The sequence below is a fragment of the Actinoplanes couchii genome, from assembly GCF_016862075.1.
Lineage (GTDB): Bacteria > Actinomycetota > Actinomycetes > Mycobacteriales > Micromonosporaceae > Actinoplanes > Actinoplanes couchii.
In genome coordinates this window covers 1-44811 of sequence record NZ_BOMG01000075.1, presented here as the reverse complement: position 1 = coordinate 44811, position 44811 = coordinate 1, and the positions used below count along the sequence as shown (strand labels likewise).

Below are 44811 nucleotides of genomic sequence, written 5' to 3'. Positions count from 1 at the left end.
ACCGCGAGTTTCCGGGCGTGGCAGGGCGCGGAGTCGGGGAGGTCGCGCCCGGGAGGCAGGGTCTCCCGAGGGCAGGGATCCGGAGAAACCCGGTGCCCCAGAGAATCCCAGGGCCGAAGAGGTCGGGGCCGAAGAGGTCGGGGCCGAAGAGGTCGGGGCCGAAGAGGTCGGGGCACAAAAAGTCGGGGCACAAGAGAAGCCAAGGGGCCGAAGATGCCAGGGAGCCAGCGCGGGCAGAACCGGCGGTGAGTGACGTCGCTGCAGCTTGGGACGGTTTCTGTGGGCTGTTAGGGTCGCCGGTCATGGATGTGCCGCCGATACCCGTGTATGCCGATCAGACTCGTGCTCTGCTCTGGATTCAGTTGGTCGTCAATATGATCGGGATCCTGCTCTTCCTGGTCGTCGCGATCAACTTTCAGCCGGTGATGCCGGCGAACGGTGATCTTTACGCCTGGGCGGTTCTCGTCGGGCTGCTGTTCGGCGGGATCCAGGCGGGCTGGGCCGGCAGATACTTTCCGCGCGGCTGGGCGGTCGCCTGGATCCTCGCCGTCAACGCTCAGGTCCTCACGGCCGTCGCCGTCTGGGCCGGCTGGCAGTTGGGGTGGCCCATGGGTCTCGGCATCGTTTACACGCTCGGCATGGTCGGCTGGATCTCGGTCAATCTGTCCAGGTCCGAGGTCCGCAGGTTCTGTTTCTCCAGGAACGGCTGAATCCGCAGCGCCTCGACCAGACTCCGGTACAGGTCGTCGGACTCGTACAGCTCGGGGTGTGTGCCCTGGGCCCGGATCTGCCCGTCCTCGACGACCACGATCCGGTCGGCGTCGAGCACCGTGGACAGCCGGTGCGCGATCGTCACCACCGCGCCGCGCCGGGCGTGCTCCTGGATGCAGGCCTGCACGGCGGCCTCGGTCAGCCCGTCGACCTGTGCGGTCGCCTCGTCGAGCAGCAGCACCTCGGGGGTGCGCAGCAGGGCCCGGGCCAGGGCGATCCGCTGGCGCTGACCGCCGGAGACGTCGGTGGCGTGCAGGGCCGGCTCCAGCTCGTCGAGGCGAACGGAACGCAGCACCTCCCGTACCTCAGCGTCGGTCGCGTCGGGATGGGTGAACCGCACGTTGTCGCCGACCGTGCCCGGGACCACCGGGGTCTCCTGCTCGACGTAGGCGAGCCGGCCCCGCACCTCCCGGTGGCTCCACTCGGTGTAGGGGCGGCCGTCCAGCAGGATCCGGCCCTCCTCCGGCTCCAGGAAGCGCAGGAGCAGCGAGAACAGTGTCGTCTTGCCGGCGCCGGACGGGCCGACGATCGCGGTGTGGCCACGGCGCGGGATCTCCAGGTCGAGACCGTGCAGAACCGGCGAGGTGTCCGGACCGTACCGCGCGGTCACGCCCTGCAGGGCCAGCACCGGGCCATCGTCCTCACTGGCCGGACCGGTCGTCTGGGCCGAACCGGCCGGAACGATCGCCTCGGTCGAGCCGGCCGGAACGGCAGCCTCGGCCGAGCCCGGTGACGACGGCTCCAGGGCGATCGACTCCAGCTCGTTGATCCGGCCGGAGGCGGCGATGCCGGCCTGGAGGGCGGTCAGATTCTGGGTCAGCTCGCCGATCGGGCCCATCAGCTGGAAGACGTAGAGCAGGAACGCCACCAGGCTGGACACCTCGAGCAGCCCCTCGCTGGCCCGCCAGGCGCCGACGGCGAGGATCAGGATGACCGCCAGGTTGATGCCGGACCAGGCGATGGTCCACACCGCGGCGGCGACCCGGGCGGCACGGATGCTGTGCCGGGCGGCGTCCTGCGCGTTGCCGACGATCTGGTCGCCCTGGCGGCCCTCGGCCCGGGACGCCTTGACGGTCCGGATCGCACGCAGCGCGCCCTCCAGGTTGGCGCCCAGGTTGCCGACCGACGCCTGGGCGGCGGTCTGCGCCTGGCCGATCCTGGGCAGCAGCAGGAACATCAGCACCCCGACCACGGCCACCGCGCCCAGCGTGCAGGCGAGCAGGGTCAGGTCGAGGACTGCCATCAGCACCAGCGTGCCGATCAGGCCGATGCCCGCGTTGATCAGGCCGATGATGCTGCTCGACGCCTGGTGCAGCAGGCCGGTGTCGGCGGTGACCCGGGTGACCAGCTCGCCGGTCGCGCGGGCCTGCAGGTCGAGGACCCGGGCCCGGAAATAGCGTCTGATGATCGAGGTGCGGGCGTCCAGGACGATGCGCTCGGCCAGTGTGCCGAGCAGGATCGACTGCCAGAGGGTGATCACCGAACCGGCCACCACCAGGGCGGCGAGCACGGCGATCGGGGTGACCAGGTCGACGCCGCCGCTGAAGCTGTCGAGCACCCACTTGGTGACCATCGGCGTGGCCAGCCCGGCCGCGCTGGCGATCAGGCCGAGGAACAGCCCGAGCGCCATCGTGCGCCGGTGCGGGCGGAGCACGGCTAGAAGGGTTCCCAGTCTCGTGGTAGCTGGCATGCCCGCAATGGAACACCGATGTTCCAGAAAGGGCAACTGTTATTCTGCGACGGTGAGAAGCGTCCGTGCCCGGACCCGTCAGGCGATCCTCGACGCGGCGATCGAGGTGCTGTCCCGCAACCCGGCTGCCCCGCTGGGTGAGGTGGCCACCGCCGCCGACGTCGGGCGCACGACGCTGCACAGGTATTTTCCGGAGCGCACCGATCTGATCGAGGCGCTGAAGGAGGAGGCCGGGCGCCGTCTGGACGAGGCGCGGCTGCGGGCCCGGGTCGGCGACGAGACCGGGGCGTCCGCGATCCGCCGCCTCTGTCAGGAGTATTTCGATCTCGGCGACGTGCTCTCGCTGCTGTTCCGCGAGCAGATCGCCTTCGAGGACGAGGGCGACTGCGACGACGGCTTCACCGCGATGATCGAACGCGGTCACAGTGACGGCAGCATCGACCCCGAGCTGCCCGCCACGTGGATCTCCAACCTGATGTGGTCACACCTCTACGGCGGCTGGAGCTACATCTCCGAGGCCCAGGTCTCCCGGCACGAGGCGCTGCGCCTGGTGCTGCGCAGCATCGAGGGGGCGGTCACTCCCCGGTGAAGACCGGGGCCCGCCGGCCCAGGCTGGCGGCGATCCCCTCGGCGCTGTCCTTCGTCGCCCAGTGGATCTTCTGTTCGGCCAGTTCGTGCTCCAGGGCGGCGCGCACCCGCTCGGCCAGCCCGTGCCGCAGCGTGGCCCGGATCGACCGGACCGCCAGCGGCGCCGACCCGGCGATCTCGGCGGCCAGCGCGCGGGCGGTGACCCGCAGCAGCCCCGGTTCGGCGAGCCGGTCGGCCAGCCGCAGGCGCAGCGCCTCCTCGCCGCCGACCCGGCGCCCGGTCAGCAGCATGTCGGTGGCGGCCTGCCGCCCGACGATCTCCGGCAGTGTCACGCTGACGCCGAAGCCCTGGTGGAAACCGAGGCGGCCGAAGTTCGCCACGAACCGGGTGGACGCCTCGGCGACCCGGAGGTCCGCGGCGCACGCCAGGCCGAGCCCGCCGCCCACGGCGGCCCCCTGGACCGCGGCGATGATCGGCGTACGCACGTCGAACAGCTCCGCCGCCCGCCGGTAGAGCCGCTCGGCCGCCACCACGTGATCCTCGGCGAACGAGCCGGCCCCGAAGTCGGCGCCCGCACAGAAGTGCCTGCCCTCCGACGCCAGGACGATCACCCGGCAGGCGGGGTCGTCGTCGAGCGTCTTGGCGGCGTCCACGATCCGCCCGATCAGCACCTCGTCGAAATGGTTCGCCGGCGGCCGCCGCATCTCCAGCAGCGCCACCCCGTCCGCGACGTCGACGGACAGCTCGTCACTCAGCACCGTCGTACCGTACCGGGCGTCCGTTCCGTGCGAACAGCGGAGACGCCTCTCCCCGCGGTTTCGCCTTCTGCGGGTAGAGAGTCTCGTGCCGGGCCAGCATCGCGACGAATTCGACGATCTTCCGTTCCCGGGTCTCGGCGCGCTTGACCGCGTTCAACCGGTGCACCAGTGCGAACAGATTCGTCTTGGTGAGCACGTCGAACATCGCCTGGGCGGCCGGTTCCGCGGCGATCGCGGCGGCCAGGTCGTCGGGCACCACGGTCTCCGACGGCGGGGCGTACGCCGCGGCCCATCGCCCGTCCGCCTTTGCCGCCTCGACCGCGGCCTGCCCGGCCGGGAACATCAGCCCGGCCGCCTCCAGCCGGGCCACGTGCTCGACGTTGCGCTGGGACCAGGAGCTGCGGGCCCGGCGCGGGGTGAACCGGATCCACGACGACTGCTCGTCGCGTTTGCGGGCCTGGCCGTCGATCCAGCCGAAACACAGCCCCTCGTCGACGGCCTGCTGCCAGGTCAGGGTGGTGACGGTGCCGCCCTTGCGGGTCAGGGCGAGCCACACCCCGGCCGACGAGGCGTGGTTCCCGATCATCCACGCCCGCAGCGCCGCCGCATCCGCGACGACCAATTCTTGCAGCTCAACGCTCACCATAGAGCGCAGCGTACGGGTAGCAGCCCGGGGTGCGGCCGAAGGTACGGCGGAAGACGTCGATGAACGCGCTCGCCGACTACCAGCCGCACCGGTGCGCCACCGCGGGAACGTCATGCCCAGATCGGCTACGTGGGCCGCGTGATCCGCTCGGCGATCAGCACGCCGACCCCGTCCAGGATGCGCGCCAGCCCGAAGTCGAGGGCCCGGTCACCCCCGGTCGACTCCAGCGCCGCGGCGACGGCCGGGAACCGCTCCTCCCGGCCGGCCAGCAGCGCCTGCAGGCCCATCGCCTGCTCCGGGTCCGCGCCCGGCGGCATCGCGGTGACCTGCTGGGCCAGGTTGCGGACGTGCCCGGTGAGCAGCACCGCCACGTCGAGCTTCTCACTGCCGTGCAGACCGGAATCGGTCAGAGCGGCGACCGCGGTCTCCAGCCAGCTCAGCTCGTTCGGCCCGATCACCCGGGCTCCGACAGCGGCCTCGAGGGCCCACGGGTGGGCGTGGAATCCGGTGAACAGCGCCCGGGCCCAACCGTCCAGGGTCGCCCGCCAGGTCGCGCCGGGAACCGGATCGGGCGGGGCGCCGATGGCCGTGTCCAGCATCAGGGCGACCAGCTCGGCCTTGCCGGGGACGTAGCGGTAGAGGGCCATCTTGGTCACCCCGACGGCCTCGGCCACCCGCTGCATGGTGACCGCGGCCAGGCCCTCGGCGTCGGCCGCCGCGATGCCGGCAGCGGTGATCGTCTCCAGGGTCAGAGTCGGTCGCGGGCCGCGGCGGGGCGGGGCCGCCGGCGTCCACAGCAGTGTCATCAGGTCGCGCATGGTTGCCCTCCCGTAAAAACTGTGTCTAGCATAATCTGTATCCGACGGACACAGTTTGGAGACGGACCATGCGCGTACTGATCAGTGGAGCCGGAATCGCCGGGCCGGCCCTGGCCCTGCGACTCGCCGGGGACGGGGCGGCGGTCACCGTCGTCGAGATCGCCCCCGGGCTCCGCACCAGCGGTTTCGCCGTCGACTTCCGCGGGCCCACCCATCACGCGGTGCTACGACGGCTCGGCGTGCTCGACGACCTGCGCGCCATCCAGACCCACGGCAGCGCGATGATCTGCGTGGACGAGCACGACCGGGAGATCTTCACGCTGCCGGCCACCTTCACCGGCGGTGAGCTGGAGGTTCGTCGCCGCGACCTGTCCCGCCTGCTGCACGACCGCGGCGCCGGCCGGGTCGACTACCGGTTCGGTGACACCATCACCAAGATCGAAGAGACAGCCGATTTTGTACGGGTGGAGTTCCGCGATGCCGGGGCCGAGGAGTTCGACCTGGTGATCGGCGCCGACGGCATGCACTCCACGGTCCGCCGTCTGGTGTTCGGTGCCGAGAGCCGGTTCCTCACACCGCTCGGCTACCACATCGCCGGGTGGGAGCTGGCGTTCGACGGCCTCGACTCCAGCCGGTGGTTCAACGTGCCCGGCCGGATGGCGAGCGTCAGCCCCGGAGCCGTCGCCATGCTGATCTTCCGGTCCACCGGGGAAACCGTCGGCTGGCACGATCAGGCGGCGCAGAAACGGCTGATCAGCAGCACTTTCGACGGGCTGCCCTGGCACGTGCCGAGGCTGCTGGACAGCCTCGACGGCGTCACCGACCTGTACTTCGACGCCATCGCCAGGATCGACATGCCGTCGTGGACCCGGGGCCGGATCGCCCTGGTCGGTGACGCGGCGTGGGGCGTGACCCTGGGCGGCATGGGTGTCGGCACCGGGCTGGTCGGCGCCCACGTCCTCGCCGGTGAGCTGGCCTCCACCGGCGATCATCGAGCGGCCTTCGCCGCCTACGAGACCCGGATGCGGGCGTACGCCGGACGATGGCAGAAGGGCGCGAACCCCGGCCGTTTCCTGGCGCCGGCCACCCGGTACGGCCTGACGCTGCGCAACCGGCTGCTGAGCACCCGCCCGGCCCAGCGGATGCTCCTCAGCGGCACGAAGAGCCTGGCCACCGACACCGAACTGCCTGCCTACTCCTGATCGCCGCCCCAGGTCCCGTCGTCCCGGACCCGGTATGTCCGGCGTCCGACGATCAGGGTCTCCAGGGCTTCCAGATAGGTGTCGGCCACGAACCACTCCCCGGCCTGGTCCAGGTCGAAGACCCGGCCGTGCTCGTCGATGGCCAGCACCGATTCGCCGTTCACCCGGCCCAGCGGGAGCAGCCGGGCACCGATCACCTGACCGAACTCGTGCAGCAGGTCAGCGGTGTGGGCGGCGTCCACGGGGTTGATCGCGAACAGGCGGGAGCGCTGGGACACCCCGGGTGCACGACGCCCCAGCAAAGCCAGCGCCGTGTGGCCCATCGCCGCGGAAAGCGCCGGAAACTCCTGGTGGCGGAACTCCTGGCCGTTGACTGGGAGAACATCGTCCTCCAGCATGCTCTCGGCGATCTCGACAGTCAGGTCATAGGGCGCGTCCGGCCACCAACCGCCGTGGAGCAACTCCGCGGCGACCGTGTCGGAGAACCTGGCCGGATCGGGACTTGGCTGCGGTGAAGCGACGAACTCGTGCAAGGCGCCGGTGCTGGCCCACGGCAGCAACGCCAGCTGGGTGAGCACGTAGACGCAGGTCTCGCACGGGTCGTTCGGCTGACCGGACTGCGGATCACCGGAAGCGTGGATCTGGAACGTCTCGAACAGCGAGTCCCCCAGCAGCACCCGGGCCTCGTCGAGAGCGATCGGCCCGAGACCGTCCAGGGCCCGGCGCCGGTCCACGTCGTGCAGGGCGTCGGAGCAGGCGATCAGCTCGGCGTGCCGCTCGTGCCCGCGGACCTGCTCGTGCGGCGCCTGCTCGGCTAGACGCTCCAGGACCAGCGGGTGGTGGTTGAGCTTCTGGTCGCCCTTGGCGCCCCGGCCGATGTAGACCCGGCCGCCGACCGTCGCGTGCGCCGCGATCGTCGGCGCGATCCGGCGACGGATCTCGCGGCGCAGCTGCACCTCGGGATCGGCGGTCCGGGGCGGGCCGACGATGTCCGCGTGTCTGTCCCGGTACATCTGCGCCACGGTGTCGAAGGGCAGGTTCGGCCAGGTCGACACCCGGCCGGTCGCCCGGTCGATGATCTGGGCGGCGGCGCCGAGCTCGACCGACGTCGCCGAGATCAGGGCGACGACGAACCCGAGGTCGAACTCGTCGACCCGGGCGGTCCGTTGCTGTCCGGCGAGCGTGTAGCCACGAGCCCAGGTCGCCGCGATGGCGTCGGCCTCCGCACGAGTGATCACTGTTCGTTCCTCCAGGTGCCGTCGTCACGGACGCGGGCGTTCGGCAAGCCCATGACCAGCGCGATGATCGCCTCGTCGAGGGTCTCCCCGACGAACCACTCCCCGCCCTGGTCCAGCGAGAAGACCCGGCCGCGTTCGTCGATCGCCAGGACCGCCTCGTCGAAGCCCTCGGTGCCGAGCGGGTACATCCGGGCGCCGACGACCTGGCCCAGTTCGTGCAGCGCGTCGGCCAGGTACACCACGCCGTGGAACGGGCCGATGTGGAACAGCCGGACACGCTGCCCCAGGCCGGGGCCGTTGCGGTGCGGGGCGGTGTCGTGGAACTGGAGGTACGCCGCACGAGCCGCGGGGAACTCCTCGATCAGGTGCTCGGTGCCCCGGTGCCGGCCGTCCCGGACGTACGCCAGATCCTTCTCCGCACGCCGCGACTCGCCCCAGCCGCCCGCGGCGAGTTCCCAGGCCACCTCGGCCGGGAACCGGCCGGGTTCCGGGTCGTCACCCGAGGTACGCCGCCGGATCACCTGGTTGGCCCGGTGGAAGTCGCCGGAGGCCGGGATCACACCCAGCTCGACCAGGATCGCCGAGCAGGTGGCACACGGGTGGGTGGGCTTGCCGCCGTGGGAGTCCTCCGCCTCGCGGATGTGGAACGTCTCGAACCCGCCGTGGCCGAGCAGGACCTTCGCCTCGTCGAGGCTGAGCGGCGCCTGGCCGGCGTCGGTCCGGGTCCGGTCGGCGTCGGTGAACACGTCCGACAGCACCAGCAGCTCGGCGTGCCGCTCGGCGCCCCGGATCCGGGCCGGCCGCGGGATCGCCTCCAGCAGCCCGGCGATCAGCGGGTGATGACGCAGCTCCTGGTCACCCTTGGCGCCGCGGGCCCGGAACAGCCGGCCACCCAGCGTGATGTGCGCGGCCGTCGACGGGCTGACCCGGCGGTGCGCCTCCCGGCGTAGTTCGGCGATCGGGTCGGCGGTCCGGTGCGGGCCGACCACGGCGGCCCGGCGCTCGCCGTACGTCCGGTCCAGCTCCTCGGCCGGGGCCGGTGGCCAGTGCGAGAGCCGCCCGGTCTCCCGGTCGATGACGGTGGTCAGGTCGCCACCCGGCTGCGTGTGTGTCCGTGGCGGTAGCCGCATCCACACCGCGAACCCGTCGGTCAGCTCGTCGACGTGCGGCACACACTCGTAGCCACGCTGGAACGACTGCCGGTGAGCCCATCCCCGGGCGATGTCCTGTGCCTCGGCCAGCGTGATCATCCAGCCCGCCCCCTTCGGTCCGTCCGTGCGAGCTTAGAGCCCCTGGCCAACGCCGGTCGGTGGAGGCCCGGGGTTGATTCCTGCTGGTAGGTTCTGTCAGTCAAATCGCGAGTCCTGGGGGAGACAGCCGTGAGCAGACAGGCCGACCGCGACGCGAACCACGCACTTCGCGCTCGTTTCGACGATGTGGTGTCGCAGTACCAGCGCCTCCGACTGGGCCTCGACGACCTGCAGGAACGCCTGTCGAGCATGTCGGTGACCGCCGAGTCGCCGGACCGGATGGTCAAGGCCACCGTCGGACCGCGCGGGCAACTCGTCGACCTCAGGTTCGACCCGGACGCCTATCGCCGGCTCACCCCGGAACAGCTGTCCCGGACCGTTCTGCGCACCGTCGAGCAGGCGGTCGCGAAGACCACCGACCAGGTGCAGGAAATGGTCGGCGAATATCTTCCGGCCGACTCCGGCGCGGCCCGGTTCATGCGCGACGGTAAGTTCAGCAGTTTCCTCGACCGCCAGGACCGGGTCATGCGCGAGGCCGGTGAGAACGATGGCCGGTGAGCAGCTCTATCTCGACCCGCAGCGGGCCTCCTCGGGCGGGCGCAAACTGACCGCGGCCGGCAACGAGATGGTCTCCCTCAACAACGGGACCGTCGCCGAGATCAAGAACGCCAGCTCGACCAATCCGTGGGGCAACGACGACATCGGTGCGGCGTTCCAGAAGAACTACACGCCACTGATGGAGAAGTTCACCGAGGCGTTCGGCAACATCGGTCAGTTCCTGGAAGGCCTCGGTGAGTCCGCGGTCGCGAGCGTCGACGACAACATGAACGCGGACGCGCGGGCGGGAGAGACCGTCTACCAGGCGTACCGGGCGCCGCTGACATGACGATTCTGCCCAGCCCCATTCCGCACCCGCTCGACTTCTCCCCCTGGGACCTTCCCGGCTGGGCGTACGAGGCTCTCGAATGGGTCGTCGGTTTCGACTGGCCCGAGGGCAACGAGGCCGCGACCTGGGACGTCGCCGACCAGTGGTACGCCCTGGCCGATGCGATGGTCGGCCCGCGCGAGGACGCCGTCCTGGCCGCGCAGCAGGTCATCGACGGGTACGGCGGTAGCGGCACCACCATCGAGGCGTTCATCGCCGCGTGGAATCAGGTCGCCGCCGGCGGGGACGAGGCGCCGCTCAATTCGCTCATCGCGTTCGCCGACGCGATGGCGCAGATGGTGTGGGAGTGCGGCGGTGACATCGAGGCCGCCAAACTCGAGGCCTGGATCGAACTCGGTCTTTTTGTCATCGAGCTGATCGCGCTGGCGGTCACCGTGGCGCTCACCCTCGGCGCGGCCTCTCCGGCGGCCGGCGGCCTGATCGCGGCCACCCGGTTCGCGATCCAGCAGATCTTCAAGAAACTTGTCGCCCAGCTCGCCAAGAAATCGATCAAACAGGCTCTCAAGGACCTCGGCAAGCGTGCGGCCAAAGACGTACTGACGAAAAAGGGTCTGAAGAACCTCGGCAGGAACGCGCTGCACTCGGCCAAGGACGAGGCCCGTGAAGAGGCCATCACCAACAGCCTGGTGCAGGGTTATCAGCAGGCGGCCGGGCACGGCAACTTCTCGTTCAGCGAGCTGGGGATGTCCGCTCTCGGCGGTGCGGCCGGTGGCGCCGCGGCCACCGGTGGCGGAATCGGCGGGAACGGCAAGGGCGGCGTTTTCCGCGGCGCCGCCTCCGACATGCTCGGCGAACTCGGTGGATCCGCGGTCAGCGGCCAGCTCCCGAGTTTCGAGGACCTGGCGAAATCGGGAACGTCCGGCGCGGTCGGCACTTCGGTGTCCAACTCCAAGGACTCGTTCAGCGACATCAAGAACAGCCTCAACACCGGCGACCTGAAGCTCGGCGGCTCGCTTCCGGCCTCGTCCGGCCCATCAACCTCATTCGCCGGTACGAATGGCGGAGGGCCGAGTCTCGATTTCTCGGGCGGTGCGGACTCGGGGTCGTCCGGCTCGTCGTCCGGTTCGTCCTCGTCGTCGTCCTCCGGGGGCGGGTCGTCCTATTCGGGTGGCGGTTCCTCCTCGTCCTCGACATCTTCTTCCTCGACGTCCTCGTCCTCGTATTCCCCTTCGTATTCCGCCTCGTATTCCTCCTCCGCCTCCGACGGCGGGGTGTCGACCACGACCGCTTCCCATTCGTCGTCCTCCTCGCCCGCGTCCTTCTCCTCCTCGCCCTCGTCGTCTTCGCCCTCTTCCTTCTCCTCCCCCTCGGACTCCGGGGCGTCCTCGCCGGCCACCTCGCCGGTGTCCTCGTCCCATGCGGACAACGGATCCTCGGCGGCCGCCTCCGACCCGGGTTCGACCTCCCCGGCCTCCCACTCGCCGCAGTCCTCCCCGGTCAGCCACAGCCCGTCGTCGTCGACGGACAACGACGTCAGGCTATCGTCGTTCGCGCCGCCCGCCGAGGCCCCGGCCCACACCGGGCCCGGCAACACCGGCATGACCTCACCGGGACCGAACCCGTCGACTGTCAACACCCCGCCGCAGGGCGGTAACCCCTCGACCAACGCGCCGATGGCCTTCGCGCCCAACACCGGCAACAACGGCCCCCTCGGCGGAGCGCCCAACCCGAACGTGTCACTCGCGGGCGGCGGCCCCACGCCGACGATCAACCCATCGACCACTTCACCCGGTTCGCCCGCGGGGCCGCCCATCAACCCGGCGCCGGCAAACACGACACCGACCAGCACACCGCAGGGGCCAACACCGGCCACGACAACACCTGGCCCGAACACACCGGCCGCCAATAGCCCCAACCCGGTGACCACCAACCCGACGACGCCGGCCTCGACGAACCCGGCCGCCGCGTCGCCGAGCAATCCGGGCGGTCCTACGACGACGAACCCGAACACATCGTCGCCCAACAGCCCCAGGCCGCCGGCCGCTGGACCGAACCCTCACAACCCCACTGCCGCCGGTGTTACCCCGGCACCGGATGCCGGCCGCAACGATCCGGCCGGGCCGGGGGTCGTGCACGGAATGCCGAGTCCGGCCTCACGGCCGACCCCTGCCGCGAAGTTCGAGCAGGATTACTTCGATCAGGGTGCACGGAACAAGCAGGCGGTCAAGACCGAGGTCGAAAGGCGCGAACTCGCCTACTACAACCAGCGGATCGCGCAATCCCAGCAGTGGCAGGACGCCGCCCGGCGCGCGGCCCGCAAGGCAGCCCTCCGCCTTGACTTCGCCCAGCGTGACCATCATCGGAACGTCGAGGCTTACCACCGGCAGAAGGAACAGGCCTATCAGCAGGCCGCCGCGGACCTGAGCAATCCACGGAGATTCGACCTCACCCACAAGCCGGACTTCGACAAGGCGAATGACGAATCGGCTTTCGGGGTCTCCGACAAGCCGATCTGGCACAACGACCAGTCGGCGCTGACCGGGAACGCTAATCCGCCCAACGTCCGGCACACCCGGACGTACAACAAACCGGGTTTCCTTCGCCGTCCGCTGCCCATGCACCAGGCCGATCTGGAGTGGGGCTTTCCCAAGGACCACAACAATCGTCCGGTGCGGACCGCGGATCCCCGGCTGCCGTACTTCGGGCTGATGAACGACGGCGGGCCCAGCGCCGACCCGACCCGTGGTGTCAACTGCGTGGACTGCTCGATCTCGTTCATGGAGACCTATGTCCACGGGCGACCGACCGTGGCCGCGCCGCGAACCGTCGACTCGTACGGTTTCGGCAAGCCCGACGAACACTTCGGGGAGAAAGACGGCTCGATCCGGGCCGAGGAGGCGACCGGCAGCGGTTTCACCGATCTCACGCCCCAGTATCACGCGGGCGCCCGGTCGGACGCCGATGTCAAGGCCGACGTCGACGCCGGTTTCCAGGCGCTCATCGACACCCTCCGGATGGGTGGGCACGGTTCCGCGGCGATCGTCCTCAACTCGTGGCAGGGCGGCGGCGGGCACGCCTGGAACGCCGTCAACCACAAGGGGGACATTCTCTTCGTCGACCCGCAGACCGGTGAGTACACCGATCTCACCAACATGACGACCAATTCCTCCAGTCCGCGGTTCGCCACCCATTACGGGCACAACGGTCTGCCGAGCAACACCAATGTCGTCGATCTGAGCGCCCTGGTCATCGACGGCCAGGGGAATCCGGTCTCGGTTCCGAATACGCCGAAGTCGCGCTGGAGCGGCCCGAACACCCAGGTTCCGCCGCCGCCCGTGGCCTATCAGCAGCAACAGCAGGCGTTGCAACAGCAGCAGCAGAATCCGCTGCCGCCACCTCCTCCGTTGCCGCCTCTGCCGCCGCCGCCTCCGCTGCCCGGGCCGACGCCACCGGTCACCACCCAACCGGCACCGCCTGCTCCGCCGGTCACGACACAGCCGACGCCGCCGACGCCGCCGGCACCTCCGGCTCCGCCGGTCACCCCGCCGCCGGCCCCACCGGTCGACACCATGCCCGCCCCGGCCCCTCCGGTCGAAACCGCACCCGCCCCGGACCCGGCGGTCGACACTCAGAACATCACTGTGCCGCCGGTCGACACTCAGGACGTCACCGTGCCGCCGGTCGACTCTCAGCCGTCGCCGACTCCGTCGCCGGAGACCAAGCCCTCGCCGCCGGTTTTCGATCCGCTGTCCGTGTTGGATCCGGAGTCGATGAACCGGCCGCCCGAGGTCGACCCGCTCTCGGTTCTCGACCCCGGGCCGAAACCTGCTCCCACCCCGGTCGTGGAGATCGACACCGCCACCGGGCCCGACAACGACGTCACGCTCGCGGACGACCGGCCGGACCCCGTACCGCAGCCGTCTCCGGTTTCTCCGGTTGTGGATCGCAACGCCGAGCAGCAGGTCAAGGACAGCTACCACTTCGAACTCGACAGCAAGCGCCGTGGCTTCGACACCGAGCACCGCGACAACCTGGTCCGTGACATGCGGCGCGAGGCCCGGTCGAAGCGTGAGGCGGCGGACCACGACGCCCAGACGAACCGGGTCGCCGACGCGCTGGGTGACCCGGAGGTGGTGGCCCGGCGTCAGCAGGCGCGCGAGCAGTTGTACACCGACGCGGACATCATGGACCGGCAGGCGCTGGACATCGAACGCGGCGGCCCGATCGACGACGACGTCGAGGTGACCGGCGCGGACTGGGAGCGGGTCAACGAGACCTGGGCCGACACCACGCCGGGCCCGGTGGAGACCGACGACCGGTCGGCGCTGACCGGTGACGGCAACCCGCCGCCGATCGACACCACCCGCCGCTACCACGAGCGCGGTGGCCTGCGCCCGCCGCTGCAGATCCACCAGACCGACCTGGAACGGGCGATGCCCCGGGACGAGGACGGCCGGATCATCCGCCTGGCCGACCCGCGCGAGGGCGACTGGTTCAGCCTGCAGAACGACGGCGGTCCCGAGGCGGACCCGACCCGCTCGAACAACTGCGGCGACAATGCCCTGTCGTTCTACGAGTCGTACATGCACGCCCGCCCCCGGGTGTCCGCGCCGCGCACGTTCGACGGTTACCAGAACGGCGACCCGAACCGCCCGATCAACCCGGAACGCGGCGTCATCAACCGCATCGAACAGGCCACCAACTCGAATTTCGAGGGCTTGACGGACGTCGGCGACCTGTCCCCCGACGACGCCCGAACCCAGATCCGGATGGCCGAGAGCCGCCTGCACCACCACCTGCTGAGCACGGGTCACGGCTCGTTCGCCTTCATCACGACCCAGGACCAGGCCGGCCGAACCCACATCCACCAGGCGATCAACCAGAACGGAACGATCCTCTACGTAGACCCCCAGACGAGGGCGGTACGCGAGGGTTCCCCCCTGTACACGAACACGGGCCGAGACGTCGGCCCCGACGTGGTACGCATGGACGCCCTGACCTTGGACGGCCAGAACCGCCCCCGCCCCCTACACACCGGCGACGCCCCCACCATCGCCACCGACCCCTCCGGTCCACATCGACCAAGTAGAGAGCCGGACTGGGTTGATTCCGCCTGGTCGGAGGAGGAGAAGGTTCTGAAGATGATGGAGCGGTACGAACTTCTGGGCGACGTTCCCCCAACGTTCGACATCGTCACCAACGACGCCATGCACCATGCCCAAAGAGCGCATACGCTCTTGAAACACGGCCCCCAAGTCGAGTTGCACCGATCGGCGGATCCACACCAGAGTCAACTTGCGAGTAGCGATCCGGCTGCACCCGACCCGGTCAGGACGATCGAAGGACGCATCTACGGCGATCTGCCCTGGGGGCTGGGAGACCAACAGAACAAGTCATTCAAATGGATCAGCAAGTCCATCATGAACGACGAGATCAACAAGTACGTTACGGAGAAATGGCCGGCGATCCGTTCCGATCTTGCACTTCGGGGCAGGCATGAAGGATTTCATGATGCCAAGCGCCTCATCGGTGATGGTTTCTACAATAAGGGTTGGCACGGTCTGGGTGACCGTGAAGCCGAGCGGATCAGAACAAGCCTGGCCACCATCGTCATCAGGACCGTTCCTGGCTCGGATCCCCCTGAGCCGTACATCCACACATCTTTTCCAGCCGGACTAGGGAAGACAAATGGACATAACGCAACTCCCTGAGCCACTGCGCTCCCGCGCCATGGAGCTGACGGCTCGCCCGGACATGGAGAAGGTGAAATCACTACTCCGCTCGCGGGTTGCCGACAGCTCCGGCCTCGACGAGGTTCGAGAGGATTTTCGATCATCCGCACGGTTCGAGACCTTCTTCCTTCGGCAGGACCTAGTGGCGTTGGAAACCATTCTTGCCGAGCCTCAAGCCGCCGGGACTTTGCTTGAGCTGGTGGAAGACGACGCCAACTGGGTCATCGACGAGGACCAGACCGACCGCGGTGCGGCTGCCTTCCTGCGCGGGATCGCCGACATGCTGCGGGCTGCCATCGAAGAGGCGGAATCCGCGAGGTGACGATCACTGGGACCGCCCCCATCATTTCGCGGCTACCGGAATGGTTCTGATGGTGATGGACGCCGGGATCATCGCCACGGTCCAAGGGCGCCCAGTACTGCAGATCACCTGCTGAGATGTGTCTGCTCTGGCTGCACGGCGACCCGGATCGGGAGCGGCTCGTGATGGCGTTCGCTGAGGTGATGTCGATGCCGGTGGAGTCCGTGGACGTTCAGTCGCATGAGGTCATCGAGCGGAATGGGGAGGCACCGGTTCTCTGCACGGTGACTGCTCTCATCGGTGACGTGCGGCAGCATCTCGACATCTACTTCGCGGAGTCCGTCGGCGAGAGACCCTCCACCGAGAAGCTGACCGCTGCCCTGGCCGAGCGGCTGGGGTGCGCCATCGCCTACGAGATCCGGCTCCCGAGCTTTCCCGACTACTACTGGCTTGTCGGGACTGACGGCCGGCGGGCGCGGGCCGACATCAACGAGGTCGACCACGGGGACGACGAACAGTCGTCGTACTGGTTCTCAGCCGTCGAGCACCCGGTCGCCGGTGCACCCGGACTGGACCCGCTCCCCTGGCAGCACATGCCCGGCGGCGATCGCCGATGAATCCGCTGGAGAGGAGGCTGGTCTGGCTCGGGTATGAAGAGTTCACGCCGCTTCCGCAGTTCGCCATCGAGGTGGCCGGCGAACCCGGGGACGACCCCGCGAACGGGCCGCTGGCGTTCGCTCGGCGCATTCTCGGGGAGTTGCTGGAGCGCGGTTGGGTCGAGCTCTACCGCTCCGACCCCTGGCTGGACGGCCCGGTCACGCTGATTCCGGTGGAGGATCGGCAGCGGTATCTCGGTGACGATTCCTGCTGGCACTGGCGGGAAGACGACGAGGAAGACCTGAGCATGGTGTGGTACGGAACAACCGACGAAGGATACGACGCCTACACCGCGGGGTAGGCCCTGGTTTCGGTGGCTTTGACGGCTACCCACAGGGCACGGCCCGGGGAGAGGTCGAGCTGGGCCGCGGCGGCTGGGGTGATGTCGGCGGATACCGTGATCGGGCCGTCCAGGCGTACCCGCAGATTGTCGCCGTGGTGTTGGATGTCGGTCAGGACGGCCGGCCAGGTGTTTCGGGGGCTTCCGGACGGCTCGGAAAGGTGCAGGGCCACGGCTGACGGCGGGAACGCCACAAAAGCATCCCCCGAGACCGTGTCGGTGCTGGTCAGCGTGAAATCGTCGGCCACCACAACGGTGTGGCCGTCGCCGGAGCCGCGGTACAGGTTCAGGCCGACCAGGCGGGCCACGTAGTCCGTGCGGGGGCGGGCCGTGATCGTCGCCGCGTCGCCCTCCTGGACCACCCGGCCCTGCTCCACGATGACCAGACGGTCCGCCAGCACCAGGGCGTCCAACGGATCGTGAGTGACCAGCAACGTCGCACCCGGATGATCGGCCAGGTGACGTCGCAGCTCACCGCGGGTCTCCAACCGGGTACGGGCGTCCAGCGCCGCCAACGGCTCGTCCAACAGCAGCAGTTGCGGATCGACGGCCAGAGCCCGGGCCAGCGCCACCCGCTGCGCCTGCCCGCCGGACAGCTGCCGGGGCTTGCGGGCACCATGCGAACCCAGCCCGACGCGGTCCAGCCACTTGTCGGCCACCGCGTGCGCCGATCTCCGGTCCATTCCGTGCCGGCGTGGGCCGAAGGCCACATTGTCCCGGGCGGAAAGGTGCGGGAACAGCAGATAGTCCTGGAACACCACCCCGATCGGGCGTTTCTCCGGGGGCAGGGCCGTCAGATCACGACCGTCGAGACGAAGATGGCCGCCGGTCAATGCGGTGAGCCCGGCCAACGTACGCAAGGCTGTGGTTTTGCCCGCGCCGTTGGGGCCGAGGAGCGCGACCGTCTCGCCGGGCGCGATCTCCAGATGAATGTCCAGGGTGAACGCGCCGCGGGACGCCACCAGGTGTGCGTCGAGGAGGGCGCTCACGGTGTGGTCAGCCAACGGTCACGCAGGCCGGCCAGAATGGCCACCGAGACGACCAGCAGGATCAGGCTCAGCACGACCGCTCCTTCCAGATCGCCGCTCTCCATCGTCTGGTAGACGGCCAGTGGCATGGTCTGGGTGATGCCGGGATAGTTTCCGGCGAAGGTGATGGTGGCGCCGAATTCGCCGAGCGCCCGCGCCCAGCACAGCACCGCGCCGGCCGCGATGCCGGGGGCGACCAGCGGCAGCGTGACGTGGGTGAAGGTGGTCCAGCGGGTGGAACCGAGGGTGGCGGCGGCCTCCTCGAACCGGCTGTCGGCGCCGCGTAACGCGCCTTCGACGGCGATGACCAGGAACGGCAGCGCCACGAACGCCTCGGCGATGACCACGCCGGCGGTGGTGAACGGCAGCGTGATGCCGAACGTGGAGTCGAGCCACTGGCCGACGATGCCGCGGCGGCCGAGGGCCAGCAGCAGGGCGATGCCGCCGACCACCGGGGGCAGCACCAGCGGCACGGTGATCAGGGCGCGGACCAGGCGCCGGCCCGGGAACGTGACCCGGGCCAGCATCCAGGCCAGCGGCACCCCGAGGACCAGGCACACCACGGTGGCCAGGGTCGAGGTGATCAGCGACAGCCGGAGGGCTTCGACGACCCCGGGCTCGGCCAGACGGTCGAACAGGGTCGCCCACGGCGTGCGCACCAGCAACCCGGCCAGGGGCAGGATCAGGAAGATCAGACCCAGGATCGCGGGAATCAGCAGGGGTACGGGTACACGAGCCGTTTTCATGATCAGGGAGCCTGGAATCCCGCTTCGGTGAGGACCTTGATCCCGTCGGCGGAGAGCACGTAGTCGATGAACTTCTGCGCGCCGGTGGGGTTCTCGGCGTCCTTCAGCACGATGATCGGGTAGTCGTTGATCGCCTTCGCCGACTCGGGGAACTCGATCGCGTCGACATCGGACGCGGACGCCTTGGCGTCGGTGCGGTAGACCAGCGCCGCGTCGACCTCACCGAGCTTCACCTTGGACAGGGCCGCCTTGACGTCCTGCTCCAGGGTGACCGGGGTGACCTTGACGGCGGACGCCTCGAGGGCCGTCTTGGCGGCGGCGCCACAGGGCACGGCCTCGGCGCAGAGGGCCACCTTGAGGTCCGGCTTGGTCAGGTCGGCGAGTGCGGCGAGGCCCTTCGGGTTGCCCTTGGCAACCGCGATGACCAGCTGGTTCTTGACAAAAGTGGTAGGCGAGCCGGCGCCGGTCACGGCGGCCATGTTCTTCGGCGAGGCGGAGGCGAACACGTCGGCCGGGGCGCCCTCGTTGATCTGGGTGGCCAGGGCCGAGCTGCCGGCGAAGTTGAAGGTGACGGTCGTGCCGGGGTTCGCGGTCTCGAAGCTCTTGCCGATCGTGGTGAACGACTCGGTGAGCGAGGCGGCGGCGAAAACGGTGACAGAGCCGCCGGCCGAATTCCCGGTGTCCGATTTATCCGACGAATCACCACACGCGGTCAGCGCAACCAGCGCCGTGAGACCGACTGCCGCAAGCCGAAGTGCCCTCAACTCGATCTCCCCTTTGAACGTTCCACGACTACCGTCGTCGATTTGATGACCGCCACCGCGACCGAGCCGACCTGGAGATCCAGCTCGTCGACGGCCTCCCGGCTCATCAGCGACACCACCCGGAACGGTCCGCACTGGATGTCCACCTGAGCCATCACGGTGTCCTTGACCACCGCGGTGACGATGCCCCGCAGCCGGTTGCGCGCCGACGACTCGTCGGCCCGCTCGTCCGGATCGTTGCCCTGGTCCCGCACGAACGCCGCCAGGTCGGGCCCGTCGATCACCCGGTGACCACTGTCGTCACGCCCGGCCGGGAGTCGACCCGCGTCGATCCACCGGCGCACCGTGTCGACGCTCACACCGAGCAGTTCCGCGGCCTCACCGATCCGAAACACCGTCACGCCGCGGACTCTATCGGTTGCGCAGATGCGGCCGGAACCCGCCTCGATCATGGGCAGATTCGACTGTCTGGTGCGGAACCGACCGCACATGCATGATGAGTGCATGGATCGCTGGTCAACCGTGCTCGATCATCTCGCGAGCGCCCTGCCGTACGGCGGCCGCATGGTCTTGATCGAAGGATCGTCGCTGGTGGCGGACCGTCTCGCCGACCGGATCCGGGATCGGGGCCTGCCCTGTGTGCGGCTGAGCGAGGAGAGCGAGACCTGGCGCGACCTGACCGCCGGCGCGGTGGTGATCGCCGACGGGCCGGGCTGGCGGGAGCGGCTGCCGTCCGGCGACTGGGACCTGTCGGTCCGGGTGCGCACCAGCCGCGAGCATCCGCACGACGAGGCGCACGTGGTGATGGACCTGCACGACCCGGAGTGGCCGGTGATCCGGCACATGGATCCGCTGCTGGTGCCGGGTGATTTCTGGTATCGGATCGAGTCCCGGGCGTTCTTCGCCACCCGCGCCGCGACCTGGGACTCCAAGTTCGGATCGGATCTCCCGGCGTACGCGTCGGCGATGGCACCATCGCCCGTTGCGGCACGACGAGCCGCTCGCCGAGCCGGTGCTCCGGGCGACGACCGCGGAGACCGGCTGGGAGCTGCTGACATACGAGGACGGGGCGTCCCGCTTCTACGCGGTCGCGGTCCGCAGGTGATGCTCGGCCGGTTCCGGTAACGCCGCGGCCAGGCGCTCGGCCTGGGAGCGGATCTCCGGTACGGCTGTCGACTCCCACAACCGGCCCCGGCGCAGCGGGCCGACCAGCCAGAGACCGGGGCGGGCCTGACCGTCGTCGTCGGTGTCGACACCCAGCGCGTGCGGGCCGGTGCGCAGCAGGCCGTCGTCGAACATGCCCTTCAGCAGCGGGCCGCCGGAGCAGGGCAGCGGGCCGGGGCCGGTGCAGGTGATCACCGCGCCGTACCGTTTCGGCTGCTCCCCCTCGACGCGCACCAGCAGGCCGCCCCGCGGGTCGGGTTCGACCGAGGTCAGCCGGCCGGAGCGGACCCGGAGGGCGCCGCTGTCGCGCAGTGCGGTGATCCGGGCGGCGACCGGCGGGGCCATCCGGTGCCGGTGCACCTCCCAGTAACGCTGCGCGTGCCGCAGGAACCGCTCCTGCGCGGCGGTGTCCAGCCCGGCCCAGAGCCGGTCGGCCTGGTGACGCACCGTGTCCATCACCGCGCTCCAGTGCGCGCCGTCCGCGACCGCCTGACGCAGCCGGCGGATCAGCGGCGACAGCGACTGCGTCGCCTCGACCTCCAGATCAACTGCCGGCGCCGGTACGGCGGGATGCGCCCGTGGCAGCATGCCGCGCCGTGACAGTGCCTCGAGCGGGGCCGCCCGCGGATCCCGGGTCAGCGTCAGCGCCACGTCGATCGCGGTCAGGCCGGTGCCGAGCAGCAGGACCGGCTGGTCGGCGGGCACCGCGTCGAGCGCGCCGGGCGCCCACGGGTCGGCCACGAACGCGACGTCGTCACGTGCTTCGTCGCCGACCGCGGAGGGCACACACGGGGCGGGGTTGCCGAGGGCCAGGATCAGGTGCTCGGCCCGGGTCTCGGCGCCGGTGTCGTCGGTGACGATCCAGCGGGGGCCGTCCGGGCGTACCGCAAGAGCCGTGGCCCGGTGGTGGGACAACCGCGGGCCGGCCGCGGAAGCGAACTGGTCGGCGAGATAGTCGCCGTAGACCGGCCGGGGCAGGAAGCTCGCCGCGTCGGCCGGAATGCCGCGCTCGCGGCACCATCGCAGCAGCTGCTGCGGATCCGTGGAATCGGCGCTCATCGCTGCCGCACGGGAGTTGAGCAGGTGCCATTCCTCGGCGGGGCCGTAGGCGACACCTCGGCCGGGACGGCTCTCCGGGGAGATCAGGACGGTCCGCCATGCGGAATTCCGGGCGATCGCGCGGGCGGTCAGCGCGCCACTGGCGCCGCCTCCGATGATCGCGACGGTTCCGGGCTCACGTCCGGTTCGGGCGGCGGCGACCGAATCACGGACCACGGTGCTGGTCACCGGGTCGGCTCCGCGTTCAGTGGCCGCTTGGTACAGCAGGTTGGCATCGCACACTCCTTTGGGCCGGTACCGACACAGCAAACCATATATCCCGTCGGCTTTATAGGCTATCCGGCCTGGAGTTCAGCAGATGTTCAGGGCCACAACTCGTGCCGCTGCCAGGTCTCCCCGTCGCGCAGATACTGCAACCGGATGTGCCGGCGGTCCTTGTCCGCCTGCCAGAACTCGACCTGCTGCGCGCGTACGGTGTACAGCGTCCACTCGTCGACCACCAGATCCGGCTCCACGGCGAACCGCTCGGCCGCCTCCTCCGCCGCGATGACCAGCTGGCGCCGGTCGTGCAGCGGCTGCGACTGCCGGCCGGCCAGGGCCTCCGCGCGCCCCACCGGCGACCGGGCCAGGAAATCGGCGGCACACTCCTCGGGCGGAGCCGTCACCACCCGGCCGCGCACCCGGATCTGCCGCCCCTGCTCCCGCCACAGGAAGGTGAGCGCCGCCGCGGACAGCGCCTCCAGCTCCAGGCCCTTCGGGCTGCCGCGGTGACTGGCGAACTGCCAGCCGTCGGCGTCCACGTTCTTGAGCAGCAGCACCCGGGCGTCCGGGATGTCGTCCACACCCAGCGTCGACAGCGTCATCGCGTGCGGTTCCCGGACCCGCGCCGCCACCGCCTCGGTCAGCCACTCCACGAACAGGTCCTCCGGCCGCTCCGGCGCCACCGAGGTGTCGAAGTCCGGCATGTCCCCGGCGAAGACCGGCAGACAACGGAGAAACTGGCGCAACTCGCTCATGATCTGATGATCGCACCGGATATAACTGCCGCGTGGATTTGAACGAGTATCAGCGGGCGGCGCTGCGGACCGCCGCCCCGAGAGACAAGCACAACGAAGTCTTCCACCTGCTGCTCGGGCTGGTCGGGGAGACCGGCGAGGTGGCCGAGAAGGCCAAGAAGATCGTGCGCGACCACGGCAGCGACTTCTCCCGGTGGGACACCGAGGACCTGAAGAAGGAACTCGGTGACACCCTCTGGTACGTCGCCGTGCTCGCCGATCACTTCGGGCTCACGCTGGCCGATGTCGCCGCCGGCAACGTGCGCAAGCTCGCCGACCGGCAGCGACGCGGCGTGCTCGGCGGCAGCGGCGACGACCGGTGACCGTCAGGACGTGACCGCGGGGTCCTCGTGGGTCAGGGCCGGCCGGTTGCCCTGGCCCGGCCGGTACGTCAGCACCTGCGGCCCCGCCTCGGTCACGGCGATGGTGTGCTCGGAATGAGCGGTCCGGCAGCCGTTGGCCGAGCGGATCGTCCAGCCGTCCTTGTCGAACTTGATCTTGTCGGTGTCGGCGCAGAACCACGGCTCGATGGCGATCGTCAGACCCGCCTCCAGCTTCATGCCCCGCTTCGGCCGGCCGTCGTTGGCGATGTGCGGCGCCTCGTGCATGGTCCGGCCCAGCCCGTGACCACCGAACTCGCCGTTGATGCCGTACCCGTACCGCCGGGCGGTGTCCCCGATCGCGGCCGAGATGTCACCGATCTTGTTGCCGACCACCGCCGCGGCGATGCCCGCCTCCAGGGCGACCTCGGTGCACTCGATCAGCACCAGGTCGGCCTGGTCCGGGGTGCCGACGACGACGGAGAACGCCGAGTCGGCGACCCAGCCGTCGATGCCGACCGCCATGTCGACGCTGAGCAGGTCACCGTCGCGCAGCACGTAGCTGTGCGGCAGGCCGTGCAGGACCGCGTCGTTGACCGACAGGCAGAGCACGTTGCGGAACGGTCCCCGGCCGAACGAGGGCGCGTAGTCCCAGTAGCAGGATTCGGCTCCGCGCTCCTTGATGCGGCGGCGGGCGTAGTGTTCCAAGTCCATGAGGTTGACGCCGACGTCGGCGACCCCCTTCAGCTCGGCGAGCAGTTCGCCGACGAAATGGCCGGTCACGGCCATCCGACCGATCTCCTCCGGGGACTTCAGCTCGATCACACCGGTTCCTTCCTCTCCAGACCGGTATAGTTATACCACCCCGTTCGCCGGGCTATCCTGCACACATGGTTCGCCCACCCCTCACCCCCGAACAGATCGCCGCCGGCCAGCGCCTCGGCGCCGCGCTCCGGGCGGCACGGGGCGCCCGCGCCCTCGCCGAGGTGGCCCTGGCGGCCGGCATCTCCCCCGAGACGCTGCGCAAGATCGAGGGCGGCCGCCTGCCGTCCCCCGCGTTCGGCACCGTGGTCTGCCTGGCCGGCGTGCTGCACATCCCGGTCACCGAGCTGGCCGAGGTCTGGCTGTCCGACACAGCGATGCTGCAGGCTTCCTAAAGGCTTTTCAAAACCGCCTTTTCGGTACGTCCGGCCACGGTCGTTTCCGGGGTGACCCGGACCACCGTTTCTCGCCCGGCGGTCGCGGGTCGGTCCGGAGCTCCGCGGGCCCCGCGTGGTGGCCACGGTTCCTTCAGTCACTCGTACCGGAAAAGGGGTTTGCTCAGCCCCAGACCTCCTCGGCGGTCTCGGCGATCAGGCGGAGTTTGGCGACCTGGTCGTCGTATGTCAGGACGTTGCCCTCGACCGTCGAGGAGAAGCCGCACTGCGGGGACAGGCACAGTTGTTCCAGGGGGACGTAGCGGGCGGCCTCGTCGATGCGGCGTTTCAGGGTGTCCTTGGATTCCAGAGTGCCGTTCTTGGTCGTCACCAGGCCCAGGACCACCGTCTTTCCCGGCGGGACGAAGCGGAGTGGGGCGAAATCGCCGGAGCGGTCGTCGTCGTATTCGAGGAAGAAACCGTCCACCGCCAATTCGCTGAACAGCGCCTCGGCCACGAAATCGTAACCGCCGGAGGCCGCCCAGGAGGAGCGGAAATTGCCCCGGCACATGTGGGTGGTGACGTTCAGCCCGGCCGGGCGGTCGGCGATCGCGGCGTTGATCTGGCGGATGTAACGCAGGTGCTGGTTCTCGGCGTCGTCACCGCGTTCGGTCAGCAGGCGGCGCTGGGCCGGGTCGTTGAGGTAGGCGAGGCTGGTGTCGTCGAGTTGCAGATAGCGGCAGCCCAGTTCGGCGACCCGGCGGACCTGTTCGGCGTAGGCGGCGCTCAGATCGGCCCAGAACAGTTCCTGATCGGGGTAGACGGCCGGATCGATGGCGGCCCGGCCACCCCGGTAATGGACCATGCTGGGCGACGGAATGGTGAGTTTCGCGGTCGTCCCCGGCGCCACCTGCCCGGCCAGGAACGCGAAATCGGCCCCGAAGATCGTCTCGCCGAGTGTGATCGGGGCATCGACGGCCAGCGCCGCCGATTCGAAGTCGAGTTCGCCCTGTTCGTTACGGAAATGGACCTGGATCTTCTCGTCGGTGGGGCGGATGCCGCCGAGCCGGTAGATGAAGTCCATGTGCCAGGAGGTGCGCCGGAACTCGCCGTCGGTGGCCGACCGCAGCCCGATGTCGTGTTGCATCCGGACGACGTCGCGGATCGCGTCGTCCTCGACGGCCCGCAATTGATCGGCGCTGATCTCGCCGAGCGCTTTCTGCTCGCGGGCGCGCAGCAGCTGGGGTGGACGGAGCAGACTGCCGACGTGGTCGGCCCGGAACGGAGGCTCTGCACGGAAAGTCATGGCAATCAAGCTACGCCGGTCAATCCGTGTCGTCGCCCGTCAGCGTCCAGGTGAGATCGCGGGACGGGTCCTCGATCGCCAGATGGAGATGCCAGCCGTATTCGGCGGAACGGGTCCAGGTGACGCACCGGAGCCGTTCCACGAACGGGGGCACCGGCTCGCAGTCGGCCATCATCCCGAGCGCCGCCCACAGCCGCTGCCGTCCGACGGCCCGGCCGGCGATGTCCACGTTGTAGGGGGCGTCGCCGGCGGCCAGGTGGATCAGGTGCGGGTAGGCGGCGGCGAACGAGACCTCCGCGCCCCGGCTCCCAGGGTGGGCGACCGTCGCCGCGGCCTGCCAGGCGGTGCCGCGGAAGGCTTTCGCCTCGACCCGGTCGTGCCAGCTGCCGAGCACGGGGACCGCCGGGTGATCAACCTCCAGCAGGCCACGCTCATGCGATAAGTCGGACATGTCGCCTATCTCAGACGTAGGCAGATGCCAACCGCCGCTGGTCGCGCTGCCGCTGAGGTTGTAGCTCGGCATCTGCCATTCCGGATCCCAGTGCGCCACCTCCCACGGCGCCACCGGAAGGACGTCCTCGCCGTAGAGGACCCGGGAGTGCGCGACCATCCGCCGCACGTGCGGATCGGTCAGGTGCGGCTCCAACTCCCGCCACGGCCGGTGCGCGACGACCTCCCACAACGGCCCGGGAAACCCGGTGTCCTGCGGAAACGCCTGCGCGGCCGCCACCGCGAACGCGGGCGGGGCCAGCAGCGCCACCGCGTGCGCGACCTGGCGGCGCTTCTCCGTGTCCGGATCGTCGCGGGTGGCCAGGTCCAGCAGGTCGGCCCAGCGCCCGGAATCCACCAGAAGCGACACATTGCGATACGACACGGCGACCACACCGACATTGTGCCGGACGGTGTCAGTCGACAGCGGACTGGAGTTCGAGCACGAACCGGGAGCCGCCGCCGGGCCGGGGCTCGTACCGGATCTCGCCGTGGTTCGCGTGGGCCAGCCCGCGCACGATGTAGAGGCCGAGCCCGGTGCCGGCCACGTTGCGGGCGTCCCGGTCGGCGCGCGCCAGCCGGTCGAACAGGCGGCTGCGGAACTCGTCCGGCACCCCCGGCCCGTGGTCCTCGACGGTGATCCGGATCCGCCGGCCGGTGTCGTCGATCCGGATCGAGGTCGCGCCGCCGCCGTACTTGGCCGCGTTGGAGAGCAGGTTGATCAGGATCTGCTGCAGATGCCCGGGGTGCACCACGACCCGCGCATCCTCGCCGAGCACCGGGACGATCTCGTCCAGGAGCGACAGAGCACGGCCGATTTCGGTACGGACGGAGAGCGCCTGCCGATCGGCATGGATCGTGCCGGCCTCGATGGTGACCATCGCCAGCACCTCCTGGACGATGTCGTCGAGCCGCCCGGCCTGCCGGTAGATCGCGTCGATCGCCCGCCCCCGGCGCTCGTCGGTCAGGCGCGGCCAGTCGTCGAGGAGCACCTCGGCGTGCCCGCGGATGGCGGTGAGCGGGTTGCCGATCTCGTGCCCGAGCATCCCGATGATGTCGAGTTTGAGCTGGTTGGCGGCTTCGAGTTCGGTGGCCCGGCCGGCCAGGGCGGCGGCCGCGTCGTCCCGGGCACGTTCGGCGGCACGGCGCGCGGACACGTCGGTGACGACGGCGATGAAGTGTTTCGGACGGCCGGTGGTGTCGCGTACCAGAGAAACGGTGGCCTCGGCGTCGATCCGGTGACCGTCGGCGTGACGCAACCGGCTCTGATGGGTGTAGGCCTCGGCCTCGCCGGCGAACAGCCCGGCCGAGAGCCGGGTGTGCTCGATCAGGTCCTCCGGGTCGAGCAGATCGGCGACCCCGAACGAGGCCAGCTCGTCGACGGACCGGCCGAGCATCGCGGCGTACGCGGCGTTGGCGGTCACCAGGCGCCCGTCCAGAGCCTGGATCACCTGACCGACCGCCGAGTTGGCGAACTGCCCGCGGAACCGCTGTTCACTCTCGGCCAGGGCGAGTTCGGCGGCCCGTGCCGCGGTCACATCGGTGTTGATCTCCAGGATCTGCGGCGCGGACTCGCCGTCGGCCTCGGGCGCGGGCTGGTGCAGGACCTGCCGGCTGAGGACCGTGACGGTGCGCCCGTCGGCGGTCAGGTGATCCAGCGGACCGTCCCAGCGCCCGTCCCGCAGCATCAGCCGGGCGTGCTCGTCCCCGGTCATCGCCCCGGGGAAGACGGTGGCCAGCAGCTGGTGGGTGATCTTGCCCTGGACCGCGGCGAGCGGCCACCCGTACAGGTCCGAGGCGCCGGCGTTCCACCAGCGGATCGTGCCGTCCAGTTCGCGGACGATCACCGCGTCCGGGATCAGCTCCAGCGCCCGGGCGTGCCGGCGCAGTTCCGCGTCGGCGGCCCGGCGGGCGGTCACGTCCTCGATCTGGTTGACCACGTACCGCGGGGCGCCGTCCGGCCCGCGCACCACCGCGGCCCGCACCGCCACCCAGATGGTGCGCCCGTCCTTGTGCCGGTAGCGGCGCTCGGCCAGCCCGGCGTCCCGGTGCCGTTGCAGGTCCGCGTCGGTCATCGTGACCAGCTCGGCCGCCGAGTACCCGGTGATCACCGTCATCGCCGGGTTGACCTGCACGAACCGGCCCACCTCACCGGGCTGCAGGCTGCACAGCGCCACCCCCAGCGGCGAGTTGTCGACGGTGAGCCGGAACCGGTTCTCGCTGACCTCCAGCTCGCCCAGCGCCCGGGTGCGCTGCACGGTGTCGTCGGCGTGCCGCATCGCCGAGCTGAGACTGTCGGCCAGCAGGGCGAGCTGCTGTTCGTCGGCGTCGTCGAAAGCGCCCGGCCGCCGCGAGGTGACCTTGAGCGCGCCGGCGCCGCCGTGCAGCGGGGCGACGAGCGTCGAGGCGATCCCGACGGCGACCCCCTGGGCCAGGGTGGTGCCGTCGGCCAGCTCGATCGCGGCCCCGTCGGCGGCCGGGAACAGGTCGACAGCGCGTTCGGCCACCACCCGCATGGTCGCGTCCCGGTCGGCGGCAACGGCAAGGATTTCCCGCTGTACGGCCAGGGTGTGCCGCAGCCGGCGCAGCTCACGTTCGGCGGCGGCCTGTGCCTCCCGTTCCGCGGTCATGTCCAGCAGCTGGATGACCGCCCCGGTGACACCCTGGTCGTCGACGATGGCGGAGGTCGCCGACATCACCGCCAGGTGCGAGCCGTCCCGGCGCACGAGCACCGATTCACGTACGCCGCGCGTTTGTGTTCCGCTCTCCAGGATCCGCATCGCCTGTTCGAGTTCCTCGATCGGGCGGGTGGTGACGTCCCACAGTCGCAAGCCGAGCGCCTCGGACTCGCGGTAGCCGAGCAGCCGGCAGAACGCCGGGTTGGCCAGCACGATCCGGCCCCGGTCGGCGCCGTGCAACCCGATCACGATCTTGGCGATCGGACTGTGGTCGAACACCTCGGCGAACTGCCGCTCGCTGCGGGCCAGCTGGTGCAGGGCGGTCATCACGGCGGCGCGTTCCTGCTCCAGCGACCGCAGCGCGGCCGTCGACCGCGCCAGCGATTCATCGCGGGCCGCGATGTCCTCGGCGTGCCGCAGCGCCGCGCCGAGCGCGTCGGCCAACAGGGTCAGCTGCTGCTCGTCGGCCTCGGTGAACGCCGCCGCGCGGGCACTGCCGACCATCAGCACCCCGAGCGGCTCGCTACCCGGCGCCCGCAACGGGGCCAGCAGCAGCGACCGCATCCCGGTGGTCCGCGACGCCGGCCGGTTCACCCGCGGATCACTGCCGGTGTCGTCACAGCGCACCGCGGAACCCGACGTCAGCGCGATCCCGGACAGCGAATCCGCCGGCCGCATCTCCGGCACCTCCCGGCCGGCCAGCCGCCCGGTGGCCACCGCCGACCGCAGCAGCCCGGTCGCCCGGTCCAGGATCTGCACGCCCGCGCTGTCCCCGGCGGTCAGCACGTCCAGGGCCCGCTCCACCACCACCCGCAGCAGCGCGTCCCGGTCGTTGCCGACCTCGGCGATCTCCCGCTGCACCGCGATCGTGCTGCGCAGCCGTTCGGTCTCCCGGGCGGTGACCCGCTCCGCGACGGCCGTCTCGGTGACGTCGACGATCTGCACCAGGATCTGCACCGCGATCCCCGGGCCACCCCGCAACGCGGTGACACACAGCAGGCAACTCAACTGCCGGCCGTCCCGGTGCCGGAACGTGCGGCGGCCCCGGAACTCGTCCCGCACCCCGGCGACCATCTCGGCGAGCGCGGCGACCACCTCGGCCCGGTCGTCCGGGTGCACCATCACCGGCAGCGGAACCTGCGCCAACTCCAGCCCGGTGTAGCCGAACAGCGCCGCCACCGCCGGGTTCGTGCGCAGCCAGTCACCGTCCGGGCCCAGCACGGCCATCGCGATCGGCGATGAATCGATCATCGTACGAAAGCGGGCCTCACTCTGGGCGAGCGCCTTGCGGCCGCTGCTGTCCACGATCTCACCGACGGCGTACGCCCGGCCGGCGGCGTCGTTGACCACCACGGTCTGCGCGCGCACCCACACCGGGGTGCCGTCGCTGCGCAGCAGGATCCGCTCGATCGAGGCGTACCGGGCCCGGCCGGCCACCATCGAGGACAGGGCGGTGTTGAGCGCCTCGACGTCCTCGTCGGTGACGAGCCCGCGCCAGGACCGCCCGATCAGCTGGTCGCGCCGGTATCCGAGCAGCTCGCAGAAGGCCTCGTTGACCTCGGAGAGGGTGCCGACCTCGCCGGGGGCGAGACTCGTGACGACCTTCGGCACGGGGCTGCGCGCGAAGGCCTCCGCCAGGACCGGCCGGTCGACCAGCGGCTCGAGGAATCCGACACCCACACAGACCTGATCGGCCGGGCCCGCTCTTTCGTGAGGCCCCGTCGCCCCGGCTTACGGTCCTGCTCTCTTCGGCCGCTTCCGTATCCGCCCCTGGCCGGTCGTCGCCCCTCTTCCGCCGCGGCCGGCCCTCCCGCTTCCGCTTCCGCCAGCCTCACCCGCTTCCGCTTCCGCCAGCCTCGCCTACTTTCGCTTCCGCCGGCCCTCCCGCTTTGGCTGCCGCCGGCCTCGCCCGCTTTCGCTTCCGCCGGCGTCCTGGCGCTCAGCGGGCTTTCTCAGCTCTCGCCGGTTTCCTTGCGGCGCATCTCCTCCTCGCGGCGGCGAAGATCCGCCTCCCACTTCTTCATCAGGTCCTCGTCGTCCTTCTTGTTGATCCCGTTCAGGAACTCCGGGTCGTCGTCCGGTGCCCGCGGCCGCTGCTTCTCGGGAAACCCACTACCCGGCCGCCAGACGGTCCCGTTGCTGAGCGTTATCGGACGAGCGGGCCGCCCGGCAACAAACCAGGCGATCCCACCGATGGGAGAGAACAAAAGGATCAGAAACACCCAGACGACCCGTGGAAGCGCCCGGATCTCGTGTTCCTCAGCAGAAAGACAGGAGATCAGCGCACACACGATCAACACAAGGTCGACCAGCACAAACAACGAGTAGAGACGAATCACGCGCCGATGATGCCAAACGATCCCCAATCCCGTGACCCCGTTCCCCCCAATCCTGCTCCCCGCTCCCCGCTCTCCGCCCCCAGCGCCCCGTTCCCCGCTCCTGGCGCTCCGTTCGCCGTTCCCGATTCCCGGCGCCCCGTTCCCCGCTCCTAGCGCCCCGCTCCCAGCTCCCAGCTCCCAGCTCCCAGCTCCCGGGCTCCCGGCTCCCGGCTCCCGGCTCCCGGCTCCCGGCTCCCGGCTCCCGACCTGAGGTTCTACGCCTCGGACCATCGCCTTTCCTTTCGCCTTAACCCTCCGCATGGCCCTCCGCCGCAGACCACCGCTTGGTCCTCCGTCTTGGTTCTCTCTCTTTGCCGCCTCCCCTCTTTGCCGCCTCCTTTTTTGGTTCCCGACTCGATCTCCGCCACGGCTTCCCACAGCCGCCTTTAAACCCCGGCCCCGGACTCCCGCACCGCCCACGTCCCGGCTCCGCGCTGTCGCCCGTTTCCCACCACCGGCCGGTCCGGGATGATCATGTGATGCCTCCCGCCGCCGCGCTGCGTGTCGACCGGATCCTCGGCGACCGTCCGCTGACCGAAATCGGACGCCCCACCCTCGCCATCCGCAACCGCCCCGGCCCGGACCGCCGCGAGATGCTGGCGGTGGCCGGCGCCCACCAGTCCGGATTCGCCCCGGTAGCCGTCTACAACGCCACCGATCTCCGCTGCCGAGCCGTGGTGAGATCACGCTTCCCGGTCCACACGATGGCGTTCCACCCCGAACATCCACTGCTGACGATCGGAACCGGCAGATACGACGGCGGCTACTTCTTCGAGGGCGAACTACTACTGCTGAACTGGAAGACCGGCACCACCCACTCCCTGATCGACGACCACACCGGCCGCCAGATACTCGACCTGGAGTGGCTGAACAGCCATGAACTACGCATCCTCAGAGCCCCTTCCGACGATGGGAAGGACCCCGCCGCAAGATCCGAGGGCTACGTGAGCACCGTCATCCGCAAGGATTGGCGCAAGGTCGAGCCCCACCGGCTGAAACTGACCGAACTGGCCGGCCCCCGAGTCCCCGCACCTCGCGATCCGTACAGCCCTCAGGTCCTCGCGGCTCGCCTGAAAGCCCTGCCCTCCGCATTCCCCGGCTACCTGACCACAGCCGCGAAACCACGACGTGAGGTCCGCGCCGTCGAAATGCTCCCCGACGGCCGGATCCTGGCCGCCCTCGACGGCGTGATAGCCGAAGCGTGGTCACGGTCCGGAGACCTGCTGTGGTCCGTACCCGACGCCGAAGGAGGCCGAGACCTGGTGGTCACCACCGAAGGCGTCTGGGCAGGCGTGGTCCACCCCGGCTGGGAACAGAGCCCACGAATCCTGCTCCGCCTGGCCCTGGACGACGGCGCAGAACTGGACCGCATCGACCCCGGCAGCCTGGTAACCCTCGTACCCAGCGCCGACGGCCAGCCGGCAACCGCCCCCATCGTGACAGCCGGCAGCCGCGCCGATCTACGCATCCGCCGCGGCTCCCGGATCTACACCCGAGCGGCCAAACGCCCCCACCGTTCGAAAAAATACTGGCTGGCAGCCGCAGAATTCCCCGGACCGTCCGTTCCCCGCCTCCCATCGCCCTCGGAGTTCCACCGCCTGTTCCCGTTCTCCTGGGAACCGAACGAGACCCATTTCGCCGGCCCCGGAGTAGAAGCAGCAGACGGCAGCCTGATCCACGCCGGAACCGTCTACAACGGTCTGGGTCTACAGCCAGGCGGCGCTTTCGTGGTGAGCCGAAACCTCCAAACCGGCACCCCGAACTGGGTCTTCCGATCCGACCACCCCGCGACGGCGCTGGACGCCAACGAGAAGACCATCTACATCGCCTACAACGACGGCGAGGTGGTAGCCCTGAACCTCCGATCCGGCACCCCCGAGTGGCACCACTACGTGACACTGTCCGGAGTTCCGGTGGTCAGCACAGCCCTGACCACCCCGTCCCCGGGCCGTCTCCTCCTGGGAACCACCGATGGCCGAATCCTGGACTGCTCAGTCCGCTGACCGCCCGCCCCCCGACCACCCACACCCCTGACACCTCCAGCCCGCCTAAGCCCAGTGACAACCACAACTCCCACCAACAACCGCCACCGGGCCGCCTCAGCCCAGTGACCAACAGCCGCCCCAGGGCCGCCTCGACCCGGCAACCAACCACAGCTCTCGCCTGCAGCCGCCTCGGGGCCGTTTCAGTCCGCGGACCATCCACGGCCCCTCACCAACCGCGCCTGCGGACCGCCTCAGCCCAGTGGCCGGCCGAGGTGCAGGCGTGGCCAGGTGGACAGATCGCTGAGCAACCGACGGTCGTGAGTGGCGATCACGACCGCGGCCGGGGTACTGAACAACGCCTCGGTCAACTCGTCCACCAGAGCCGACGACAGGTGATTGGTCGGCTCATCGAAGATCAGCAAGTCCGGCTTACCGCTAAGCCGTAAAGCAAGATCCAGCCGTCGTTGCTGCCCTTGCGACAGCAACCGCACCGGAGTCCGCAACGCCTCCGCGTCGAGCAGCCCCAGCGTGCCGGCGCCTTTCAGCAGCCGGTGCGCAGTGGTGTCGCCCGGCCGCTCGGGCACCTCTTGGGCGATCAGCTCCACCCGCACGTCCACCGCGCGGTGAACCGCGCCGGAACCCGGTGCCAACCGCCCCGCGAGCAACGCCAGCAGGGTGGACTTGCCGGCACCGTTGCCACCGGTGACGAGCAGCCGATCCCCACCGGACAGAACCAGAGTCACCGCCTCGTCCAGTCGTCCCGAAACCCGTACCCCCTCAGCTCTCAGCAGTGGAACCCCCTTGCGCGTGCCCAGATCCGGCCAGCGCAACGCCGGCGGCGGAACCGGAACCGTGATCCGATGCGCCTCCAGAGCCTCCCGTTCCCGGTTCAGCGCCTGCACCACACCGGGTGTGTGGGACTGGCGTTTGTGCTTGTTGACGCCCTTGTCCGGTCGCCAGCCGGTGGTGAGCCGGTTCCGTGCCCGGTCCACGGCCGCCGTCAGCCGGACGTGCTCAGCCTGCTGCTCGGCATAGTCCTGTTCCCATGACGCCCGATCCCGTCGCCGTCCTTCCTGCCATTCGCCGTACCCGCCGGTGTAGACGTGCGCCCGCCCGTCCGCACTCGGGTCCAGGTCGAGGAACTGCCTGCCGATGTCCCGCAACAGTTGCCGGTCGTGACTGACCACGGCCAGCCCGCCCGGATGGGCCCGCACCCGGGCGGTCAGGAAGTCCAGACCGTCCGCGTCCAGGTGGTTCGTGGGCTCGTCGAGCAGCAGGATGTCGTGGTGTGCCCCGAGCAGGCACGCCAGCCGAACCCGGTACCGCTGCCCCACCGACAGGCTCCGCAGTTCCCGGCCCCGATCGGTGCACGCGTTCAGCGCCTCCAGCGCGACGTCCACCCGGCGCTCGGCATCCCAGGCGTCGAGCTGCGTCGCCACTTCGAGCGCGGCCGCATACCGTTCCTCAACTCCACCTCCCGAGGCGTCGTCTCGTGTGCCGCCGGCTGCCGCTACGGGCCCGCCGGCTTCATAGGTCGCCGACAGTGCGGCAGTCGCTTCGTCCAGCTCCGCCAATGCCGTTCGCGAGTCGGCCAGGGCGGCATTCGTCAGGGTGCCCACGGTGTCACCGGGGGCGGCTTGCAGTGCCTGGGCAGCCAAGCCGATGGTTCCGGACCGGTGCACCGATCCCTCGTCGGGAATCAGCAGGCCGGCCAGGACGTGCAGCAGTGTGGTCTTACCCCGGCCGTTCTCGCCTACGACGGCGAGCCGTGTGCCGGGTGAGACGGTGACGGAAACGCGGTCAAGGATCTGACGCGCTCCCAGTCGGACAGTGACGTTATCGGCACGCAGGTGCGCGAGAGACATGATCGAAAAGCTCCGCAGCTCGAGATGAGCCGGGTAGCCATGTGGGGCCGCCCGGCAGGACACCGAGACGGCGGGGCAAATCCGCAGGTCGCGCCGCCGTCAGCGGCTGCTGCGGATCCTCATGAAAGCGAATCCCTCGTACATGGCGGCAACGTTAGCGGTCCCCGCACTCCCGAGCCAACCCATTTTCAGATGTTCTCATCATCCAGATGTCGGGTGTATCGTTCGCGGCATGGTCCGGTTGACACGCGCACAACAGCAGGCACGCACCAGAGCCACCGTGCTCGGCGCGGCCGTCGAGGAGTTCGCCGAGCACGGCTATGCCGACGCCAAGATCGACCGGATCGCCTCCCGAGTCGATCTGACCCGCGGGGCCGTCTATTCGAATTTTCCGAGCAAGCGCTCGCTCTACCTGGCGGTGCTGCTGGATTCCTGGCCACACACCCAGCACCGGTCCGCCGAGTCGCTGATCACCAACGTGACAGGTGCCGCCGAGGCGTTCGCGCGGTCCTGGATCGAGCGACTACCGCTCACCACCGACAACGTCGCCGTCGCCCGGCTGCGATCGCGATCGGTGACCGGCGTGTTCGACGACGACCCGGGCCGTGCCGTCCTGGGCGAGCTGACCCGGCTGGAGGCGCTACTGCTGGCCCTCTCCCTGGAGTCCTGCCCACCGGTGGCGACCCGCCGCGTCCGCCTCGCGGAGCTGATCCTCACACTCCTGCACGGTGCCGATCACCTCGCCGAGGCTGCGCCCGGCTTCGGTGACCCATTCGACGTGACGAAGGCTTGCGGTCACCTGGCCGGCCTCGACCTGGACGATGCCTGGGCTCCCCCACACCTCGATTTTGTACGGGGGGCCGAGCTCTGCGACGACCCCTGGCCCGAGCCGGAGGACGGCCTGGTCGTCGTGCTGGGCGCGGCCCGGCTCGGTGCCGCCGAGGAGGCGGTCCGCGCCGCCACCGACGGGGAGCGCGTGACGATCGCGGTGGTGACCGACAATCCCGCCGAGACCGGCGCCCTGGTCCAACTACGCCTCAGTGGCCTGGCGGCCTGCCTTCGCCAGACATTCCCGGCCGCTGCCGCTCCCCCCGTGCACGTCGACCTCGACGACGGGCCCGCTCTCGCCGCCGCGATCGGCGCCGAGATCTCCGACAACACCGAGGCAGCCGTCCGCATCCGAGCCGGCCGGGTCGTCGCCCGGGCCCACGGCCGGGGCGCCGGTCACGCCGTCGCCAACGCCCACCCTCCGACCGAAGCGGTGCGATCATGACGGATCTACTGGTGCTCCACACCCTGCGCTGCATGGGCTTCACCGATTTGGAGCGGGTCGCCGAGGCCACCGGTTTGTCCATACCCGAGACCGAGTCCCATTTGATCGACCTGGCGGTGGCCGGCCTGGTGACGAAGATTCCCAGCCCGTTCGGCGGCTGGGGCCTGACCGAGGCGGGCAAGGCCGCGGATGCCCGCCTGGTCGCCGAAGAGTTGGCGGCTTCGGGTTCACTGCCCGAGGTGGCCGACGCTTACGAGACCTTCCTCGGGCTCAATCCCGAGTTGCTGGACCTGTGCTCGGCCTGGCACATGCGCCCGGTCGGCGGCGTGCCCGAGGTCAACGACCACAAGGACGCTGCGTATGACGGCCGGGTCCTGACCCGTTTCACCGACCTGGATCGCCGAGCAGCCCCGGTCTGCCACTCCCTGACCGAGGCGCTGCCACGCTTCAGTCGCTACCGTCCACGCCTGGCAGCGGCCTTGGCCCGCGCCGAGGCGGGCGCGATGGAGCATCTGGCCGACACCACCACGTCGTATCACGCAGTGTGGTTCCAACTCCACGAGGACCTCCTGGTCACACTGGGCATCCCGCGATGACGACCACCAGCCGGCCGCGCACCCCCATCCCGCCCGGCACAGACCAGGAGCACCCCAAAAGCCAGAGCCACAGCGGGCAAGACCACCCGCGGCGAGGCCGTCACAAGAGACGAGTCCACCCCCGAGTCATCCGCCAGGAAAGGCAGGGCCATCTCCGGCGCATCCACCACGACAGAAGCGGTCATCTTCAAGGCATCCGTCATGGCAGACAACATCGCCTGCGGGGCTTCCGGCAGGGCAGACATCTAGGGCCGCCGCGATGAGGTTCATCCATCCACTCACGCCGACCACACCGCCACCTGATCCCGATCTGGTCGGCGCCAAAGCCCACGGCTTGTTCACGCTGCTGAACCTGGGTTTTCCGGTCCCGTCGGGTTTCGTGATCTCCACCGAGGCATGCCGCACCTTTCTACACGATGGCCGTTTTCCAGAAGACCTGAGTTCTGAACTGTCCGAGGCCTTGTCGGATCTGGCCGCATCTGCGCCGGACCGTCATGAGACCGGTCAGCCATACCGTGGGGCCGGTCAGCCGCCGACCGTTGATGGCCCGCTCTTGGTATCGGTGCGTTCCGGCGCGGCAGTCTCGATGCCCGGCATGATGAACACCCTCTTGAACGTGGTCAGTACCGCCCTCACCGACCTCGCCCCACCACCACACGCGGCACCCTCATTCGAGAGAGCGAGCCCCAAGGTCGCGACCCGGGGTTCCGACAAAGCTGACATCACGGATGCTGTCAGCTTTGCCGAGACCTCCGACTCCGAGACCCCCGACCTCGAGACCTCCGATCTCGCGGATGCTGCTGGCACGAATGCGGCGGCCGGCAAGGGAGACAGCGCGGTTCGGTCTGCGGTGGAGGCGGTCTTCTCTTCCTGGAACACGGCTCGCGCTGTCACCTACCGCGAGTTGCACGACATCTCGCATGACCTGGGAACCGCGGTGATCGTGCAGGCCATGGTCTTCGGTGATCGTGACAGACACAGTGGGAGCGGGGTCGCTTTCAGCCGTGATCCGAGCACCGGCGAGAGGGTTGTCTACGGCGATGTCCTCTTCGGCCACCAGGGGGAAGACGTGGTGTCCGGGCGCTTTCCGACTCGCCCGTTGATTGATCTGGCCGGGCGGGAATCCCTCGTCTGGGCCGAACTCGTGGGTGCTCTGGAACTGCTGGAGCGTCACTTCCGGGATGTGTGCCATGTCGAGTTCACCTACGAGTCCGGGCGGTTGTGGCTACTTCAGGTCCGGCCGGGCGGGCTGTCCGGGCGGGCGGCGGTGCGAGCGGCCGTCGAGATGGCCGACGAGGGGCTGATCGATCGCCGCACCGCCCTGAACCGGGTGACACCACGGCAACTGAAAGCGGCGCATACTCCACGGATCCGCTTGGACGGCACCGTCGATGTCGTCGCCCGGGGTGTGGGTGCGAGTCCGGGGGTGGCCACCGGGCGAATCGCGGTCACCGCCGATCAGGCCGCCCGGATGGCCGCGCACGGACCGGTGATCCTGGCCCGGCCACACACCTCCCCACTGGACATGCACGGCCTGGCCGCCGCGGCTGGCATCGTCACCACGGTAGGCGGCCCGACCAGCCACGCGGCGGTGGTCGCGCGTTCCATGGGCAAACCATCGGTGGTCTCAGCCGCAGCGATCGAGGTCGATACCACCGCCGGATGCGTCCGCACCTCAGGCAGAGTCCTCACCGAGGGCACCGTGATAACGATCGACGGGTTAGGAGGCGAGGTGGTACTCGGAAGCCCGGAAATCACCACCGGCGACACCGATCCCCACCTGGCCCGTTTACTCACCTGGGCAGAGGAGGCGATCGACAAGGGAACCACCTGACCGGCCCACCCACGACACCACTACCCGAATAACACCCCGCCGACCAGCGGGTCGCGGCCACTCCGCTATCCATGAGGCGCGGTACAGCTCAGCTACGAAGTGCGGTGGAGCCGGTCACAGATCTGGGCGGCGAGCTCGAACTGGGGCGCAGGTTCAGGCCCAGACGCGGTGTCGGGCTCGGGGCCGGGACCGGTGCCGGGACCGAGGACCGAGGACCGAGGTCGAGGTCGGGGCCGAGGTCGAGGTCGGGGCCGAGGTCGAGGTCGAGGTCGAGGTCGAGGTCGGGGCCGAGGTCGAGGTCGAGGCCGGAATCGGGCTGCGGGCGGGTAGTAGAGATCGATAGCGTTGATCCATGTCGGAGGAAAAGTCTTCGGGTGGGCGCTGGGCACGGTCGGACTGGTGGGGTGGGGTGCTGGATGCGCCTGATCCCGGGGTTCTGGCTCGGTTTTATGCCGAGCTTCGCGGGTGGACTGTCTGGCGCGAGGAACCGGGAAACGTTGTCCTTGACGCGGGGGAAGGGGTGGCCTATTTGACGGTTCAGCACAATCCGGACTACGTGCGACCGGCTTGGCCGGCCATACCAGGGCAGCAGCAGATGATGGTTCATCTGGACTTCGAGGTCCCCGACCTGGCTGCGGGTGTGGCTCGGGCCGTTGAGTTGGGTGCGGAAGTCCCCGAACATCAGCCCCAAGAGAATGTCCGGGTCCTTCTCGATCCGGCCGGTCACCCCTTTGCCTTTACATCTCTTGAGGAAGGGCAGAACGAAACTGTGGAATGCCGAGCGAGGTGCGGTTGACCGGGCGCGGACCCGACGCGCCGCAACAAGCCTGAACACGGACATGGGGCCTGAACACCGGCACGGGCCTGAACACCGGCACGGGGCTCAAGGCCTGGGCGCGGGGCTTCGAGCGCGGCCAAAGCCGCACGGACCGCAGCATCGGCGCGGGCGCAACCACGCGGACCTTAGGCGCGAGCCGCAGCCCGTCCGATGCCCTAAAACGACCGGGACGCATGCGCGGGGAACAGGCGGCGTCCCTGCCCGGCGTGGACGCCAGCGCGGTGGACCGCAAGCATGGTGAACCGCAAACATGGTGGATCGCAAGCGTGGTTGTCGACCTGGGCTGGGGTGCAGCGCTGGCACGAGGCCAGGCATGATGCGGGCCTCAGCTCCGCCGTAGTGCAGACATGGAACCTCGTCGCTGACCCGGCGTCTATGTGAACCTCGGCAAGGGGCGCGGCAGCAGGTGCGGGTGCGGGGCTCGCCGCCAGCCCTCTGCACAGGTATGGGCTCGGTGCGGGCGCTGATGTGAAGGCTCAGCGTCGAACCGGGAGCGGCGCGGAACCGGAACCGGGAGCCGCGCGGGAGCGGGAGCCAGCGCGGGAGCCGGAGCAGGCGCGGGAGCCGGAGCAGGCGCGGGAGCCGGAGCAGGCCGCGGGAGCGGCGTGGTGCGAAGCGGGGGTGGTGGGCCGACTGGGAGCGGCTGTTGTTGGGGGTGTGAGGCTGGGTGGGGAGAGGAGAGGGCTGCGGGAGAGCTTGGGCGGGGGCAGCGGGAGCGGGAATGGTTTGGGGGGATTTCTGTTCCGGTTGGGATGTGGGTTGTTTTGCGGCTGGATGGGCGGGGGTTTTCCCGGGTTACCTATTCTCATTTTTCTAAGCCGTTTGATCGGCGGTTTGTTGATCTCATGGTTGATGTTTCTGGGGGTCTTCTTGACGAATTTTGGGCTCGGTATGCCTACACCGTCAGTGATGAAATCTCTTTAGTGTTTTCTCCTGGGTTTCGGATGTTCGGGCGGCGGGTGGAGAAGCTTGTTTCGGTATCGTCCGGGATGGCCAGCTCCCTGTTTTCGCTTGGGTCCGGGGCTATGGGGCACTTTGACTCTCGGGTTTGGATGGGGACCTCGGTTGAGGATGTTCTTGACTACTTCGACTGGCGGCAGGGTGATGCCGGGCGGTCTGCTCTGCATGGGTGGTGTTATTGGACATTGCGTCGGGAAGGGCTTTCCGGGGCGGATGCCACCTCGGCTTTGGCTGGGGCCAGCACCTCGGACAAGAATGAGTTGTTGTTTCGGCGTGGGATCAACTTCAATGAATTGCCGGTCTGGCAGCGGCGTGGGGTGGGGATCTGGCGGGAATCCGGTGCGAGACGAGACGCCCGCAACACGCGCGACGCCGGGGAGACAGGGAACGCAAGCGCGGTGCGGGAGGACGGCACGCCGCGGGACTTGGGCGAGAGCCGGGCGGGCAGCGCGACGCGGGACTTGGGTGAGGATCGGGCGGGCAGCGCGACGCGGGACCTGGGTGAGAACCGGGCGGACGGGGCAGGGCGGGACGGCATCGACAACGGGGTGGGCGGTAAGGCGCGGGACTTGAGTGGGGACCGGGCGGGCAGCGCGACGCGGGACTTGGGTGAGGACCGGGCGGACGGGGCAGGGCGGGACGGCGCCGGCAGCGAGGTGGACGGTGCGGCGCGGGACCTGCGTGAGGGGCGGGCGGGTGGCGGGGTGCGGGGCCTGGGTGAGGGGTGGGTGGGCGGTTCGTGGCGTGGTGGGCTGCATGTGGAGTGGGGGCTTCCCGGGCGGGACGCGGGGCGGGAACTTCTTGTCCGGGTTCTCGGGGTGGCGGGGTGAAACTACGATCGGGGTGTGATCGATTTTTCCAGTCCCTCGGTTTTCAAGCTCAGCCCGGTTGATCCGGGGACCGTCTACTCGCAGGTGGCGCCGCTTCTCATCAATGGGGAGCAGCTTGTCAGCGCGTTCAAGACGACCCGGGACTTCGTGGCGTTCACCAACAAGCGGCTGATCGCGGTGAACGTGCAGGGGATGACCGGTAAGAAGGTGGACTTCACGTCGCTGCCGTTCAGCAAGGTGCAGGCGTTCTCGGTGGAGACGGCCGGCAACTTCGACCGGGATTCCGAGCTGGAGCTGTGGTTCAGCGGGCTGGGCAAGGTGCGGCTGGAGTTCAAGGCCAACGCGGATGTCCGGCAGCTGGCCCAGCTCATCGGCACCTACGTGCTGTGATGCGGATGATCGGGCTGCTCGGCGGCATGAGCTGGCAGTCGACCGCCGAGTACTACCGCATTCTCAACGAGCTGGTGCGGGAGCGGCTGGGCGGCCTGCATTCGGCGCGGCTGGTGCTGCATTCGGTCGACTTCGCGGAGATCGAGGTGCTGCAGGCCGAGGGCCGCTGGGACGAGGCGGGCGCGGTTCTGGCCGCGGCGGCGCGGAGTCTGGAGGCGGCCGGCGCGGATTTTGTGGTCCTGTGCACGAACACGATGCACAAGGTGGCCGAGCCGATCCAGGACGCGATCGGCATTCCGCTGCTGCATCTCGGGGACGCCACCGCGGATGCCGTCAAGGGGGCCGGGATCCGGACCGTCGGGTTGCTCGGGACGCGGTTCACGATGGCCGAGGAGTTCTATCGGGGACGGATGGCTCAGCACGGTCTGACGGTTCTCGTCCCGGGCGACGAGGATCAGCGGATCGTCAACGACGTCATCTATCAGGAGTTGTGTCTCGGGGTGGTGCGCCCGGAGTCGCGGGAGGCCTATCGCCGGATCATTCAGCGGCTGATCGACGACGGCGCCGAGGGTGTCATTCTCGGGTGCACCGAGATCGAGCTGCTGGTCGGCCCGGACGACAGTGCGGTCCCGCTGTTTCCGACCACCCGTCTGCATTGTGAATCGGCGGTGACCACCGCATTCGGCCCGGCGGCCGCGAATCGGCGCTGAGCCGCGCGGACCTCGCGTGGTCGAGACGGGGCTCAGCGTCGATCGTACAAAAATCTGGTTCTGTTCTCCTCGATCTGTGGGACGTGATCGATGGCCCAGCTCGCCAGCGCGAGGGCCGGTGGGATCAGGCTCTCGCCGATCGGGGTGAGCGCGTATTCGACGCGCGGCGGGACTTCGGCGTAGATGGTGCGGCTGACCAGTCCGTCGCGTTCCAGATTGCGCAGTGTCAGGGTCAGCATCCGTTGCGAGATGCCGGGGATCCGGTGGTGCAGGTCGCTGAATCGCAGCGTGCCCTGTTCGAGGGTGGCGACGATCAGCAGCGTCCATTTGTTGCAGATCTGGTCGAGGATCGCGCGCAGTGTCTTTCCGCCGTCGCCACGGATCATGCAGGTGTGTTCGTATTCCACGCGGTGACAACTCCCTGTGCCTGAGGCACATCCGTGTGCCTTTTGTACGCCCCCCGATAGTGCCGCATGATGGGGCCACGCACCACCGGTAACCATCCTGTTCAGGGAGTATTTAGCATGAACATCGCCTACTGGGTGCTCGCTGCCCTGCTCGCGCTCTTCTACGTCTACGCGGGCGGCAAGAAGGCCACGCAGAGTAAGGATCAGCTGCTGCCGATGATGGGCTGGGTCGATCGGACGCCGATGCCGCTGGTCCGCGTGATCGGCGTGCTGGAGGTGGCCGGCGGGATCGGCCTGATTCTGCCGCCGCTGACCGGGATCGCGGTGGGGCTGGCGACGGCGGCCGCGATCGGGCTGACGCTGATCCAGGTGGGCGGCATCGTGGTGCACGTGTCGCGTGGGGAGGCGCGGCTGATCGGCCTGAACGTCGGCCTGCTGGTGGCGGGCATGGTGACAGCCGCACTGGTTCCATAAAACACAGCCGCACTGGTTCCGTAAAACGAAGACCCATGGCGGCGGCCGCACTGGTTCCGTTAAAAACGGTAACCCAAGGTCATGGTCTGGTTACGCTCGCGAACATGAAAAGCGCTGCCCGTACCTGCCTGGCGTGTGCCGCAACCACCGTCCTGGCCGTGACCGGTCTCGCCGGCCCGGCCAGCGCCGCACCGCAGACCCTGACGTTGAACAGCCCGTTCGGAGTGAGCGGCGGTGGTAACACGCTCATCGGCACGGTCCCCGCCACGGCGGCGGGGACGTTCCCCAGCAAGCCGTTCGTGCAGTTCCAATCCGGCACGTGTTCCAACCAGTCGAAGGTGGTCTCGCAGATCACCGTCGGAGCGGGCGGTGCACTGACCTCCGGCACCCAGAGTGTCCCGCCGGCCGACGTGACCCGCATCTCCACCACCAAGATCGCGTTCAAGGTGCCGACCAAGTCGTACCCGGAACTCGACGACGACGGCAACGCCAGCGTGATCAACGACAAAGGCCTGGTGCTGGACGCCGGGCAGTCCTCGGTGAAGTGGTCGGTCTGTGTCTACGACAACGACACGGCCTCGGGCAACCTGCTCGCGACGACCACCTACACCCTGATCCAGAAGCCGACCATCACCAGCATCTCCCCGACCGCCAGCCAGGCCAGCGGCGGCACCACGGTCACCGTGACCGGTAACGGTTTCGCCCCGTTCACCAGCCCGAACATCCCGATCACCGCCTCGATCGGCGGGGCGCCGCTGACCAACATCAAGGTGGCGGCGAACGGCGCCAGCTTCACCGGTGTCACCGGGCCGCGCGGGGCCGGCGCCGGCCTGACCATGACGGTGACCGCTCCCGGCGGCAAGGTGGTCAGTTCCGACCCGGACAACAACCCGGCCACCTTCGAGGCGCCGTTCCTGTTCGACTACAGCAACGGCATCACCGTCACGCCGAACCTGGCGGCCGGTGGCAGCACCACCATGCTCGACATCACCGGTGGCGGGTTCAACGACCTCACCTTCGACGCCAACAACAGCCCGACCAGCGCCAACGCGCACGTGTTCCTGGTGCAGGGGACCTACGCGCCGGCCGGTAACCGGGGTATGGCCGAGTGCTCGAACGTGGTGGTCGTGGCCGACACCGAGCTGATCTGCACGCTGGACCTGGCGACCGGCTCGCTGAACAAGTCGACGGGTGCGGCCCAGCCGAGTGTGCAGGTTCCGGACGGGGCCTACTCGGTGGTGATCGTCCAGAACGGTTCGATCACCGCCGGCTCGGACGCTCAGCCGACCATCATCAGCAGCGGGTCGACCTTCACCATCGCCCCGTACTAGGAGAGCATCAGTACTAGGAGAGCGTCAGGAAGGGGCCGCCCGGAGGGGCGGCCCCTTTTCATGCGGTCGGCAGCGTGAGCGTGAAGGTGCTGCCACCGGAGATGCCGGGGCGGAACCCGGCGCTGCCGTGATTGGCCTCGGCCAGCCCGCGCACGATGTAGAGCCCCAGCCCGGTCCCCTTGATCGTCATGCTGGTGTCCGGGTTGCGGGTGTACCTGTCGAACAGCTGCGGGCGCAGCTCCTCCGGGATGCCCGGCCCCGCGTCGTGCACCGCGATGGTCGCCGTGTCGTCCCGGAGTTCCACGGTGATCGCGGTGG

Annotated in this window: 42 protein-coding genes and 1 pseudogene; 23 read left to right on the top strand and 20 right to left on the bottom strand. The window is 69.4% G+C overall.

The annotated features are described in order from the left end of the window. The first annotated feature begins 374 nt into the window (after positions 1-374). Positions 375-710 carry a hypothetical protein gene (locus tag Aco03nite_RS30330; protein ID WP_203800846.1) on the top strand — a complete coding sequence of 112 codons (336 nt, stop codon included), beginning with the start codon at positions 375-377 and terminating at the stop codon, positions 708-710. Here the strand turns inward: Aco03nite_RS30330 and Aco03nite_RS30325 are convergent. Continuing rightward, positions 626-2425 (bottom strand): ABC transporter ATP-binding protein, encoded by a 1800-nt coding sequence (locus tag Aco03nite_RS30325; protein WP_239145556.1) that lies wholly within the window; start codon positions 2423-2425, stop codon positions 626-628. The genes Aco03nite_RS30330 and Aco03nite_RS30325 overlap by 85 nt on opposite strands. Positions 2426-2513: 88 nt before the next feature. Here Aco03nite_RS30325 and Aco03nite_RS30320 point away from each other — a divergent pair, with 88 nt between their 5' ends. Beyond that, on the top strand, positions 2514-3050 hold the full coding sequence (locus tag Aco03nite_RS30320; protein WP_239145555.1) for a TetR/AcrR family transcriptional regulator: 537 nt from the start codon (positions 2514-2516) through the stop codon (positions 3048-3050). Here the strand turns inward: Aco03nite_RS30320 and Aco03nite_RS30315 are convergent. The 3 genes from Aco03nite_RS30315 to Aco03nite_RS30305 form a co-directional block, all read right to left on the bottom strand. Continuing rightward, the gene (locus Aco03nite_RS30315; RefSeq protein WP_239145554.1) at positions 3037-3807 is read right to left on the bottom strand and encodes an enoyl-CoA hydratase/isomerase family protein; all 771 of its coding nucleotides are present in this window, start codon (positions 3805-3807) and stop codon (positions 3037-3039) included. The genes Aco03nite_RS30320 and Aco03nite_RS30315 overlap by 14 nt on opposite strands. Further along, on the bottom strand, positions 3797-4453 hold the full coding sequence (locus Aco03nite_RS30310; protein WP_203800841.1) for a YdeI/OmpD-associated family protein: 657 nt from the start codon (positions 4451-4453) through the stop codon (positions 3797-3799). Before Aco03nite_RS30310 ends, Aco03nite_RS30315 begins: the two co-directional genes overlap by 11 nt. 125 nt (positions 4454-4578) lie before the next feature. After that, positions 4579-5271 (bottom strand): TetR/AcrR family transcriptional regulator, encoded by a 693-nt coding sequence (locus Aco03nite_RS30305; RefSeq protein ID WP_239145553.1) that lies wholly within the window; start codon positions 5269-5271, stop codon positions 4579-4581. Positions 5272-5339: 68 nt separating this feature from the next. On the opposite strand from Aco03nite_RS30305, the gene Aco03nite_RS30300 reads away from it, so the two are divergent. Then, complete coding sequence (locus tag Aco03nite_RS30300; protein ID WP_203800839.1) at positions 5340-6473, top strand: FAD-dependent monooxygenase; 1134 nt, start codon at positions 5340-5342, stop codon at positions 6471-6473. On the opposite strand, the gene Aco03nite_RS30295 is transcribed toward Aco03nite_RS30300, so the two are convergent. Both Aco03nite_RS30295 and Aco03nite_RS30290 read right to left on the bottom strand, forming a co-directional pair. Continuing rightward, positions 6464-7711: an SUKH-3 domain-containing protein gene (locus Aco03nite_RS30295; protein WP_203800835.1), complete on the bottom strand. Its 1248-nt coding sequence runs from the start codon at positions 7709-7711 to the stop codon at positions 6464-6466. The genes Aco03nite_RS30300 and Aco03nite_RS30295 overlap by 10 nt on opposite strands. Continuing rightward, positions 7708-8961 (bottom strand): SUKH-3 domain-containing protein, encoded by a 1254-nt coding sequence (locus Aco03nite_RS30290; RefSeq protein WP_203800832.1) that lies wholly within the window; start codon positions 8959-8961, stop codon positions 7708-7710. The genes Aco03nite_RS30295 and Aco03nite_RS30290 overlap by 4 nt, the downstream gene beginning before the upstream one ends. 129 nt (positions 8962-9090) lie before the next feature. On the opposite strand from Aco03nite_RS30290, the gene Aco03nite_RS30285 reads away from it, so the two are divergent. The 6 genes from Aco03nite_RS30285 to Aco03nite_RS30260 all read left to right on the top strand — a co-directional run bounded on the left by Aco03nite_RS30285 (position 9091) and on the right by Aco03nite_RS30260 (position 16838). Further along, complete coding sequence (locus Aco03nite_RS30285; RefSeq protein WP_203800829.1) at positions 9091-9519, top strand: YbaB/EbfC family nucleoid-associated protein; 429 nt, start codon at positions 9091-9093, stop codon at positions 9517-9519. Next, complete coding sequence (locus Aco03nite_RS30280; RefSeq protein ID WP_203800827.1) at positions 9509-9847, top strand: hypothetical protein; 339 nt, start codon at positions 9509-9511, stop codon at positions 9845-9847. Before Aco03nite_RS30285 ends, Aco03nite_RS30280 begins: the two co-directional genes overlap by 11 nt. Beyond that, entirely contained in the window at positions 9844-15558 is a 5715-nt protein-coding gene (locus Aco03nite_RS30275) for a toxin glutamine deamidase domain-containing protein (protein ID WP_203800825.1), read from the top strand. Before Aco03nite_RS30280 ends, Aco03nite_RS30275 begins: the two co-directional genes overlap by 4 nt. A gap of 19 nt (positions 15559-15577) precedes the next feature. Beyond that, complete coding sequence (locus Aco03nite_RS30270; RefSeq protein WP_203800823.1) at positions 15578-15901, top strand: hypothetical protein; 324 nt, start codon at positions 15578-15580, stop codon at positions 15899-15901. Positions 15902-16017: 116 nt separating this feature from the next. Continuing rightward, positions 16018-16497, top strand: a complete 480-nt coding sequence (locus Aco03nite_RS30265) for a hypothetical protein (RefSeq protein WP_203800821.1) — start codon at positions 16018-16020, stop codon at positions 16495-16497. After that, entirely contained in the window at positions 16494-16838 is a 345-nt protein-coding gene (locus tag Aco03nite_RS30260) for a hypothetical protein (RefSeq protein ID WP_203800819.1), read from the top strand. Before Aco03nite_RS30265 ends, Aco03nite_RS30260 begins: the two co-directional genes overlap by 4 nt. Here Aco03nite_RS30260 and Aco03nite_RS30255 read toward each other — a convergent pair. Genes Aco03nite_RS30255 through Aco03nite_RS30240 form a run of 4 tightly spaced genes read right to left on the bottom strand, consistent with a single transcriptional unit; the run spans position 16823 to position 19816 of the window. Next, on the bottom strand, positions 16823-17881 hold the full coding sequence (locus Aco03nite_RS30255; RefSeq protein ID WP_203800816.1) for an ABC transporter ATP-binding protein: 1059 nt from the start codon (positions 17879-17881) through the stop codon (positions 16823-16825). The genes Aco03nite_RS30260 and Aco03nite_RS30255 overlap by 16 nt on opposite strands. Then, on the bottom strand, positions 17863-18651 hold the full coding sequence (locus Aco03nite_RS30250; protein ID WP_203800813.1) for an ABC transporter permease: 789 nt from the start codon (positions 18649-18651) through the stop codon (positions 17863-17865). Before Aco03nite_RS30250 ends, Aco03nite_RS30255 begins: the two co-directional genes overlap by 19 nt. A 2-nt stretch (positions 18652-18653) precedes the next feature. Further along, positions 18654-19415, bottom strand: coding sequence for a molybdate ABC transporter substrate-binding protein (gene modA, locus Aco03nite_RS30245; RefSeq protein ID WP_203800811.1), 762 nt, complete (start codon positions 19413-19415; stop codon positions 18654-18656). Then, a complete protein-coding gene (locus Aco03nite_RS30240; protein WP_203800809.1) occupies positions 19412-19816 on the bottom strand; it encodes a TOBE domain-containing protein in 405 nt (134 codons plus the stop codon). Before Aco03nite_RS30240 ends, modA begins: the two co-directional genes overlap by 4 nt. Positions 19817-19919: 103 nt before the next feature. On the opposite strand from Aco03nite_RS30240, the gene Aco03nite_RS30235 reads away from it, so the two are divergent. Beyond that, positions 19920-20540, top strand: a complete 621-nt coding sequence (locus Aco03nite_RS30235; protein ID WP_203800806.1) for a hypothetical protein — start codon at positions 19920-19922, stop codon at positions 20538-20540. Here the strand turns inward: Aco03nite_RS30235 and Aco03nite_RS30230 are convergent. Beyond that, positions 20496-21866, bottom strand: a complete 1371-nt coding sequence (locus Aco03nite_RS30230) for an FAD/NAD(P)-binding protein (RefSeq protein WP_239145552.1) — start codon at positions 21864-21866, stop codon at positions 20496-20498. The two genes, Aco03nite_RS30235 and Aco03nite_RS30230, sit on opposite strands and share 45 nt — an antisense overlap. Before the next feature lie 134 nt (positions 21867-22000). Then, the gene (locus Aco03nite_RS30225) at positions 22001-22654 is read right to left on the bottom strand and encodes a pyridoxine/pyridoxamine 5'-phosphate oxidase (protein ID WP_203800804.1); all 654 of its coding nucleotides are present in this window, start codon (positions 22652-22654) and stop codon (positions 22001-22003) included. Between the two features lie 32 nt (positions 22655-22686). Between Aco03nite_RS30225 and Aco03nite_RS30220 the strand changes: the two genes are divergently transcribed. Further along, complete coding sequence (locus Aco03nite_RS30220) at positions 22687-23016, top strand: nucleoside triphosphate pyrophosphohydrolase family protein (protein WP_203800800.1); 330 nt, start codon at positions 22687-22689, stop codon at positions 23014-23016. 3 nt (positions 23017-23019) lie between these two features. On the opposite strand, the gene map is transcribed toward Aco03nite_RS30220, so the two are convergent. After that, on the bottom strand, positions 23020-23838 hold the full coding sequence (gene map / locus Aco03nite_RS30215; protein WP_203800799.1) for a type I methionyl aminopeptidase: 819 nt from the start codon (positions 23836-23838) through the stop codon (positions 23020-23022). Positions 23839-23903: 65 nt separating this feature from the next. On the opposite strand from map, the gene Aco03nite_RS30210 reads away from it, so the two are divergent. Then, the gene (locus Aco03nite_RS30210) at positions 23904-24170 is read left to right on the top strand and encodes a helix-turn-helix domain-containing protein (RefSeq protein WP_203800798.1); all 267 of its coding nucleotides are present in this window, start codon (positions 23904-23906) and stop codon (positions 24168-24170) included. Between the two features lie 163 nt (positions 24171-24333). Here Aco03nite_RS30210 and Aco03nite_RS30205 read toward each other — a convergent pair whose 3' ends face one another. From Aco03nite_RS30205 to Aco03nite_RS30190, 4 genes are all read right to left on the bottom strand, one after another. Next, positions 24334-25455, bottom strand: coding sequence for a 5-methyltetrahydropteroyltriglutamate--homocysteine S-methyltransferase (locus Aco03nite_RS30205; protein ID WP_203800797.1), 1122 nt, complete (start codon positions 25453-25455; stop codon positions 24334-24336). 19 nt (positions 25456-25474) lie between these two features. Beyond that, positions 25475-26314, bottom strand: a complete 840-nt coding sequence (locus Aco03nite_RS30200) for a hypothetical protein (protein ID WP_203800794.1) — start codon at positions 26312-26314, stop codon at positions 25475-25477. A gap of 46 nt (positions 26315-26360) precedes the next feature. After that, entirely contained in the window at positions 26361-30302 is a 3942-nt protein-coding gene (locus Aco03nite_RS30195; RefSeq protein WP_203800792.1) for a PAS domain S-box protein, read from the bottom strand. Between the two features lie 272 nt (positions 30303-30574). Next, on the bottom strand, positions 30575-30961 hold the full coding sequence (locus Aco03nite_RS30190; RefSeq protein WP_203800789.1) for a PLD nuclease N-terminal domain-containing protein: 387 nt from the start codon (positions 30959-30961) through the stop codon (positions 30575-30577). 518 nt (positions 30962-31479) lie between these two features. Here Aco03nite_RS30190 and Aco03nite_RS30185 point away from each other — a divergent pair. After that, entirely contained in the window at positions 31480-33003 is a 1524-nt protein-coding gene (locus tag Aco03nite_RS30185; RefSeq protein WP_203800786.1) for a PQQ-binding-like beta-propeller repeat protein, read from the top strand. 233 nt (positions 33004-33236) lie between these two features. Here the strand turns inward: Aco03nite_RS30185 and Aco03nite_RS30180 are convergent, their stop codons facing one another. After that, on the bottom strand, positions 33237-34850 hold the full coding sequence (locus Aco03nite_RS30180) for an ATP-binding cassette domain-containing protein (RefSeq protein WP_239145551.1): 1614 nt from the start codon (positions 34848-34850) through the stop codon (positions 33237-33239). Between the two features lie 232 nt (positions 34851-35082). Between Aco03nite_RS30180 and Aco03nite_RS30175 the strand changes: the two genes are divergently transcribed. The 8 genes and pseudogenes from Aco03nite_RS30175 to Aco03nite_RS30145 all read left to right on the top strand — a co-directional run bounded on the left by Aco03nite_RS30175 (position 35083) and on the right by Aco03nite_RS30145 (position 42281). Beyond that, positions 35083-36123 carry a TetR/AcrR family transcriptional regulator gene (locus tag Aco03nite_RS30175; RefSeq protein ID WP_203800783.1) on the top strand — a complete coding sequence of 347 codons (1041 nt, stop codon included), beginning with the start codon at positions 35083-35085 and terminating at the stop codon, positions 36121-36123. Beyond that, a complete protein-coding gene (locus tag Aco03nite_RS30170) occupies positions 36120-36719 on the top strand; it encodes a transcriptional regulator (RefSeq protein ID WP_203800781.1) in 600 nt (199 codons plus the stop codon). The genes Aco03nite_RS30175 and Aco03nite_RS30170 overlap by 4 nt, the downstream gene beginning before the upstream one ends. Positions 36720-36978: 259 nt before the next feature. Further along, positions 36979-38553 carry a PEP/pyruvate-binding domain-containing protein gene (locus tag Aco03nite_RS30165; protein ID WP_203800779.1) on the top strand — a complete coding sequence of 525 codons (1575 nt, stop codon included), beginning with the start codon at positions 36979-36981 and terminating at the stop codon, positions 38551-38553. Between the two features lie 352 nt (positions 38554-38905). Further along, complete coding sequence (locus Aco03nite_RS30160; protein WP_203800777.1) at positions 38906-39349, top strand: VOC family protein; 444 nt, start codon at positions 38906-38908, stop codon at positions 39347-39349. A gap of 794 nt (positions 39350-40143) precedes the next feature. Beyond that, positions 40144-40707: pseudogene (locus Aco03nite_RS54790) on the top strand (tRNA(His) guanylyltransferase Thg1 family protein); the annotation flags it as partial. A gap of 42 nt (positions 40708-40749) precedes the next feature. Next, positions 40750-41181, top strand: coding sequence for a hypothetical protein (locus Aco03nite_RS53265; protein WP_239145550.1), 432 nt, complete (start codon positions 40750-40752; stop codon positions 41179-41181). A gap of 15 nt (positions 41182-41196) precedes the next feature. Beyond that, positions 41197-41571: a PH domain-containing protein gene (locus Aco03nite_RS30150; RefSeq protein WP_203800773.1), complete on the top strand. Its 375-nt coding sequence runs from the start codon at positions 41197-41199 to the stop codon at positions 41569-41571. Beyond that, positions 41571-42281, top strand: coding sequence for an aspartate/glutamate racemase family protein (locus Aco03nite_RS30145; RefSeq protein WP_203800771.1), 711 nt, complete (start codon positions 41571-41573; stop codon positions 42279-42281). The genes Aco03nite_RS30150 and Aco03nite_RS30145 overlap by 1 nt, the downstream gene beginning before the upstream one ends. A 32-nt stretch (positions 42282-42313) precedes the next feature. Here Aco03nite_RS30145 and Aco03nite_RS30140 read toward each other — a convergent pair whose 3' ends face one another. After that, the gene (locus Aco03nite_RS30140; RefSeq protein ID WP_275415919.1) at positions 42314-42688 is read right to left on the bottom strand and encodes a winged helix-turn-helix transcriptional regulator; all 375 of its coding nucleotides are present in this window, start codon (positions 42686-42688) and stop codon (positions 42314-42316) included. Positions 42689-42805: 117 nt separating this feature from the next. On the opposite strand from Aco03nite_RS30140, the gene Aco03nite_RS30135 reads away from it, so the two are divergent. Together Aco03nite_RS30135 and Aco03nite_RS30130 are read left to right on the top strand one after the other, a co-directional pair. Next, positions 42806-43162, top strand: coding sequence for a DoxX family protein (locus Aco03nite_RS30135; protein ID WP_203800768.1), 357 nt, complete (start codon positions 42806-42808; stop codon positions 43160-43162). Positions 43163-43266: 104 nt separating this feature from the next. Beyond that, positions 43267-44493 (top strand): IPT/TIG domain-containing protein, encoded by a 1227-nt coding sequence (locus Aco03nite_RS30130; RefSeq protein WP_203800766.1) that lies wholly within the window; start codon positions 43267-43269, stop codon positions 44491-44493. A 58-nt stretch (positions 44494-44551) separates the two neighbouring features. On the opposite strand, the gene Aco03nite_RS30125 is transcribed toward Aco03nite_RS30130, so the two are convergent. After that, a partial coding sequence (locus tag Aco03nite_RS30125; RefSeq protein WP_203800764.1) for a sensor histidine kinase occupies positions 44552-44811 on the bottom strand: 260 nt, incomplete at its 5' end.

Excerpts from the sequence above, each read along its gene's own strand:
- Aco03nite_RS30310 (WP_203800841.1), bottom strand. The coding sequence starts at position 4,453 with ATGGTGAGCGTTGAGCTGCAAGAATTGGTCGTCGCGGATGCGGCGGCG.
- Aco03nite_RS30185 (WP_203800786.1), top strand. The coding sequence starts at position 31,480 with ATGCCTCCCGCCGCCGCGCTGCGTGTCGACCGGATCCTCGGCGACCGT.
- Aco03nite_RS30270 (WP_203800823.1), top strand. The coding sequence starts at position 15,578 with ATGGAGCTGACGGCTCGCCCGGACATGGAGAAGGTGAAATCACTACTC.
- Aco03nite_RS30265 (WP_203800821.1), top strand. The coding sequence starts at position 16,018 with ATGTGTCTGCTCTGGCTGCACGGCGACCCGGATCGGGAGCGGCTCGTG.
- Aco03nite_RS30280 (WP_203800827.1), top strand. The coding sequence starts at position 9,509 with ATGGCCGGTGAGCAGCTCTATCTCGACCCGCAGCGGGCCTCCTCGGGC.
- Aco03nite_RS30160 (WP_203800777.1), top strand. The coding sequence starts at position 38,906 with ATGTCGGAGGAAAAGTCTTCGGGTGGGCGCTGGGCACGGTCGGACTGG.
- Aco03nite_RS30250 (WP_203800813.1), bottom strand. The coding sequence starts at position 18,651 with ATGAAAACGGCTCGTGTACCCGTACCCCTGCTGATTCCCGCGATCCTG.
- Aco03nite_RS30180 (WP_239145551.1), bottom strand. The coding sequence starts at position 34,850 with ATGTCTCTCGCGCACCTGCGTGCCGATAACGTCACTGTCCGACTGGGA.
- Aco03nite_RS30235 (WP_203800806.1), top strand. The coding sequence starts at position 19,920 with ATGGATCGCTGGTCAACCGTGCTCGATCATCTCGCGAGCGCCCTGCCG.
- Aco03nite_RS30165 (WP_203800779.1), top strand. The coding sequence starts at position 36,979 with ATGAGGTTCATCCATCCACTCACGCCGACCACACCGCCACCTGATCCC.
- Aco03nite_RS30290 (WP_203800832.1), bottom strand. The coding sequence starts at position 8,961 with ATGATCACGCTGGCCGAGGCACAGGACATCGCCCGGGGATGGGCTCAC.
- Aco03nite_RS30130 (WP_203800766.1), top strand. The coding sequence starts at position 43,267 with ATGAAAAGCGCTGCCCGTACCTGCCTGGCGTGTGCCGCAACCACCGTC.
- Aco03nite_RS30330 (WP_203800846.1), top strand. The coding sequence starts at position 375 with ATGATCGGGATCCTGCTCTTCCTGGTCGTCGCGATCAACTTTCAGCCG.
- Aco03nite_RS30275 (WP_203800825.1), top strand. The coding sequence starts at position 9,844 with ATGACGATTCTGCCCAGCCCCATTCCGCACCCGCTCGACTTCTCCCCC.
- Aco03nite_RS30145 (WP_203800771.1), top strand. The coding sequence starts at position 41,571 with ATGCGGATGATCGGGCTGCTCGGCGGCATGAGCTGGCAGTCGACCGCC.
- Aco03nite_RS30175 (WP_203800783.1), top strand. The coding sequence starts at position 35,083 with ATGGTCCGGTTGACACGCGCACAACAGCAGGCACGCACCAGAGCCACC.
- Aco03nite_RS30205 (WP_203800797.1), bottom strand. The coding sequence starts at position 25,455 with ATGACTTTCCGTGCAGAGCCTCCGTTCCGGGCCGACCACGTCGGCAGT.
- Aco03nite_RS30300 (WP_203800839.1), top strand. The coding sequence starts at position 5,340 with ATGCGCGTACTGATCAGTGGAGCCGGAATCGCCGGGCCGGCCCTGGCC.
- Aco03nite_RS30135 (WP_203800768.1), top strand. The coding sequence starts at position 42,806 with ATGAACATCGCCTACTGGGTGCTCGCTGCCCTGCTCGCGCTCTTCTAC.
- Aco03nite_RS30260 (WP_203800819.1), top strand. The coding sequence starts at position 16,494 with ATGAATCCGCTGGAGAGGAGGCTGGTCTGGCTCGGGTATGAAGAGTTC.
- Aco03nite_RS30305 (WP_239145553.1), bottom strand. The coding sequence starts at position 5,271 with ATGCGCGACCTGATGACACTGCTGTGGACGCCGGCGGCCCCGCCCCGC.
- Aco03nite_RS30225 (WP_203800804.1), bottom strand. The coding sequence starts at position 22,654 with ATGAGCGAGTTGCGCCAGTTTCTCCGTTGTCTGCCGGTCTTCGCCGGG.
- Aco03nite_RS30210 (WP_203800798.1), top strand. The coding sequence starts at position 23,904 with ATGGTTCGCCCACCCCTCACCCCCGAACAGATCGCCGCCGGCCAGCGC.
- Aco03nite_RS30170 (WP_203800781.1), top strand. The coding sequence starts at position 36,120 with ATGACGGATCTACTGGTGCTCCACACCCTGCGCTGCATGGGCTTCACC.